The 44,909-nt window shown below is 39.9% G+C and carries 52 protein-coding genes and 1 other annotated feature; of the genes, 47 read left to right on the forward strand and 5 right to left on the reverse strand.

All coding sequences use genetic code 11. From position 1 onward, the window contains the following. Window positions 1-123: 123 nt before the first annotated feature. The 9 genes from O3793_RS06775 (at window position 124) to gltX (ending at window position 8,837) form a co-directional block, all read left to right on the forward strand. Window positions 124-804, forward strand: coding sequence for a hypothetical protein (locus O3793_RS06775; protein ID WP_371446363.1), 681 nt, complete (start codon window positions 124-126; stop codon window positions 802-804). A gap of 172 nt (window positions 805-976) precedes the next feature. Further along, window positions 977-1,738 (forward strand): ParA family protein, encoded by a 762-nt coding sequence (locus O3793_RS06780; protein ID WP_048709805.1) that lies wholly within the window; start codon window positions 977-979, stop codon window positions 1,736-1,738. After that, window positions 1,731-2,630, forward strand: a complete 900-nt coding sequence (locus tag O3793_RS06785) for a ParB/RepB/Spo0J family partition protein (RefSeq protein WP_371446364.1) — start codon at window positions 1,731-1,733, stop codon at window positions 2,628-2,630. The genes O3793_RS06780 and O3793_RS06785 overlap by 8 nt, the downstream gene beginning before the upstream one ends. Before the next feature lie 12 nt (window positions 2,631-2,642). Then, window positions 2,643-2,852: a DUF951 domain-containing protein gene (locus O3793_RS06790; RefSeq protein WP_005607897.1), complete on the forward strand. Its 210-nt coding sequence runs from the start codon at window positions 2,643-2,645 to the stop codon at window positions 2,850-2,852. Between the two features lie 16 nt (window positions 2,853-2,868). Then, entirely contained in the window at window positions 2,869-3,969 is a 1,101-nt protein-coding gene (ychF, locus tag O3793_RS06795) for a redox-regulated ATPase YchF (protein ID WP_371446365.1), read from the forward strand. 20 nt (window positions 3,970-3,989) lie between these two features. Beyond that, window positions 3,990-4,670 (forward strand): DUF1129 domain-containing protein, encoded by a 681-nt coding sequence (locus tag O3793_RS06800; RefSeq protein ID WP_371446366.1) that lies wholly within the window; start codon window positions 3,990-3,992, stop codon window positions 4,668-4,670. An 88-nt stretch (window positions 4,671-4,758) separates the two neighbouring features. Continuing rightward, window positions 4,759-6,576: a DUF2207 domain-containing protein gene (locus O3793_RS06805; RefSeq protein WP_371446367.1), complete on the forward strand. Its 1,818-nt coding sequence runs from the start codon at window positions 4,759-4,761 to the stop codon at window positions 6,574-6,576. A gap of 14 nt (window positions 6,577-6,590) precedes the next feature. Beyond that, window positions 6,591-7,292 (forward strand): O-methyltransferase, encoded by a 702-nt coding sequence (locus tag O3793_RS06810; protein WP_371446368.1) that lies wholly within the window; start codon window positions 6,591-6,593, stop codon window positions 7,290-7,292. Between the two features lie 69 nt (window positions 7,293-7,361). Beyond that, window positions 7,362-8,837, forward strand: a complete 1,476-nt coding sequence (gltX, locus tag O3793_RS06815) for a glutamate--tRNA ligase (protein WP_371446369.1) — start codon at window positions 7,362-7,364, stop codon at window positions 8,835-8,837. Between the two features lie 445 nt (window positions 8,838-9,282). On the opposite strand, the gene citG is transcribed toward gltX, so the two are convergent. The 3 genes from citG to O3793_RS06830 form a co-directional block, all read right to left on the reverse strand. Beyond that, window positions 9,283-10,113 (reverse strand): triphosphoribosyl-dephospho-CoA synthase CitG, encoded by an 831-nt coding sequence (gene citG / locus O3793_RS06820; RefSeq protein ID WP_371446370.1) that lies wholly within the window; start codon window positions 10,111-10,113, stop codon window positions 9,283-9,285. Then, complete coding sequence (locus tag O3793_RS06825; protein ID WP_371446371.1) at window positions 10,106-10,801, reverse strand: GntR family transcriptional regulator; 696 nt, start codon at window positions 10,799-10,801, stop codon at window positions 10,106-10,108. Before O3793_RS06825 ends, citG begins: the two co-directional genes overlap by 8 nt. 120 nt (window positions 10,802-10,921) lie before the next feature. Further along, window positions 10,922-12,307, reverse strand: coding sequence for a CitMHS family transporter (locus tag O3793_RS06830; RefSeq protein WP_371446372.1), 1,386 nt, complete (start codon window positions 12,305-12,307; stop codon window positions 10,922-10,924). A gap of 336 nt (window positions 12,308-12,643) precedes the next feature. On the opposite strand from O3793_RS06830, the gene O3793_RS06835 reads away from it, so the two are divergent. The 21 genes from O3793_RS06835 to rplA all read left to right on the forward strand — a co-directional run bounded on the left by O3793_RS06835 (window position 12,644) and on the right by rplA (window position 30,184). Continuing rightward, window positions 12,644-12,967 carry a hypothetical protein gene (locus tag O3793_RS06835; protein WP_371446373.1) on the forward strand — a complete coding sequence of 108 codons (324 nt, stop codon included), beginning with the start codon at window positions 12,644-12,646 and terminating at the stop codon, window positions 12,965-12,967. A 25-nt stretch (window positions 12,968-12,992) separates the two neighbouring features. Beyond that, entirely contained in the window at window positions 12,993-13,385 is a 393-nt protein-coding gene (locus tag O3793_RS06840; RefSeq protein WP_371446374.1) for an acetyl-CoA carboxylase biotin carboxyl carrier protein subunit, read from the forward strand. 78 nt (window positions 13,386-13,463) lie between these two features. Next, window positions 13,464-14,534 carry a sodium ion-translocating decarboxylase subunit beta gene (locus O3793_RS06845; protein ID WP_371446402.1) on the forward strand — a complete coding sequence of 357 codons (1,071 nt, stop codon included), beginning with the start codon at window positions 13,464-13,466 and terminating at the stop codon, window positions 14,532-14,534. Window positions 14,535-14,561: 27 nt separating this feature from the next. Further along, entirely contained in the window at window positions 14,562-14,693 is a 132-nt protein-coding gene (locus tag O3793_RS06850) for an OadG-related small transporter subunit (protein WP_371446375.1), read from the forward strand. 12 nt (window positions 14,694-14,705) lie between these two features. Beyond that, entirely contained in the window at window positions 14,706-15,716 is a 1,011-nt protein-coding gene (gene citC / locus O3793_RS06855; RefSeq protein WP_371446376.1) for a [citrate (pro-3S)-lyase] ligase, read from the forward strand. A gap of 27 nt (window positions 15,717-15,743) precedes the next feature. Continuing rightward, window positions 15,744-16,052 carry a citrate lyase acyl carrier protein gene (citD, locus tag O3793_RS06860; RefSeq protein ID WP_048709855.1) on the forward strand — a complete coding sequence of 103 codons (309 nt, stop codon included), beginning with the start codon at window positions 15,744-15,746 and terminating at the stop codon, window positions 16,050-16,052. Continuing rightward, the gene (gene citE, locus O3793_RS06865) at window positions 16,040-16,927 is read left to right on the forward strand and encodes a citrate (pro-3S)-lyase subunit beta (RefSeq protein WP_049555120.1); all 888 of its coding nucleotides are present in this window, start codon (window positions 16,040-16,042) and stop codon (window positions 16,925-16,927) included. The genes citD and citE overlap by 13 nt, the downstream gene beginning before the upstream one ends. A gap of 1 nt (window position 16,928) precedes the next feature. Next, the gene (gene citF, locus O3793_RS06870; protein ID WP_371446377.1) at window positions 16,929-18,461 is read left to right on the forward strand and encodes a citrate lyase subunit alpha; all 1,533 of its coding nucleotides are present in this window, start codon (window positions 16,929-16,931) and stop codon (window positions 18,459-18,461) included. A 31-nt stretch (window positions 18,462-18,492) separates the two neighbouring features. Further along, window positions 18,493-19,005, forward strand: coding sequence for a citrate lyase holo-[acyl-carrier protein] synthase (citX, locus tag O3793_RS06875; protein WP_371446403.1), 513 nt, complete (start codon window positions 18,493-18,495; stop codon window positions 19,003-19,005). Window positions 19,006-19,019: 14 nt separating this feature from the next. Further along, a complete protein-coding gene (locus O3793_RS06880) occupies window positions 19,020-20,414 on the forward strand; it encodes an oxaloacetate decarboxylase subunit alpha (protein WP_048709867.1) in 1,395 nt (464 codons plus the stop codon). A 109-nt stretch (window positions 20,415-20,523) separates the two neighbouring features. Beyond that, complete coding sequence (epsC, locus tag O3793_RS06885) at window positions 20,524-21,084, forward strand: serine O-acetyltransferase EpsC (RefSeq protein WP_371446378.1); 561 nt, start codon at window positions 20,524-20,526, stop codon at window positions 21,082-21,084. Beyond that, window positions 21,081-22,490, forward strand: a complete 1,410-nt coding sequence (cysS, locus tag O3793_RS06890; RefSeq protein WP_371446379.1) for a cysteine--tRNA ligase — start codon at window positions 21,081-21,083, stop codon at window positions 22,488-22,490. The genes epsC and cysS overlap by 4 nt, the downstream gene beginning before the upstream one ends. Beyond that, window positions 22,487-22,888 (forward strand): Mini-ribonuclease 3, encoded by a 402-nt coding sequence (locus O3793_RS06895; RefSeq protein WP_371446380.1) that lies wholly within the window; start codon window positions 22,487-22,489, stop codon window positions 22,886-22,888. The genes cysS and O3793_RS06895 overlap by 4 nt, the downstream gene beginning before the upstream one ends. A gap of 1 nt (window position 22,889) precedes the next feature. Then, window positions 22,890-23,753, forward strand: a complete 864-nt coding sequence (rlmB, locus tag O3793_RS06900; protein WP_371446381.1) for a 23S rRNA (guanosine(2251)-2'-O)-methyltransferase RlmB — start codon at window positions 22,890-22,892, stop codon at window positions 23,751-23,753. 17 nt (window positions 23,754-23,770) lie between these two features. After that, window positions 23,771-24,310, forward strand: coding sequence for an NYN domain-containing protein (locus tag O3793_RS06905; protein ID WP_371446382.1), 540 nt, complete (start codon window positions 23,771-23,773; stop codon window positions 24,308-24,310). A 136-nt stretch (window positions 24,311-24,446) separates the two neighbouring features. Beyond that, window positions 24,447-25,154: a response regulator transcription factor gene (locus O3793_RS06910; RefSeq protein WP_048709883.1), complete on the forward strand. Its 708-nt coding sequence runs from the start codon at window positions 24,447-24,449 to the stop codon at window positions 25,152-25,154. 3 nt (window positions 25,155-25,157) lie between these two features. After that, complete coding sequence (locus O3793_RS06915; protein ID WP_371446383.1) at window positions 25,158-26,564, forward strand: ATP-binding protein; 1,407 nt, start codon at window positions 25,158-25,160, stop codon at window positions 26,562-26,564. Window positions 26,565-26,593: 29 nt separating this feature from the next. Continuing rightward, entirely contained in the window at window positions 26,594-27,205 is a 612-nt protein-coding gene (locus O3793_RS06920) for a VanZ family protein (RefSeq protein WP_371446384.1), read from the forward strand. 3 nt (window positions 27,206-27,208) lie between these two features. Then, window positions 27,209-28,399, forward strand: coding sequence for a class I SAM-dependent rRNA methyltransferase (locus O3793_RS06925; protein WP_371446385.1), 1,191 nt, complete (start codon window positions 27,209-27,211; stop codon window positions 28,397-28,399). Window positions 28,400-28,967: 568 nt separating this feature from the next. Continuing rightward, window positions 28,968-29,393 carry a 50S ribosomal protein L11 gene (rplK, locus tag O3793_RS06930; protein WP_005607816.1) on the forward strand — a complete coding sequence of 142 codons (426 nt, stop codon included), beginning with the start codon at window positions 28,968-28,970 and terminating at the stop codon, window positions 29,391-29,393. Window positions 29,394-29,494: 101 nt separating this feature from the next. Continuing rightward, window positions 29,495-30,184 (forward strand): 50S ribosomal protein L1, encoded by a 690-nt coding sequence (gene rplA, locus O3793_RS06935; RefSeq protein WP_048782526.1) that lies wholly within the window; start codon window positions 29,495-29,497, stop codon window positions 30,182-30,184. Between the two features lie 92 nt (window positions 30,185-30,276). Here the strand turns inward: rplA and O3793_RS06940 are convergent, their stop codons facing one another. Both O3793_RS06940 and O3793_RS06945 read right to left on the reverse strand, forming a co-directional pair. Then, window positions 30,277-30,594, reverse strand: a complete 318-nt coding sequence (locus tag O3793_RS06940; RefSeq protein ID WP_371446386.1) for a type II toxin-antitoxin system RelE/ParE family toxin — start codon at window positions 30,592-30,594, stop codon at window positions 30,277-30,279. Next, the gene (locus tag O3793_RS06945) at window positions 30,584-30,847 is read right to left on the reverse strand and encodes a type II toxin-antitoxin system Phd/YefM family antitoxin (RefSeq protein WP_371446387.1); all 264 of its coding nucleotides are present in this window, start codon (window positions 30,845-30,847) and stop codon (window positions 30,584-30,586) included. Before O3793_RS06945 ends, O3793_RS06940 begins: the two co-directional genes overlap by 11 nt. Before the next feature lie 117 nt (window positions 30,848-30,964). After that, window positions 30,965-31,084 (forward strand) — a sequence feature (ribosomal protein L10 leader region). Window positions 31,085-31,112: 28 nt separating this feature from the next. Here O3793_RS06945 and rplJ point away from each other — a divergent pair. The 17 genes from rplJ (at window position 31,113) to anmK (ending at window position 44,884) form a co-directional block, all read left to right on the forward strand. After that, a complete protein-coding gene (gene rplJ, locus O3793_RS06950) occupies window positions 31,113-31,616 on the forward strand; it encodes a 50S ribosomal protein L10 (RefSeq protein ID WP_285251493.1) in 504 nt (167 codons plus the stop codon). A 73-nt stretch (window positions 31,617-31,689) separates the two neighbouring features. Further along, the gene (gene rplL, locus O3793_RS06955) at window positions 31,690-32,058 is read left to right on the forward strand and encodes a 50S ribosomal protein L7/L12 (protein ID WP_048710944.1); all 369 of its coding nucleotides are present in this window, start codon (window positions 31,690-31,692) and stop codon (window positions 32,056-32,058) included. Window positions 32,059-32,149: 91 nt separating this feature from the next. Continuing rightward, window positions 32,150-32,926, forward strand: a complete 777-nt coding sequence (locus O3793_RS06960) for an alpha/beta fold hydrolase (protein WP_371446388.1) — start codon at window positions 32,150-32,152, stop codon at window positions 32,924-32,926. Between the two features lie 25 nt (window positions 32,927-32,951). Beyond that, window positions 32,952-33,845 (forward strand): alpha/beta hydrolase, encoded by an 894-nt coding sequence (locus O3793_RS06965; protein ID WP_371446389.1) that lies wholly within the window; start codon window positions 32,952-32,954, stop codon window positions 33,843-33,845. A gap of 152 nt (window positions 33,846-33,997) precedes the next feature. Continuing rightward, the gene (gene murQ / locus O3793_RS06970) at window positions 33,998-34,912 is read left to right on the forward strand and encodes an N-acetylmuramic acid 6-phosphate etherase (RefSeq protein ID WP_371446390.1); all 915 of its coding nucleotides are present in this window, start codon (window positions 33,998-34,000) and stop codon (window positions 34,910-34,912) included. After that, complete coding sequence (locus O3793_RS06975) at window positions 34,912-35,238, forward strand: PTS lactose/cellobiose transporter subunit IIA (protein WP_005607782.1); 327 nt, start codon at window positions 34,912-34,914, stop codon at window positions 35,236-35,238. Before murQ ends, O3793_RS06975 begins: the two co-directional genes overlap by 1 nt. 10 nt (window positions 35,239-35,248) lie before the next feature. Further along, window positions 35,249-35,611, forward strand: a complete 363-nt coding sequence (locus O3793_RS06980; RefSeq protein ID WP_371446391.1) for a hypothetical protein — start codon at window positions 35,249-35,251, stop codon at window positions 35,609-35,611. 19 nt (window positions 35,612-35,630) lie between these two features. Continuing rightward, entirely contained in the window at window positions 35,631-35,939 is a 309-nt protein-coding gene (locus tag O3793_RS06985; RefSeq protein ID WP_371446392.1) for a PTS sugar transporter subunit IIB, read from the forward strand. Between the two features lie 21 nt (window positions 35,940-35,960). Further along, window positions 35,961-37,298, forward strand: a complete 1,338-nt coding sequence (locus O3793_RS06990; protein ID WP_371446393.1) for a PTS sugar transporter subunit IIC — start codon at window positions 35,961-35,963, stop codon at window positions 37,296-37,298. A 66-nt stretch (window positions 37,299-37,364) separates the two neighbouring features. Beyond that, complete coding sequence (locus tag O3793_RS06995; protein ID WP_371446394.1) at window positions 37,365-38,456, forward strand: DUF871 domain-containing protein; 1,092 nt, start codon at window positions 37,365-37,367, stop codon at window positions 38,454-38,456. Between the two features lie 5 nt (window positions 38,457-38,461). Continuing rightward, window positions 38,462-39,901 carry a glycoside hydrolase family 1 protein gene (locus tag O3793_RS07000; protein WP_371446395.1) on the forward strand — a complete coding sequence of 480 codons (1,440 nt, stop codon included), beginning with the start codon at window positions 38,462-38,464 and terminating at the stop codon, window positions 39,899-39,901. A 4-nt stretch (window positions 39,902-39,905) separates the two neighbouring features. Next, window positions 39,906-40,130: a hypothetical protein gene (locus O3793_RS07005; RefSeq protein WP_371446396.1), complete on the forward strand. Its 225-nt coding sequence runs from the start codon at window positions 39,906-39,908 to the stop codon at window positions 40,128-40,130. Window positions 40,131-40,144: 14 nt separating this feature from the next. Then, window positions 40,145-41,452 carry a PTS sugar transporter subunit IIC gene (locus O3793_RS07010; RefSeq protein WP_371446397.1) on the forward strand — a complete coding sequence of 436 codons (1,308 nt, stop codon included), beginning with the start codon at window positions 40,145-40,147 and terminating at the stop codon, window positions 41,450-41,452. A gap of 61 nt (window positions 41,453-41,513) precedes the next feature. Continuing rightward, window positions 41,514-42,596, forward strand: a complete 1,083-nt coding sequence (locus tag O3793_RS07015; RefSeq protein ID WP_371446398.1) for a MupG family TIM beta-alpha barrel fold protein — start codon at window positions 41,514-41,516, stop codon at window positions 42,594-42,596. Then, window positions 42,571-42,879 carry a PTS sugar transporter subunit IIB gene (locus O3793_RS07020; protein WP_371446399.1) on the forward strand — a complete coding sequence of 103 codons (309 nt, stop codon included), beginning with the start codon at window positions 42,571-42,573 and terminating at the stop codon, window positions 42,877-42,879. The genes O3793_RS07015 and O3793_RS07020 overlap by 26 nt, the downstream gene beginning before the upstream one ends. A gap of 20 nt (window positions 42,880-42,899) precedes the next feature. Beyond that, window positions 42,900-43,742 (forward strand): MurR/RpiR family transcriptional regulator, encoded by an 843-nt coding sequence (locus O3793_RS07025; RefSeq protein ID WP_371446400.1) that lies wholly within the window; start codon window positions 42,900-42,902, stop codon window positions 43,740-43,742. Beyond that, on the forward strand, window positions 43,742-44,884 hold the full coding sequence (anmK, locus tag O3793_RS07030; RefSeq protein ID WP_371446401.1) for an anhydro-N-acetylmuramic acid kinase AnmK: 1,143 nt from the start codon (window positions 43,742-43,744) through the stop codon (window positions 44,882-44,884). Before O3793_RS07025 ends, anmK begins: the two co-directional genes overlap by 1 nt. Window positions 44,885-44,909 lie beyond the last annotated feature (25 nt).

Below are 44,909 nucleotides of genomic sequence, written 5' to 3' on the forward strand. Positions count from 1 at the left end.
AATTGTGTAAGCTGGGCCTAGTGCCCAGCTTATTTTGTAGCTATTTTTCTAATATTTTATTTTAAGAGAATTTTTGAAGGAAGTTTGCTATAATAAAACGGATGATAAGGAGGAGGTAAAATCATGAAATGGATTAAAAGTACAGTATTAATGGCGTTTCTATGCGTTTTATCTGCTTGTGGAAATGGACTATCGACTCAGGCGGTTCAAGACCAAGTCGCTAGTTCCGAAGAGTCTGTTTCTAATTATCATATTACGGTGAAAAAATCAGATTATAAAGAGGGCTCAAAAACACCCGCAGCACAAACGGTGGCGAGTGCCAGCGCGTGGAAAGACGGCACAGGATACGGCTCGAAAATCGATAAAAATGCTGGGAAGGTAACGAACCAACTCGAAGTGATTGCGGATGCCAATGTCGGATTTATTCGCTACTATCAAGACAAGTGGGAACAAACCATCACGGCAGCATCAAGTCTTCAAAATACAGTAGTTTTCCCGTATGCAAAGGTGATTCAATTAACGAAGGAAATTCATCAAGAGGTTCCTTGGAAGAAGACATTCTCTGGGTACGAGAAGACTTATACAGGAAACGACGAATCGATTCGTAAGGCGTTGACGTCTGTTCTTGGAATCGCGACGACGGATACGTCTAAAGTCGAGTTAAAAATCAAGACAGATGGCGCTGGAAATCTGATTACAAATGTTGAAATTAAGGTAACGGATGAAGGCGAACAAATGCGTAAAGAATACTCTATCGCTTACTTACAATTTAATGAACAACAAAAGAAAGCTTTGCCACAATAAGGGCGAAGCTTTTTTCGTAAAATAAACCGCTATGACTACAAAAAAAGGCGCTTTTTTGTTACAATAGAAAAGAACAAAATATTGCGAGAAATGAAGAACATTTTGTAGACATGCGAGAGGGAGAATGCTTGCATTCTCCCTTTTTTATAACAAGAAAACATGGAGGAAGAATATGGGACGTGTGATATCCGTTGCCAACCAAAAAGGTGGAGTTGGGAAGACGACTTCAACAGTGAGTTTGGCTGCAGCACTTGCCGTTCATGGCAAAAAAGTATTAATTATTGATAGTGACCCTCAAGGAAATGCGACGAGTGGTCTTGGCGTGCAAAAAGGAGAACTAGAACAAGATGTATATGACGTTTTAGTGAACCAAGTACCAATGGCTGATGTCATTGTACCGACAACGCGCGAAAACTTGATGATTGCTCCTTCTACGATTCAGTTAGCAGGTGCCGAAATCGAGTTAACGAGCCAACCACGTCGTGAACAACGCTTGAAGGAAGCCGTGAAGAAGATTAAAGATGACTACGATTATATCTTTATCGACTGTCCACCTTCACTAGGGCATTTAACAATGAATGCTTTTACGGCCAGCGACACAGTTCTTATCCCTGTGCAATGTGAATACTATGCGCTTGAAGGGTTGTCACAGCTCATGAACACGATCACGATGGTTCGAAAGCACTTCAATCCGCAGTTGAAGATTGAGGGCGTTCTTTTAACGATGTACGATGCGCGTACGAACTTAGGGAACGAAGTCAAAGACGATGTGATTAAGTATTTCCGTGAAAAAGTATATAAAACGATTATTCCTCGAAACGTACGTCTATCTGAGGCGCCAAGTTACGGACAAGCGATTGTCGACTACGATCCACGCTCTCGTGGTGCTGAAGTGTACATGGAGTTAGCAAAGGAAGTGTTGGCACATGAGTAAAAATCAAAAAGGGAAAGGTCTTGGACGCGGAATCGATGCGCTCTTTATGAATGACTTAGATACAATCGATGCTCTTGAGCAAGTTCAAGATTCAGAACAAATTCAACAAATTGCCGTTTCAGAAATTCGTCCAAACCCATATCAACCTCGTAAAGAGTTCGATGAAGAGGGATTGGCAGAATTAGCAGAATCGATACGTCAAAATGGAGTCTTCCAACCAATCATCGTTCGTAAGTCGAAAATTAAAGGTTACGAACTTGTGGCTGGGGAACGTCGTCTGCGTGCGTCTAAATTAGCTGAGAAAGAAACGATTCCGGCCATCGTACGTGACTACTCTGAAGAAACAATGATTCAAATCGCGGTTGTCGAAAACTTACAACGTGAAAACTTGAAACCATTAGATGAAGCTATGGCTTACCGTACATTGATGGATTCATTGAAATTAAAACAAGAAGAAGTCGCAAACCGCGTCGGCAAGAGCCGTTCATATGTAGCAAACTTCTTACGTTTATTAACGTTACCGCAACCTGTACAAGAACTCGTTCAAAGCGGAGAGTTAACCTCAGGGCATGCACGTACTTTACTTGGATTAAAAGACCAAACAAAAATCTTACCAGTCGCTAAAAAAGCGGTGAAGGAAGGCTTAACCGTTCGTGCCTTGGAGCAACTCGTTCAATCGATTAATGAACCAGTGAAAAAGGTTGTTAAAAAAGCAGCGAAACCGAAGAAATCCATGTATATCGTTGAATCAGAAGAACGCTTAATGGATAAATTCGGAACAAGCGTGCAAATCGTCGAAAAAGGCGAGCGTGGAAAAATCGAGATTGAATACCTTTCTCAAAAGGATTTAACACGTATTTTAGAAGTATTAGAAATCGAATTAGACGATTAAAAAGGAGTCTGTATGAAAGCAGGAACAACGTATCAATTACACGATCATGTGGAAATGAAAAAGCCGCATGCGTGCCAAACGAATTCCTGGGAAATCATCCGTATGGGGATGGACATTCGTATCAAGTGTGATCACTGTGGTCAAATGGTCCTAATGCCAAGACGGGAATTCGAGAAGAAGATGAAAAAGGTGACGATTTCTGTTGCCGAAGAAAACAAATAAAGAAAGAGTGTGACAAATGGCCTTAACAGCTGGAATCGTCGGCTTACCAAACGTTGGGAAGTCAACATTATTTAATGCAATTACAAAAGCAGGGGTCGAAGCAGCGAACTATCCGTTTGCGACGATTGACCCAAACGTCGGAGTGGTAGAAGTACCAGACCTTCGTTTACAAAAACTAACAGAATTAGTGAAACCAAAGAAAACTGTCCCAACGACATTTGAATTTACAGATATCGCGGGAATCGTGAAAGGGGCAAGCCGCGGGGAAGGTCTTGGAAATAAATTCTTAAGCCATATCCGTCAAGTAGATGCGATTTGCCAAGTGGTTCGTTGTTTTGAAGACGAAAATATTACACACGTGTCTGGGAAAGTAGACCCAATCGCCGACATCGAAACAATCAACCTAGAGTTAGTGCTGGCCGACCTTGAGTCAGTGGACAAACGTATCGCGCGTGTGGTAAAAATTGCGAAAACAAAAGATAAAGACGCTGTTGCAGAACTTGCCGTCTTAGAAAAAATCAAACCTGTGTTAGAAGAAGGACAATTAGCACGTACGATTGAATTCACAGATGAAGAACTTCCAATCGTGAAAGGCTTATTCCTTTTAACAACAAAACCAATGCTTTACATCGCAAATATCTCAGAAGATGACGTGATGGAAGGCGGCCATAACCAATATGTGCAATTAGTAGAAGACTACGCTGCAAAAGAAGATGCAGAAGTCGTTGTGATTTGTGCGAAAATCGAAGAAGAGGTAGCCGAATTAGAGGAAGAAGAGAAACAAGCCTTCCTAGAAGAAATGGGTATCGAAATCTCAGGGTTAGATATCTTAATCCAAAAAGCATACCACTTATTAGGATTAGCGACTTACTTTACAGCGGGTGAACAAGAAGTGCGCGCGTGGACATTCCGCCGCGGCATGAAAGCTCCGCAATGTGCGGGAATCATCCACTCAGACTTCGAGCGTGGATTTATCCGTGCCGAAACGGTAGCCTACGCGGATCTACTGGAATACGGTAGTATGACGGCTGCAAAAGAAAACGGAAAAGTTCGTCAAGAAGGGAAAGAATATGTCGTGCAAGATGGCGACGTAATGCTCTTTAGATTTAATGTATAAGGTTATCGGAGGATTGTAGCATGTCAGAACAAAACGTACAAGAAGAAGTAGTGTCAGTAGACGCTCTAAAAGCAGAATTAACAAATAAAAATGAACAATACATCTATCAACTAGAACGCGCATTGAAAGAAGCTGGATTTGACGAAGCGCAAATCGAAAAAGAATTATCAGTAATGCTTCCAGAAATCGTTGAAAAACAAAAAGCGGGTGTGACTGCTCGTCAATTGTTTGGTACGGTAACAGAACGCGTTCAATCAATCGTAGCTGGGCCAACAAAAGACCCAGACGCAAAATCACCAGACTGGCAAATTGCCGTTGACGGAGGACTTTTAGTCGGCGGATTATTTGCTCTTGTTACAGGAGTGATGTTGATGTTAAACCCAAGTGCAGATACTCAACCAATGGGATTATTTACACTATTAATCAACTTTATCGCAGGGGCATTTGTGATGCTTGCCATTTCTAAAAATGCACCGAAATTCGATAATCCAAAAGGTCAACGCGGATATATCCGTTACTTAGTTGTAAGTACGGTAGCGATGGTTGCTTGGTTAATTTTAGTGGTGTTAAGCCAACAATACATTCCATCAGTGATTAATCTTGTGATGAGTTACGAGTGGTACTTACTCATCGGGGCTGCGGCTCTTGCTGGTAAATTCTACTTGAAGAAGAAATTAAATATTGTCGGATCAGTAATGTAAGAAACGAAAACAATCTGTGTGACGGTGACGGCGAAGTACTTCGTGGAAGTCGGCAGTCATCGCACACTTCTTTTATAGAGGTGAGCATATGAAACAAATGAAACGTTGGATTATCGCGTTTTTATTAGGATTAGTTGCCTTTTTGGGACTCGGTACTACGGTTGATGCGAGAAGTTTAGTCGTTGATAAGTATGATATCGAAGCAAATATTTTAGAAAATGGGGACGTTCAGTTTTTCGAAACCATCACCTTCCAATCGGACGGTGCGTATAACGGGGTCTTCTACAACTTGGATTACGCTGGTTTTGGGAAACCAACAGATGTCAATGCATATTTAGAAACAAGCGAAGGGCGTCTGTTAATGAACCAGGAGAATTCTGGGAAAAAGGGAACGTATCAATTAACGGATAGCGGTTCGAAGATTCAGTTCAAAGTATTTTTCCCATTCTCGAACTCAAAATTAAAAGTGACATTCCAATATACGATTCCAAAACTCATTACGAACTACTTAGATACGGCGGAATTAAACCGTAAAGTAGTTGGACAAGAGTGGGAAATTGACCAACGCAATATTACGGTGAAGGTGAATATCCCTGGAACAGCTTCAAGGGAAACGCTTCGTGCATGGGGACATGGTGCAGGTCAAAATGGGGACGTAAAGATTGCGAGCGACTATCGTTCAGTAACACTCACGGCTCCTCAAAATGAAAGTGGAGATTTTGTGGAAGTGCATATGTTATTCCCACAAACATTGACACATGCGAATACAAATGTGAAAAACGAAAAAGCGTTTGACCGCATCGTAGCCGAAGAGGAAAAGCTCATCAATGACGAGAAAAACCTTAGAAATACAGGGTTCTTCGGAATGATTGCTGGTTGGGTTCTCTTAGTCTTGAACATGGTTTATGCCTTTGCAACAGGATTCTTCGCGAACCGTAATCGTCTTGCTAAGGTACAACATATTCCAGATCATCTCTATGAACTTCCTGAAGATATTACGCCAGCCGTTATGAATCAGGCGGTTTACGGAAAAACAGATATGACCGACTTTAGTGCGACGGTGATGGACCTTGTTCGTAAGAAAGTCTTGAAATTATCCGATACAGAGCCGTATACCATTACGCTTGTGGACGATACGAAAGAAATGCTTCGTCATGAAAAACTAGCGCTTCATTTACTTTTTGAAGTTGTTGGCGGTGGAGGCACATCGATTGAACTCGAACAAGTGAAGAAGTATGCGAAAAACCATTCAACGACTTACTACAATGAGTGTCAAAAATGGATGGGCGCTGTCGATACTGCGGCTGAGAAATACCGCGTAACGCGTTTTGGTAAAGACGAACCTCAAGGACGTAGTGGCTTCCCAGGATGCTTGCTTGTCATCATCGGTGCTTTAACGATTGGTGCGGCCTTCTTAACGAAGAATATAAATTATTTATTGTGGACTGTTGGAGGCGTACTCCTTGTCGTTGGACCATTAACCCTTATCGGGACAGGAATTTTTGCCAACCGTCGTTCTCTTGAAGGGGAATTACGTTATCGTAAATGGCAAGCTTTTAAACAAATGCTAAAAGATCTCTCACCAATGAAGCGGATCGAAGATTTACCAAGTATTCAACTGTGGGATCACTTCCTTGTTTATGCCATCTCTTTAGGCGTGGCTGAACACGTGATTAAAGTGTTGAAAAAATTAATACCAGACCAATTACCAAACAGTGTGTTCTATTCAACTCAAAACGGAACGATTTACTATCCTGTTTCTGATTTTAATAGTACTTTTTCAAGCTCGTACAACACTGCGAATTCTTCTGTGAATGGAAGCAGCAACTCTGGTGGATTCGGCGGAGGATTCTCTGGCGGATCGAGCGGTGGTAGTGGTGGAGGATCCGGCGGTGGCGGATTCTAATCAAAGGAGAATTTATGTTAAATGAAATGATGCACAGACCAGTTGTCAAACCGGAACTGGTCGAGTACATGCGTTCAAGTCAACGCCGTTTTCCGGGGGACTTGGGTGAATTAGAAAATACAGCCAATGAATTAGGAATTCCAATTATTCCTCACGAAACAGCTGTGTTTCTAGATTTTATTGTTGGATTAACCCAACCAAAAAATATTTTAGAGATTGGAACGGCAATCGGATTCTCAGCGAGTTTGATGGCAACAGCTTCACCACAAGCAAAAGTAACAACCATTGACCGCTACGAATTAATGTATAGCCGTGCCAAAGCTAACTTTGAAAGACTAGGGTTGGCTGACCGTATCACACAACTGGAAGGCGATGCGGCAGATATTTTACCTACATTGGAACAAGGAAAATACGATTTCCTATTTATGGATAGCGCCAAAGCTAAATACATCGAGTTCTTCCCATATTGCATGGACGTGCTTGAAGTCGGTGGTGTGCTAATGGTGGACGATATTTTCCAAGGAGGAACGATTTTAGAAGACGTGATGGAGCGCCCAAGACGCGTGCGTAAAATTCATCGTCGCCTCAATATGTTCCTTGATTTGGTTCAAAGCGACCCAACATTAAAATCAACTTTACTTCCACTGGGCGACGGAGTGATTCTCATTCAAAAGCTCGAAGAAAAAGATTTTAAATATATTTTAGAAGACTTGTAAATTAATCATGGAAATCCTCATGGAAAAGTTTTACAATAAGAAGGATGACAAAAGAAAGGAAGTTTTACAATGACAGATAAAGTGCGTGTACGTTATGCACCAAGTCCAACAGGGCACTTACACATCGGGAATGCCCGTACAGCTCTATTTAACTATTTATTCGCGAGACATTATGGTGGAGAGTTCATCATCCGTATCGAGGATACTGACCGCAAGAGAAATCTTGAACACGGTGAAGAAAGCCAATTAGAAAACTTAACATGGCTTGGAATGGATTGGGATGAAGGTCCAGACAAACCTGGCAAATACGGTCCATACCGTCAATCAGAACGTGAACACATTTATAATCCACTAATCGAGCAATTAATTGCCGAAGACAAAGCGTATAAATGCTACATGACAGAGGAAGAATTGGAATCAGAACGTGAAGCGCAACGTGCTCGTGGCGAAATGCCTCACTACAGCGGTCAACACGCTCACTTAACACAAGAGCAACGTGATGCTTTCGAAGCAGAAGGACGCACTCCTGTTGTTCGTTTCCGTGTTCCAAAACAAGGAACTTACGTATTCGACGATATCGTTAAAGGCGAAATTTCATTCGAATCTACAAGTGTCGGTGGCGACTTCGTTATCTTAAAACGTGACGGAATGCCAACTTACAACTTCGCAGTAGCAGTGGATGACCACTTCATGGAAATCACTCACGTTTTACGTGGAGATGACCATATTGCGAATACTCCAAAACAATTAATGATTTACGAAGCATTCGGTTGGGTACCACCACGTTTTGGGCATATGACATTAATCATTAATACGGAGACAGGTAAGAAATTATCGAAACGTGATGAATCAATTCTACAATTCATCGAACAATATAAAGACTTAGGGTACTTACCAGAAGCGATGTTCAACTTTATCGCGCTTCTAGGATGGTCTCCTCAAGGGGAACACGAAATCTTCAGCCGTGAAGAATTCATCGAAATCTTCGACGAAAAACGTCTTGGTAAATCACCAGCTGCCTTCGATCCTAAGAAATTAGAATGGATTAACAACACATACGTGAAGAAAACTCCATTAGAAGAAGTGGCTGAAATGGCGATTGCTCAATTAAAAGAAGCAGGCCTTGTAAAAGACGAAGTTTCTCCTGAAGAACATGAATGGTTAGTAAAATTAGTGGCTTTATACCACGACCAAATGAGCTACATGAATGAAATCGTTGAGTTATCAGCGCTATTCTTCAGAAAAGATTTCGAAGTGGAAAATGAACAAGCCAAAGAAGTGCTTCAAGGCGAAACAGTTCCAACTGTATTGAACGCTTTTGTTGCGAAATTAGAATCAATGGAAACATTCGATGAACCAAGCATTCTTGCAGCGATCAAGGAAGTTCAAAAGGAAACTGGCGTGAAGGGTAAAAACTTGTTTATGCCAATTCGTGTGGCTACGAGTGGACAAACACACGGGCCGGAGATCGGCAAGACGATCGAATTGCTTGGAAGAGAACGCAGCATTGCACACGTGCAAGCAGCACTTGCTCTTATTAAATAAAAGCTAACAGAAAGGGTTAACGCAAACTGCGTTAACTCTTTTTTGTTTATATTAATTTAAAACTATGGGCCTTCGGCCCGATATTCTTCAAAATACTCGGATATCTTCATAATAGCGGTAATGGGGTACCGGTTCGAGCCTAGGGGCTCTCACCTTTAAAGCCTCAAAAAGGGAGTAAGGAATAAATTCCTAACTCCCTTTAATTCGCATTTAATACGATTCCCCATTACTGCTATTATAGAATCCGAGATTTTTCCGAATATCAGGCCTCAGGGGGAGTGGATAAATAAAAAGGTTAATCCTTTCTTGAATAAGAGAGTGCGACAGGTGTGCATGCCACGTTCTCTGGCGCGGGGAAGGGAGAACAGGGAGCGTGTGCTAGTAATGGGTGTAAACAGGGAAAGTGCTGGGACGGAAAAAGGGCAAAGAAAAAACGGATGAAGGGTCATCCGTTTTGTTGTATTTGATGACAGAAGAAGGTGAGCGAGAGTAAGTCTGCGCTGCCTCCAGGGCTCAAGTTACGCTCGATAAGGACGTTGTCGTAGTCCTCGAGTCGGTTTGCTAGCTCAGTTTCTGTGAGGGTTTGTGCTTCTTCGAATAATTGTTGTGCTTCTTTTTGGACTTGTTTATACGCATCGATTCCGCCGCGGTGAATAAGGTTTCCGTCTTCTACGAAAGTCATCAAGTAGAGGAGAAGGAGTAAGTCGCGGTGACGTGGTGTGTGCGTGTGTAGTGTATTGTAATAGTTGAGTGCTTTTGCAAGGCTTGGGTAGCCTGTTGCTGCTTCGCCTCGAATGCCTTTGATGCCATGTTCGACGTAGAGTTTTTCACCATAAGAGAGGTGTTCTTTTTGGTCGAGGTTGGCAAAGTCCACTTCGATGAGGTGGCGCGTCATTAGGTGGCAGTAGTGCAAGGCTTCTGGAATGTTGCCATTCGTATGAGCGGTAGCCCCTAAGACGAGCGCAAAGGAGAAGTTGGCTCCTTTATGGGTGTTGATATTGTTTGTGGCGGCCATCATCGCATCTTCGGCTTGTTTTCCAAGGGTGCGAAGTTCGTTGAATAAGTCGAGTGGACTGCCGTTATGACGGCTTCCTGCTTCGGCATAGGCTAGTAAATAAGGGCGGAGAGCAACGATGCTTTGATAGAAGGTGTCCTTTGTCATGTCCTTATGAGCGCCTGTGGAAATGGGATCCACGAGGCCTGGTTTTGGCGCGAGATTTACTTCTTGTAGAAGGGCGTCTGTGGCCGCTTTTGCTAAAAACTCAGGATTAATCAATGTGTAATTTCTCCATTTGTTTCAAAATAAATTGTAAGGAGCGATCTAAGTGCTCGTGTGTAATCAGCGTGATTTGTTCTACGTCGTTATTGAGCATGCCGCGATAGATGAGTTTGTGTTCTTCGAGTGCTTTTGTACGGCGTTCTGAAGAACGAATCGATAAGTCGCGGAAGTAAATGACGTATGTACGTAATTCAAATACGATTTCTTTTAGACGTGTCATTTGGCATTTTTCGTAGATGAAATCATTGAAAGTCGTGAAGTTCGCAAGTACTTCGTCGACTCTGTCTTCGTTGTTGAGACGTTCGCATTCTTCGAGAATGGCGTTCAACTCTTCGAAGTCTTCTTTCGTCATGAGTTTCATCGCATTAATTGTTGCCAATGTGTCGAGTGATTTTCTAATTTCGTAAATTTCATGGGCATCTTTAATGGAAATTCCTTTTACGATGACACCAATCTTAGGGATGTGCTCTACTAGGTGCTCTTTCGTTAACTCGTTAAGAGCGTAGCGAATGGGTGTACGGCTGATGTTTAACTCAGTCGAGAATTCTTTCTCGTTAATACGCGTACCTGCAGGGATTTCTCCTAAGATAATCGTTTTACGAAAAGCTTCGTAGAGCGAAATTTTAAGAGGTTTGTTTTGGGTAATATCTAAATTTTTCTTTACCGCTTGGATAATCGCTGACATAGTAGCCTCCTGGAAATTATTGTAAACATTAGAGATAGTATAAACGATAAAATGGTAAAATGCACAAAAAAAGACTTGTTAGGCTAGGCCTGAACAAGTCTTTTTCACAAATTCAATTGTTTAATTTTGTGGTAAGTATAATGGCATATGACCCATTAATACGATTGTTACAACGAAGATGACGAAGATAACAGCTGCGTATTTAGCTGATTCTTTTTGCCATTCACCCATGTCTAATCCTGTTAGACGTAATAGTAAGTAGATGAACGCTACTAATGGGCTTAATAAGTGGAATGCTTGACCCATTAATGAAGCTAATGCCATTTGCATATCTGTGAAGCCGTATTGACGTCCAACTTCAGCGAATGGAATTAATACTCCGTAGTAGAATCCGTCGTTTGTTAAGAAGAATGTACCAGGGATCGAGATTAATGCAATGATTAATGACCAGAATCCTGCTAATTGTTGAGGGATAACTTGAACGATACTTTGTGTTAAAGCAGTTGCCATTCCAGTTCCTTGGAATAATCCCATGAATACGCCAGCACCGAATACTAGTAATACTACTTGTACAGCATCCCCAGCGTTGTCTCCAATACGTTTAGATTGAGCTTTTAAGTCTGGGTAGTTAATCATTAAGGCTAAACCTGTACCAACTAAGAATAATACAACTGGTTTAACTTCGATTGAATTGATGAATGAACCAGCAACTAACCAACCGATTAATACGATTGTTAAGATAGCGTTGATTACAAAGTTTTGTGGACGACGTTTTTCTAATACTTCAGGATCAGAAATTGTAGTCAATTCGTTTAATTCTTCTTCAGTTAATTCTTGGATACCTAAACGAGCGCGTTCTTTTTTACCCATTGAGCGAGCAACAAAGAAGATTACGTAAAGAACTGAAAGAATCATACCTGGTGCTAAGTAAGCTAGGATATCTGCTTCTACACCAAGAACTGACATCGCACGAGCAGTAGGTCCGCCCCATGGTAATAAGTTCATGATAGTGTTTTGTAAGATAATAAGAACCCCTAAGTTCATTAATTTCATGTCTAATTTTTTGTAAATTGGCACGAAAGCTGAGCAGCAGATTAATGTAGTTGTTGTTCCGTCACCGTTTAATGATACGGCAGCAGCAACGATAGCAGTAGCCATCAATACTTTCATTGGGTCGCCTTTAGCGAAGCGAATCATTTTGTTAGTGATTGGATCGAATAATCCAGCGTCTAACATTGTAGAGAAGTAAAGGATTGCGAATAGAAGCATAATTCCTGTTTCAGCAGTCCCTTTCATCGCTGTTAATTTATCTTTTGAGTTATTTCCGAATAACCCTTGGCGAATTAATGTACCGATGTTAACGTCTTGGACTTGACCTGTAGCAACTAAAATAATTGCAAAAACTAATGGAATTAATACTAAAGCTGTAAATGGTGACATTTTTTTCTTCATGATAACGTACATGAAAATTGCCATCATTACGTAAGCTGAAATTGTGATAACCATCATATCTTCCTTTCTTTGTTTAAAAAAATAATTTTTTATAGTTGGAGAATCCTTCAGTCGCTAAAACCTGAAAGGAAGCTCCACGAACCCATTTTTGTAAAAATGAATTCGTTTACTTATAGCGATATCTTAAACAATATTTAATAAAAAAGATAGTAATTTCATATCGAAAAACAATAAAAGAACAGTTTGATGTGACAAAATGAGCATAAGTTTTATATCCTATTTATAATAAAACACCAAAAGAACAGGGGAAAAACCTGTTTCTAGTTTAGGTATGACGCCGTTTTCTGTATAATAATTGCATGTAGATTATGTTGGGAAGGGAGTGAAGGAATGGGAATTCTCCAACGATTATTTGGCAAGAAGAACTCTGAAGCAACGGAACACGCATCGACAAAGTCTGCACAACCAGAATCTGAATGGGAAAAATTAGAAGCTTTTGTACCGGTAGAAGCAGAAGAAGCTAAGCACGTCTCAATCATTGCAGCGGCGATTGCGGCCTCAGATTATCCAGAAAGCCAATTTGTGGTTAAACGCGTCCTTAAACGCAACCCAGAAACCAAGATTATCTCGGTTATTGCCTCAGCGATTGCTGCAGGTGAATCAAATGACAGTCAATGGGCTGTTAAAGAAATCTACCAAAAACGCAATTCATAATATATTTTAGGAGGAATGTTACGATATGTTACGTAAATTCAAAATCAAAGTAGACGGTCAAGAGTACCAAGTAGAAATGGAAGAAATTGGAGCAGTTGCAGCGCCTGCTCCTGTAGCACCAGTTGCAGCTCCAGCGGCACCTGCTGCACCAGCAGTAGAAGCAGCTCCAGCACCAGCAGCTCCTGTAGCAGCAACACCAGCTGGCGCAGACGCAATGCCGTCTCCAATGCCTGGTAACATCTTACGTATTTTAGTAAACGTAGGAGACACAGTTACTGAAAACCAACCATTAATGATTTTAGAAGCAATGAAAATGGAAAACGAAATCGTTGCAGCTAAAGCAGGGGTTGTAGCAGGAATTCACGTTAAAGAAGGTCAAGTGGTAAACCCAGGCGACGCTTTAATTACAATTAACTAATTTTAATAACTTTCAAGGAGTGAAACAGTGGAAACATTAGTTCAAAATCTAGCGTCATTTACTTTGGGCCAAGGTATCATGATGGCTATCGGTGCCCTATTAATGTACTTAGGGATTAAAAAAGAGTACGAACCAACATTATTAGTACCAATGGGATTAGGTACAATTTTAGTAAACTTCCCAGGGACAGGGGTTCTTGACCAAGTCGTTGGTGGACAACAACAACACGGTGTCCTACAAATCTTATTCGAAATCGGTATCGAAACTGAATTATTCCCATTATTAATCTTCATCGGTATCGGTGCGATGATCGACTTCGGTCCATTATTACAAAACCCATTCATGTTATTATTCGGTGCGGCAGCTCAATTTGGTATTTTCTTCGTAGTAGTTGTAGCCGTATTATTCGGATTTGACATTCGTGAAGCAGCTTCAATCGGTATCATCGGTGCGGCTGACGGTCCTACATCAATCTTCGTTGCGAACCAATTAGCCCCTCAATTACTTGGAGCGATTACGGTTGCGGCCTACTCATACATGGCTCTTGTTCCGATTATCCAACCAATCGCTATCAAGATGGTTACAACAAAAGCAGAACGTCGTATTCGTATGACATACCACGCTTCAGGCGTATCTAAATTAACTAAAATCTTGTTCCCAATCATTATCACAATTGTAGCAGGTTTCATTGCTCCAATTTCATTACCACTTGTTGGTTTCTTAATGTTTGGTAACTTATTACGTGAATGTGGCGTTTTAGATAACTTATCTCAAGCTGCTCAAAACGAATTAGTAAACATTGTTTCTATTCTATTAGGGATTACAATCTCTGTTAAAATGCAAGCTGATTTATTCTTAAATGTTCAAACATTAATGATCATCTTGTTCGGTTTAGTAGCCTTCATCATGGACTCAATCGGTGGTGTGGTATTTGCTAAAATCTTGAACTTATTCCGTAGAGAAAAGATCAACCCAATGATCGGAGCTGCAGGTATTTCTGCATTCCCAATGTCAAGTCGTGTTATCCAAAAAATGGCGACAGACGAAGATCCTCAAAACTTCATCTTAATGTACGCTGTTGGAGCTAACGTTTCTGGACAAATCGCTTCTGTTATTGCTGGTGGATTATTATTATCATTCTTCATGTAATAATATAGAAGGAAAAGGAGGAAAACGATGACTTTCAACGCAGAACATTTAACACAAGCTTTCGAATTAATGGCTTTAGGGATGGGTGGAGTTTTCCTAGTATTAGGAATTCTATATGCCGTTTCTGCTATTTTATTAAAAGCATTCCCGCCAAAATAAGGAGGCCATTCCATGGAAAATTTCATTCTCAAACGTTTATGGCTCGATCGCGATAAAAAAGCTCGTCAAGATTGGGAATGGTTAATGGATCAAGCTAACCTTGGCAAAACAGAGCAGGTTGATTATACGATTGCGATTTACCATACTTCTGGTGAACCTGCAGCAACCGGTTCTTTAGACCGCAACATTTTAAAATGTTTAGTGGTTTGTAAAAAGTATCAATCAGAAAATCTGTTGACGCATCTCGTGATGGCGCTCTTGGATGAATTAAGAGAACGTTCTTATACAAATAGTTTTGTCTACACGAAACCAAAGAACATTGTCTTCTTTAAATCTCTAGGTTACCGGGTAGTTGCCGAGACAGAAAACCTTGCCTTTTTAGAACAAGGCATTCCGTCCTTTAGTGATTACCTAAAATTACTAAAAGACCATTTCGTAGAAGGAAGTAGCAATAGTGCCATCGTCATGAATGCAAATCCTTTTACACTGGGACATCAATATTTGGTAGAAACGGCCGCAAGTCAGTCGAGTCACCTCTACGTGTTCGTTGTTTCCGAGGACCGTTCGTTCTTTAATACGAATGACCGAATGGAAATGGTGAAACGAGGTGTGAGTCATCTGCCGAACGTAACGGTGCTTCCAACGAGAGACTACATGGTCTCAAGTGCGACTTTCCCATCTTACTTCTTGAAAGAGAAGGCTGATTTGGAAGTGGCAAAAGTTCAAGCAACATTGGATGCAACACTCTTCTTAGAAAACATTGTTCCAACGTTACAATTGACCAAACGTTTTGTGGGTCAAGAACCACTTTCCCCAGTAACCTCCGTTTATAATGACGCGCTAAGAGCTGCTTTTGGGAGCGACTTAGAGCTAGTGATTATAGACAGACTTTCAGCCGGGGACGAAGTGGTGAGTGCGACGCGGGTGCGCGCTGCCATTCAAGACAAAAACGTAGACGAGTTGAAACTACTCGTTCCAGCAACTACGTATCATTATTTAGAAGAAAAACATTTCATTGGTTAAAATCCAAAAGAAAAGGTGGAAACAATAATGGAAATTAAAAAAAGTGCAGTAGTCGGTACTTTGGAATCAAGTGACATCATGATCACTTTAAATCCAAGTACCGCTGGTCGAATCGACATTCAATTAGAAAGTAGTGTCGAAAAACAATTCGGAAATCAAATCCGTCGTGTGATCGAAGAAACTTTAAAAGAACTAGGGGTTACTTCAGCAGAAGTCATCGCAGTTGATAAAGGGGCTTTAGATTGCACAATTCAAGCTCGTACAGTGACAGTTGTTCACCGTGCAGCAGAAGTTGAAAACTACGACTGGAAGGAGATCGACTCATGGAACGCTTAAGAAGAACAATGATGTTCGTACCTGGTTCAAACGCAGCAATGTTGCGTGATGCTCCACTTTACGGCGCAGACTCAATTATGTTTGACTTAGAAGATGCTGTTTCTTTAAAAGAGAAAGACTCAGCTCGTGTATTAGTACATTTCGCTTTAAAAACTTTTGACTACAGCAATGTAGAAACAGTTGTACGTATCAACGGTTTAGATACAACAGGTGCTTTAGATATTGAAGCAGTTGTACTAGCTGGCGTAAACGTTGTTCGTTTACCAAAAACTGAAACAGCTCAAGATATCGTAGACGTGGATGAAATCATCACTCGCGTTGAACGTGAAAACAACATCCCAGTAGGTCGCACTAAAATGATGGCTGCGATTGAATCTGCTGAAGGTGTGTTAAACGCTCGCGAAATCGCTAAAGCAAGTGACCGTTTAATCGGTATCGCTTTAGGTGCTGAAGACTACGTAACAAACATGAAAACTCGTCGTTATCCTGATGGACAAGAGTTATTCTTCGCTCGTAGCATGATCTTACACGCTGCTCGTGCTGCAGGAATCGCTGCAATCGATACTGTTTACTCTAACGTAGACAACATGGATGGATTCCGTGAAGAAGTAGAACGCATCAAACAATTAGGTTTCGATGGAAAATCTGTTATTAACCCTCGTCAAATTCCTGTGGCTAATGCAGTATATGCACCAACAGAAAAAGAAATTCAAAACGCTAAAGAAGTTATCTGGGGAATTCGTGAAGCTGAAGCGAAAGGTTCAGGTGTTATCTCAGTTAACGGTAAAATGGTCGACAAACCAATCGTGGAACGTGCTGAGCGCGTAATCGCATTGGCAAAAGCGGCTGGATTGATTAGCGAGGAGGAAATTTAAGATGGTATTAAATAAAGCTGGACGTGACATTCCACAAGAATATGCAGATCAATTTGGGGTATACGAAGGTGAGTTAGCTCGCATTAAACCTTATGAAGCAGCTAGCCGTAAAATTAAACCTGTTGAACCTCGTCAAGAAAAATTATTAGGTAGCATTCGTGAAGCTATTGAAAAAACTGGTTTGAAAGATGGCATGACAATCTCATTCCACCACCACTTCCGTGAAGGGGACTATGTAATCAACATGGTTATGGAAGAAATTGCAAAAATGGGAATTAAAAACCTATCAATCGCGCCTTCTTCAATCGCAAACGTACACGAACCATTAATTGAACATATCAAAAATGGTGTCATTACAAACATCACTTCATCTGGTTTACGTGATAAATTAGGGGCAGCAATCTCTAGCGGTATCATGGAAAACCCAGTTGTGATTCGTTCACACGGTGGACGTGCTCGTGCGATTACTGCAGGAGACATCCACATCGACGTTGCCTTCCTTGGAGCTCCAAGTTCTGACGAGTACGGTAACATCAATGGTACAAAAGGAAAAGCAACTTGCGGTTCTTTAGGATACGCAATGATCGACGCTAAATACGCTGACCAAGTAGTTGCCATTACTGACAGCCTTGTACCTTATCCAAACACTCCAATCAGCATTCCACAAACAGACGTGGACTATGTGGTTGTAGTAGATGAAATCGGGGATCCTAAAGGGATTGCTAAAGGGGCAACTCGTTTCACTAAAAACCCTAAAGAATTATTAATCGCAGAATACGCTGCTAAAGTAATCACTGGTTCTCCATATTACAAAGAAGGATTTTCATTCCAAACTGGTACAGGTGGAGCTTCTCTTGCTGCAACTCGTTTCATCCGTGAGGCAATGATTAAAGACGGCATCAAAGCAAGCTTTGTACTTGGTGGTATTACAAACTCAATGTGCGAATTGTTAGAAGAAGGTTTAGTTGAGAAAGTTATCGACGTTCAAGACTTCGACCACCCATCTGCAATTTCACTTGCAAACAATGCAAACCACTATGAAATCGACGCAAGCATGTACGCAAACCCATTATCTAAAGGTTCAGTAATTAACCGTTTAGACGTTGCAATTCTTTCTGCTTTAGAAGTAGATACAGACTTCAACGTAAACGTAATGACTGGTTCTGACGGTGTTATCCGTGGGGCTTCAGGTGGTCACTGTGATACAGCCTTTGCTTCAAAAATGTCTATGGTTATCAGCCCATTAGTACGTGGACGCATCCCTACATTCGTAGAATCAGTAAATACTGTGATTACTCCTGGTACAAGTGTGGACGTGGTTGTTACTGAAGTTGGTATTGCTATCAATCCTAACCGTCAAGACTTAATTGAACACTTCAAAGGGTTAGATGTACCTCAATACACAATCAAAGAATTACAAGAAAAAGCCTACAGCATCGTTGGAAACCCAGAACCAATCCAATATGGTGATAAAGTGGTTGCGGTAATCGAATACCGTGATGGAAGCATCATCGACGTTGTTCGCAATGTTTAATTCTTTGTTTGATGGAGCGCCGGTGGATATCATGCAAATGCTTGATGCCAGAGAAAGACGTGCTCGTACCCAACAACAATTACTAGAACAATTCAACCCGTGTGTATTGGTGTCCATCACGCTGAATATTCCAGGGCCTGTTAAAAATTCAGAGGCGATTACAACCGTCTTCGCCTCTGTCATTTCTGAATTAGATGAGGCTTTACAGTCTTTTGAGAAACTTCATCAAGAAGACTTCTCGCCTCAGACAGGGATGGAATTTTACCGCGTCCTTCGCGCAGACGCACTTCGTGTCAAGCGCGCTTGTACGGAATTTGAAGAAGGACACCCACTCGGGAGATTACTCGATATCGATGTTGTTGAAATGGCTGGAGAGACTCCAACGCCCATTTCCAGAACAGCCCTTGGAATGTCCCCAAGACGTTGTTTTATCTGCAATGAGGACGCAAAAGTGTGCGCCCGTTCTAGAAAGCATACGATCCTAGAGATGCAAGAGCATATCGCTCGTATCGTCGCAGAGTACACATCGAGTAAAAGACCTTAAGAAAGGAAGATATTATGAGCAAAATTATCCGTTTAACTGAAACGGTTTTGCGTGACGGACAACAAAGTCAAATCGCGACTCGTATGTCAACTGAAGATATGTTACCAATCTTGGAAACATTAGACCAAGCTGGCTTCCATGCGTTAGAAGTATGGGGAGGAGCAACTTTTGACTCTTGTATTCGTTTCTTGAATGAAGACCCATGGGAACGTCTACGTCAAATTCGCGCAGCAGTTAAAGATACAAAATTGCAAATGTTATTACGTGGACAAAACCTATTAGGATACCGTAACTATGCTGATGATGTGGTACGTTTATTCGTAGAAAAATCTGTACAAAACGGAATCGACATTATTCGTGTATTCGATGCTTTAAACGATGTTCGTAACATGAAGACATCCATCGAAGCAACAAAATTAGCAGGCGGACACTGCCAAACAGCAATCTCTTACACAACAAGTCCAGTTCACACTGTAGACTACTATGTTGATTTAGTAGGACGCATGGCAGAATTCGGTGCAGACTCAATCTGTATTAAAGACATGGCTGGGGTATTAACACCTCAAACAGGTTACGAATTAGTAAGCCGTATTAAAGAAAAAACTGATCTTCCTTTAGAAGTTCACACTCACGCTACAAGTGGTATTTCTGAAATGACTTACTTAAAAGTAGCTGAAGCAGGCGCAGACATCATCGACACTTGCTTATCATCATTCTCTGGTGGTACAAGTCAACCTGCAACTGAATCAATGGCTTTAGCACTTAAAGATTTAGGCTTCGAAACAGGCGTTGACATGAAGAAAGTGGAAGAAGCAACAGCTTACTTCAACGGCATTCGTGATAAATTCCGTGCAGAAGGAATCTTAAACCCTAAAGTAAAAGATACAGAACCAAAAACATTAATTTACCAAGTACCTGGTGGAATGTTATCAAACCTATTAAGTCAATTAACTGAACAAGGCTTAGCTGACAAATACGAAGAAGTATTAGCAGAAGTGCCAAAAGTACGTGCTGACTTAGGGTACCCACCACTTGTAACACCATTATCACAAATGGTTGGTACACAAGCGGTAATGAACGTGATTTCAGGTGAACGTTTCAAACTTGTTCCAAAAGAAATCAAAGATTACGTTTTAGGATTATATGGACAAGCTCCGGCAGAAATTAATCCTGAAGTGAAAGCAAAAATTATTGGAGATGCAGAAGTTGTGACCGTTCGTCCAGCTGACTTAATCGAAGATCAATTACCAGAAATTCGCGAAGAGATTAAAGAATACGCTAAATCTGACGAAGATGTGTTAATGTACGCACTCTTCCCACAACAAGCCAAAGATTTCTTAGGTCGCCGCGAAGATCCATTTTACGATGTACCATTACAAACAGTAGATGTGACTTTAGACTTACAATAATTTCTAAGAAAGCTGAAAGGCTAGGCTTCGCGCCCGGCTTTTCAGCTTTTTGTGTGCTTTAAACTGTGCTATAATGAATAGAATAGACAAATGCAAAGGAAGTGAAGGAATGGGGCGTTTTAGAGAAGATATGGAAACTTATAAAAGAAATGATCCAGCGGCAAGAAGCAGCTTGGAAATTGTCTTGACGTACCCAGGATATCACGCAACGGTCTTACACCGGGTGGCGCATTGGTTCCATACGAAGGCGAAAATGAGACTCCTTGCACGGATGGTGAGCGGCTTTAGCAGGTTCCTAACGGGCATCGAGATTCATCCAGGCGCAACGATTGGAAGGCGATTCTTTATCGACCATGGAATGGGAATCGTCATTGGAGAGACCACCATTATTGGAGACGACGTGAGGATGTTCCATGCGGTCACATTAGGCGGAACTGGAAAAGATACAGGCAAGCGGCATCCAACCATCGAAAACGGAGTGCTCTTATCGGCGCATTCGCAAGTCATTGGCCCCGTAACGGTTGGAGAATATGCAAAAATTGGAGCAGCGGCAGTTGTGTTAGACGACATTCCTGCACACACCACAGCAGTTGGACTGCCGGCACGAGTGGTCCGCGTCCATACACCAGAAGAAATTGAAAGAGATACGACTATCGGAGGAAATTTATGATTCAAATCTACAATACCTTAACAAGACAAAAAGAAGTATTTAAACCGATTGAAGAAGGAAAAGTGAGCATGTATGTGTGCGGCCCAACGGTTTATAACTATATTCATATCGGAAATGCACGTAGTACGGTTTCCTTTGATACGATTCGTCGTTACTTTGAATACCGCGGTTATGACGTGAATTTCGTTTCGAACTTTACAGATGTGGACGACAAAATCATTCGCGTGGCCAACGAAACAGGCATGACAGCTGAAGAAGTCTCAAAGAAATATATCGAAGCATTCTTTGAAGATACAAACGCGCTAAACGTGAAGAAGGCGACTTTAAACCCAACAGTAATGAATACAATGGATGACATTATTGCCTTTGTAGCGGACTTAGTCGATAAAGACATGGCCTATGAATCAGAAGGCGATGTGTATTTCATCACTGAAAAATTCAAAGACTATGGGGAACTCAGCGATCAACGCATCGAAGACTTACAAATCGGGGCAAGTAATCGTACAGCTTCAGAAGATGATGCGAAGAAACGCAACCCGCTAGACTTTGCATTATGGAAGAGCGCAAAACCAAATGAAATTAGCTGGAACTCTCCATGGGGCAAGGGTCGCCCAGGATGGCATATTGAATGCTCTGTAATGGCAACAAAACACTTAGGAGATACGATTGATATTCACGGTGGCGGACAAGACTTAGCGTTTCCTCACCACGAAAATGAAATCGCGCAAAGTGAATCAAAAACTGGTAAGAAATTTGCGAACTACTGGATGCATAATGCGTTTGTAACGATGGGCGAAGAGAAAATGAGTAAATCACTTGGAAACTTCGTGCTCGTTCACGACTTAATCCAACAACTTGACCCACAAGTACTTCGTTTCTTCTTAGCGAGTGCGCACTATCGTCGTCCGTTGAAATTTAGTGAAGCGGCTCTTCAAGAAGCAGCTGTGAACCTTGAAAAAGTACAAACGACCTTCAAGAATGCACGCTACCGTCTAGAAACAGCCGTGGATACTTTGCCAGAAGATGCAGAACGCTTAGCAAAATTCGAAGCAATTGAAGCGGAATTCCAAAAAGAAATGGATGATGACTTCAATGCGGCCAACGGTATGACGGTGTTATATCAATGGTTGAAAGAATGGAATGTGTATTTAGAACAAGAAGTCGTTTCAAAAGCAGTACTCGAAGCGCTCCTTGAAAAAGCAACCGTTCTATTTGGAATTTTCGGTATCGTTGAAAAACAAGAAGCACTGCTCGATGATGCTATTCAAGCGTTAATCGATGAGCGTCTTGAAGCGCGTAAAGCGAAAAACTTTGCTCGCAGTGACGAGATTCGTGATTTATTAAAAGAACAAGGGATTGTATTAGAAGACACTCCACAAGGAACAAGATGGAGAAGAGAAGCATGATAGAAAAAAACTGGAAGCTGCTAAACGGTTTAGCCTTAGCCTATATGGGTGACGGGATTTATGAAGTGTATGTCAGAAATCACGTGATGCAAAAAGGGTTAACAAAGCCAAATCAATTACACGCTACCGCAACGAAGTTTGTTTCGGCAAAGGCACAAGCACGCTTGATGCAACAAATGCTAGAACAAGAAAACTTCTTAACGGAAGAAGAATTAGAAATATATAAACGAGGACGCAATAGTAAGAGTCATACGGTTGCCAAAAATGCAGACGTAGGAACGTACCGCATTGCGACTGGTTTTGAAGCATTAATGGGTTATTTATACTTATCTGGCCAACAAGATAGACTAGAAGAACTCATCAACTGGTGCTTACAACAAGTGGAAGGTGAACAGTAACATGGCACGAAATGAATATGCACCAAAGAAAAAATCAAGAAACGGAAATCGTTCAGACCGTGGGCGTCCTGAGCGCGGTGAAAAGAGACAACGACCTGCTCGTGAACACGTAGAGCGTGAGGAAGTACAAGAAGTGGTGGATTTTGTATTTGGACGCCATGCAGTGGTGGAAGCCTTGCAAACGCCGGACCGCGTGAACCGCGTCTTTATCCAAGAAGGAACTTCTGGACGAGATGCTGCAAAAGTCATTGAACTCGCACGTGAAAAAGGCATTCAAGTTCAAACCGTTCCAAAGACGAAGATTGAAGACCTTGTCGGCAATGCCGTTCACCAAGGGCTTGTGGCTTCGATTGCGGCGTATGAATATGCCGACTTAGAAGATGTCTTTAAGAAAGCCGAAGAAAAAGGCGAAGATCCATTTATCGTTATCTTAGATGGAGTGGAAGATCCGCATAACTTAGGAAGTATTTTACGTACGGCAGACGCAACAGGCGTTCACGGTATTATTATTCCAAAACGCCGTTCCGCTTCACTGACAGCGACCGTTGCCAAAGCCTCAACAGGAGCTATCGAGCATGTGCCGGTTGTCCGCGTGACAAATTTAACGCAGACGATTGAACAATTGAAGGCACGTGGCGTTTGGGTATTTGGAACCGACATGAATGGAATTGACTACCGCAAATGGAATACAAGCGGCCCTCTTGCAATCGTGATGGGGAACGAAGGAAAAGGCGTGTCTCGCATCGTGAAAGAAAGCGTGGACGAAATGGTGACCATTCCAATGGTTGGTCATGTCCAAAGTTTAAACGCGAGTGTGGCGAGTGCCTTAATGATGTACGAAGTCTTCCGTAACCGTTCGTTATAGGAAACGGGGGATGCACATTGAAAAAGCAACTGTATATCGTGGATGGCTATAATATGATTGGTGCTTGGCCAGAGCTAGTAGCATTGAAAAAGCAAGACGACTTAGAGAGTGCGAGAGATTTACTCATTCAACGCTGCTCAAATTTTCAGAAGTTTGAGAATATCGAAGTCTGGATTGTGTTTGATGCGCAGTTTGTACCGGGTGTTACCCAGTCGTTTGACGAAGCCGAAGTGAAAGTGATTTTTACGGCTGAAGGGGAGACGGCGGATAGTTATATTGAGCGTACCGTATCAGAAATGAATATGCGTCTTGTTCAAGTATCTGTAGCAACTAGTGACTTAGCCGAGCAGTGGCTTATTTTCCAAAAAGGAGCCCTGCGTAAATCAGCTAGAGATTTTTATAAGGAATTAGAAAGTAGTAGGGATAAACAAACGGAGATGGCACGAACTTTCCATCATAAAGGAAGTACGCGCCGAAATCCCTGGAGTGACGCACAAATGGCACTATTAAATCATTTGCGCTTCAGCTTGGGAGGCAGTGCAAAAAAGAAAAAATAGTGAATTAGCGCATTTCAAATACGCAACTTCACACTTTCTTCATAAATTGTGGTGTGTGATTTCATATTAATGATGTACAATCTGTGAAGAAAACTTATAATAATTATAATTTAGCTATAAAAAAGGAGTGTATGTCATGCATATCTTAATGATTGAAGATACAGAAGCAGTTTGCGAAATGATGGAGATGTTTTTTGAAAACGAAGGTTGGAAGGCAAGCTTCTACCACGATGGTAAAGAAGGTCTTGATGCGTTCTTAGAAAACCAAAATAAATGGGGCGTTGTCATCTTAGATGTGAACTTACCAAGTATGGACGGAATGCAAATTTGCCGTCAAATCCGCCAAGTGAACCAAAATGTTCCAATCGTAATGCTTACAGCACGCGATTCAGAAAGTGACCAAGTCATCGGTCTTGAAATTGGTGCGGATGACTACGTTGCAAAACCATTCAGTGCGGTAACAATCATGGCTCGTATTAAAGCATTATTACGTCGTACACAACGCGCTACTGTTGCAGACAACACATTTGCTTCAGAATTCGATGTTGAAACAGATCACGTGAAAATCAATACGAAAACACACGAAGCATTTATCGATGGCAAACAAATCGAAAACTTAACACCAAAAGAATTTGACTTATTAATGGTGATGGCGAAACACCAACGCCAAGTATTCACTCGTGAACACTTATTAACGAAAATTTGGGAAGATCCATTCTATGGTGATGAACGTACGGTTGACGCTCACATCAAGAAACTTCGCCAAAAAATCGAGGCTGTTGGTCCTCATGTAATTCATACGGTTTGGGGCGTAGGATATAAATTTGACGATAGCGAGTTGTAATCCATGAAATACTTTTATCAGCAACTCTTCGGGTTCGTTTCCGTGGTGCTGTTAACGATTGCTGCCTGTGGAATTCTTTTCTACAACGTAATGAGTAATAATGTGTATACACAGCGGTCTCAGCAATTACAGTCGTATGCCAAAGGATTAATTGCGACTGATATGAGTGATGCGGATATTTATAAGTTGGGGACCATTTTACGCGAGGAAAATGTCAGTATAGCGATGTTTGATGAAAACAACGAGATGACCTATCCTTCTAGAAGTTTAGATACAAACTCTGCACTGACAGAGGATGAATTAAACCACTTAAAAAATGGTGCTGCGATCAACTTGAAAGAAGTTCAAATGAACTTTACTGGAGAAGCCGTAGATAACTTAATCACGGTATACTATCCCATTATTAAAAATGGACAGTATAAAGGATACGTGGCTTTAGCCAGTCCGATGAGTCGTATTCAAACCGAAGTACGCGAACTTCGTAACTCGATGTTTATCGCGTTTGGTACAGCGATTATCATTGGAATTATGATGAGTTTTGTTTTTGCAAACTATCAAACACGTCGTATCAACAAGTTGCGTAAGGCGACTCATAAGATTTCAGAAGGGGACTTCGATGTTAAACTTCCTGTCGAAAGTCGAGACGAGTTTGACGACTTAATGAAAGACTTTAACAACATGGCGCATTCGCTCCGTGAGTCTGAAAGAGAGGTTGAGCGACAAGAAAATGTCCGCCGCCAATTTATGATGGACGTGGCGCACGAAATGCGTACACCATTAACAACCATGAATGGATTGCTCGATGGCTTGAAATACAATATGGTGCCAGAGTCTCGTCGTGGACGTTCACTGGAACTCATTTCTAGTGAAACACAACGATTGATCAGGCTCGTTAACGAAAACCTCGACTACGAGAAGATTCGTTCGAACCAGATTGTATTAGTGCAACACCGTTTTGCAGCGATTGGAGCCATCCAGACCGTTGTAGAACAAATTCGCGAACTAGCGAAAGTAAAAAATAATACTTTGCGCTATGAATGCGATACAGACTTTAGCGTTTATGCCGACTATGACCGTTTTGTCCAAATCTTGGTAAACATCACGAAGAATGCCAACCAATTTACGGATAATGGAGAAATCCTAGTGAAGGCATGGAACGAAGGTAAAAAAGCGATTGTTGAGATTTCTGATACGGGTATCGGAATCGACGAGAGCGAAATTAAAGAAATCTGGGAACGTTTCTACAAAGCAGACGTTTCAAGAAAGAGCACGAAGTACGGAGAAAGTGGCCTTGGCCTTGCGATTGTGAAGTCGCTTGTGGATAGTCACCGCGGTAAAATCTCTGTGAAGAGTGAAGTCGGCAAGGGTACAACGTTTAGAGTCGTATTCCCTGGCGAAAGCGAATTGTAACTTAAGGAGAACGAACAAGGAGGAAGAACATGTATTTACTTGGCCCATTCTATCAATGGCTAGTCCGATTATTTGATGGGCGAGTGAATCATCTTCCACTTGTTCGTTTGTTTATTTTCAGTGTAGACCACGCAATCGTCCTGTTTCTCGGATGGTTGATCGTTTGGTCTATTTATTTATTCTCACGGAAAAAAGGCGAAATCGTCTGGAAGTGGGAGCTCTACCGAAATTTATTTATCTTCTATATTATATTGCTCGCGCAGCTCACGATTTTCAGAAGCACGAACGAGACGTTTACGCTACAAGTCGTCTCTCATCCGCTCTCGGATATTATGTGGGTGCCATTTGTCGATAGTATTAAATTATTTATGCAAGGTTCGGTCTTTGCAGCGTATTATAATGTAGTAGGAAATATCGTGTGGTTTATGCCACTTGGATTTTTCTGCGGTTTACTCTATGGAAAAGAAAAAGGACACTCTCGTTCACTCTGGTACGGGTTCTGGACCTCTTTTGCCATCGAGTTCTTTCAATTTATCTTTTACACAGGAGTCAGCCATATCGACGACATTCTCTGTAATGTTCTTGGAAGTTGGCTTGGATTCTTACTGTATCGTGCCATTATGAAATGGAGGGGAAAATAATCTATGGGAACAATCATCGTGAAACAAAAAGCAGCGGGATTGATTAAAAAAGGAAGTCCACTGATCAGTCAGATGGACCTTGCGCAAGAACTTCGCGCAGATGAAGGCGAAGTGGTGAAAGTTGTTGACCAACAACGTCGCTTTTTAGGGATGGCCTATGTTGGGTTCCAAAACAAGGGAGTCGCGTGGGTGTATAGCCGCGAGGAAGATGAAGCGTTGGATGATGCGTTCTTTAGCGGCATCTTCAAGACGGCCTTCGAGAATCGACGTGCACTCTTACATTCTGACGATACGACGACTTTCCGTCTCTTCAATGGAGAGGGCGACGGCTTTGGAGGTGTGACAATCGACTGGTATGACGGTTTTATCGTTGTCTCTTGGTATAGCGAGGGCGTCTATCATTACCGTGACCTGATTTTAACGCAGGCACTTGCTTCGTTTGAAGGCGTCAAAGGGGTCTACGAAAAGATTCGTTTCAAGAATGAAGCGGACTTGCCAGAAAGCCAATTCGTTGGCGGGGCAGAAGCACCAGAACCATTAATCGTATTAGAGAATGGGGTCAAATACGCGACCTATATGAATGAAGGGTTGATGACGGGCATCTTCCTAGACCAACGCGAAGTGCGCGAAACGATTCGCCAGCGTTACAGTGCAGGACGTACGGTATTAAATACCTTCAGTTATACCGGTGCCTTTTCTGTGGCTGCAGCGATGGGTGGCGCAACAAAAACAACTAGCGTGGACGTTGCCAACCGTAGTCTTGAGAAGACAAAAGAGCAGTTTGCAGTCAACGGGATTGACCCAGAAACGCAACAAATCTATGTGATGGACGTATTCGATTATTTCAAATACGCCGTAAAGAAACAGTTGAAGTTTGATACGGTCGTCGTGGATCCACCAAGCTTTGCACGTACGAAGAAGAGAACTTTCTCTGTGGCAAAAGACTACGGCAAACTGGTAGCGCAAATCACGCCATTAGTCGCACCAAAAGGAACACTCGTGTTATCTACGAACGCGGCAAATGTGAGCGAATCTCAATTTCAACAAATGATTGAGAAAGGAATTCGCGAAGCAAAAGACAATCGCAAGTTCCGCATTGTCTTGAAAAAAGGCCTGCCAAGCGATTTCGCAGTTCCAGTAGCCACACCGCTAAGCGATTATCTCAAAGTTTTCTTTATTGAATTTAACAACTAACACAACTGCCCAAAATTCACTTATAAGTGAATTTCGGGCAGTTTTCGTACGCACCTCTTCCTTCTTGCACAAACCCCGTCCTAATGCCATTTCCACAGCACAGGAGGCAGTTAGAGGCACCGACATGTCCTTTTCATGTTTTGGCACAAATCCCATTGCAACGCGATTTCTAGCAGTTCACTTTTTTGCAAAAAAATCTCATTTTCTACAAACCACGAAAATCTTGCGGGTTTTATAACCACAGCATTGGGGAAGTGCAACCAATGTGAATTACTGACTCTAGGGGGAACCCCGTAGAGTCAGTTTGAAGCTTGGTAGGAATTGAGACGACAGGCTCAATCCGGTGCCCCTATGCAGTGGTTATAGAACAATCCGCAAGGATTGGAAGTGGTTTGTAAGACCAACGTAAGTTTTTTCTCAAAAAATAGTAGACTATAAAGATTGCATTGCAAATTAAGTTTTGATATAATACCAAAGTGCATGAAAATGCACATGTCGGAACACCGTGGGAGGAGAAATCTTCATCTCCATTAAACCACGCACGAAACAATCAAGGAGGTAATGTCTCGTGGCTAAAAAAGTTGTAAAACTAGTTAAATTACAAATTCCTGCAGGTAAAGCAACTCCAGCTCCACCAGTAGGTCCAGCTTTAGGTCAAGCACAAGTGAACATCATGGGATTCTGTAAAGAATTCAATGCTCGTACAGCTGACCAAGCAGGTTTAATCATTCCGGTTGTGATTTCAGTTTATGAAGACCGTTCATTCGACTTCATCTGTAAAACACCACCAGCAGCAGTATTATTAAAGAAAGCTGCTAAAGTAGAAAAAGGTTCAGGCGAACCAAACAAGAAAAAAGTTGCTACTGTAACTCGTGATCAAGTTAGAGAAATTGCTGAATTAAAAGCACCTGACTTAAATGCAGCAGACGTAGAAGCTGCTATGCGCATGGTCGAAGGTACAGCCCGTTCAATGGGATTTGTAGTAGAAGGCTAAAAACAAATGCAGCTTCCAAAAGTCCCTAGCACGAGTGTTTCACTCATGGACTTTGTGGGAGGTAAAACCGTTAAAACCACACAATAGGAGGAAATTATACAATGGCAAAGAAAAGCAAAAAATATTTAGAAGCCGCTAAAAAAATCGATTCTTCTAAAGCTTACTCAGTTGAAGAAGCTATCGCATTAGCAAAAGAAACAGATTTCGCTAAATTTGATGCATCTGTAGAAGTTGCATACCGTTTAGGTTTAGATCCAAAGAAAGCTGACCAACAATTACGTGGAGCAGTTGTGCTTCCAAACGGAACAGGTAAAACTCAACGCGTATTAGTATTCGCAAAAGGTGAAAAAGCTAAAGAAGCTGAAGCAGCTGGTGCGGACTACGTTGGTGACAGCGAATTAGCTCAAAAAATCCAAGGCGGATGGTTTGAGTTCGACGTTATCGTTGCAACACCTGACATGATGGGTGAAGTTGGTCGTTTAGGTCGTGTATTAGGACCTAAAGGCTTAATGCCAAACCCTAAAACAGGTACTGTTACAATGGACGTAACTAAAGCTGTTGAAGAAATCAAAGCTGGTAAAGTTACTTACCGTGTTGACAAAGCTGGTAACATCCACGTTCCAATCGGTAAAGTTTCATTCTCAGATGAAAAATTAGTAGAAAACTTCAAAACAATTCACGAAACATTATTACGTATCAAACCTGCTACAGTTAAAGGTCAATACGTACGTAACGTTGCTGTGACAACTACTTTCGGCCCTGGGGTTAAAGTAGACGTAGCTTCTCTATAATTTAAAAATAGATAGAACCAGGCTTTGTGCTTGGTTCTTTTTTATAAATGAAAAACGCATACTGCCATAGAGGCAATATGCGTTTTTGTCTTTTATTGTAGTAAAGAATCAAAGTTTCTTCTTTTATATAATAGTCTGCGAACTTCCATCGTTTGTCCAATAACCACATAGTAAATAGAGAAGTTCTTAACACGAATTCTGTAGTAAGGATGTTTACGAACACGATTAGACGGAACAGGTTGAAATAAAAGTGGGTTGAGTAATCTCTTAAAAATAGCTTTTTCAATCTCATCGACTAATCGATTCGCTGCAGAAGGATTATTCAATTCGTCAGCAATATAGTGCACAACATCCGCTAAATCTTTATAGAATAATGGTAGGTAGGATAGTTGATACTCACTATTTTCCATTGATTTTTCCTCTGATTTGATCAAACACTTCGGAATGTGTATAACGGGTCTCGTCAGTTTCGGCAATTCTGTCAGCCACGTCAAGTTCTCTCTCAACAGACTCCATGAGGGTAGTATACTGTTCTACGCTGAGGACGACCATTGAGCCATGACCGTTTTTAGTTAGAAATACGGGAACATTATCGTTTAAGACAATATCTTCAATTTCAGGGAACTTATTACGTAAATCGGATACGGGTCTAATATGAATCATAGGACATTCTCCTTTCTTATCAATATTTTATCATAAAAATAGCAAAAGAGATAAAATGTAAACTTTTGAGATAGAATTGAGTTCTTTCTTGACAGAAGAAAGTCAATCATGTAAACTAATAAAAGTTGAATGCGACCGAAGACAGTAGGGGGCACTAGCCTTAATATCCTACCGAGGGAGAACAAGTTGATCTTATTTCTCTATGTCTTTGTGGGTATAGAGTTTTTTTATGCCCTACCTAAATTTCAGGAGGTGAAAAACGAAGATGAGTGAAGCAATCATTGCTAAAAAAGCGCAACTAGTTACAGAAGTTGCTGAACAGTTCAAAAACGCATCATCAGTTGTTGTTGTTGACTATTTAGGAATTACTGTAGAAGAAGCAACAAATCTACGTGCAGAATTACGTAAAGCAGGTGTACAATTTGCAGTTGTTAAAAACAGCATTTTATCACGTGCAGCTAAAGAAGCTGGTTTAGAAGGAATGGATGACATTTTCAAAGGACCATCAGCTGTAGCTTTCAGTAACGAAGATGTAGTAGCTCCTGCTAAAATCTTAGCTGACTTTGCTAAAAAAGTTGAAGCTTTAGAAATTAAAGCAGGTGTTGTTGAGGGTAAAGTTTCTTCAAAAGAAGAAATCGAAGCTCTTGCAAAATTACCAAGCCGCGAAGGGTTACTTTCAATGCTATTATCAGTATTACAAGCACCAGTTCGCAACACTGCATTGGCAATCAAAGCCGTTGCAGATCAAAAAGATGGCGCAGCAGCTTAATAAAGCTAGCTAGCTAACTTAAAAACCACAAACAAAATTTTATTAAATAACCAAAAAATGGAGGAAATTAAAAATGGCATTAAACATTGAACAAATCATTGCTGACATTAAAGAAGCAACTGTATTAGAATTAAACGACTTAGTAAAAGCTATCGAAGAAGAATTTGGAGTAACAGCAGCAGCTCCTGTAGCTGTAGTAGCTGGTGGCGCTGGCGAAGCTGCAGAAGAAAAATCTGACTTCACTGTAGAATTAACTTCTGCTGGAGACCAAAAAATTAAAGTAATCAAAGTTGTTCGTGAAGCAACTGGATTAGGATTAAAAGAAGCTAAAGCATTAGTTGATGGCGCTCCTGGCGTATTAAAAGAAGGCGTAGCTAAAGAAGAAGCTGAAGCATTAAAAGCTCAATTAGAAGAAGTTGGCGCTTCAGTAACATTAAAATAATTTTTAATGACATGTTTAAAGGTCGGACTATCCAGTCCGGCCTTTTTTGTGTAGAATAAAAGAGATTTGGTAGTGGAAAGGGAGCTTTTTGATGAAATTTCATGAATTTGGAGATAATCATAATCCTCATATCCTATTGATTCATGGTGGAGGGAATTCGTGGTGGAATTATTTGAGACAAGCGCGTCTTCTGTCAGATAAATACCATGTGATTTTACCAGAGCTAGATGGTCATGGTGAGGAGTGTCAAAAAGAATATGTGTCCACAGAACAATCTGCACAGGAAATTCTGGCGTATATAAAAGAACAATGCGATGGGCATGTATTTGCTTTAGGAGGAGTCTCTCTTGGGGGACAAATTGTCATGGAGTTACTTTCGTTAGATTCTCATATAGCTGACAAAGCCATTATTGATGGAAGCCTCTGCATTCCTCAACCTAAACTAGCAAAAATGAGTATCTTGTTTGTAAAAGGTTTTGGGAAGTTGATGTTCGGTAAGACTGCCTGTAAAATGCAACTAAAACTCATGAGAAAGATGTATCCTAAGATGGCTTATCCAGAAGAATTAGAAGGGTACTATTTGGAGGATATGCCACGATTGCCCATCAAAACATTAGTAACGATTTATAAAACCTATATGGCCAGTTATCATCTGAAACCAGCGATTTCAAATAGTTCAGCAGAGGTCCTCTATATTTATGGAGAAAAAGAAATGAAGTGCATGAAGGAGTCGGCAAAACTATTTCAGAAAATGCATCCTAATTGTACTTTATATGAAGCAAAAGGATATAATCACGGATATTTATCCACTTATCTTCCTGTGGAGTGGATGGAACTAGTAACGCCCTTTTTAGAAAGAGAAGAGTAGCGTTAAAAGGAAAGGAGGGCTAGTGATGTCAATTACGAGTCATATTGTCCGTACGTTATTTACTATCGGGGATTTAAAGCGAGACTTGGGTTGGGTTCCACCGACTGATGTGGAGGCTATTGAAAATGTATCTTACGGATCCTGCGACAAGTGGCATCTGCTGGATCTCTATCGTCCAAAAGATGCGGAAGGCAAATTGCCAGTGTTGCTTAATATTCACGGCGGTGCGTGGGTTTATGGGGATAAGAAAGTATACGCTCCGTATGGTATGTATTTAGCTACCCAAGGGTTTGCGGTAGTGAATGCTAGTTACCGACTTGCGCCAAAGCACACTTTTCCAGCTCCTTTAGAAGATGTCGGGGCTATGGTAGAGTGGGTTGTAGACCATGCAGAAGATTATAGTTTGGATCTTTCGAACCTGTTCTTTGTGGGGGATTCTGCAGGAGCGCATTTAGCGACGGCGTATACGGCTGTTCAATTGAACGAAGCTTATGCGAACAGTTTCCCTGGGATTAAAGTAGATGCACGATTCGTTCCAAAAGGCTTGCTTTTAAACTGTGGCGTATTTGATATGGAAGTGGAGTGGAAGAAACAAGGTCGAGCATTGACGCCGTTTCTTACGGATTTACTTGGTGAGAAACCGACCATTGAAGCCGTGAAGCAAATGAGCCCAGCGCAGTATATTACTTCAGGGTTTCCGCCAGTCCATCTAACAACGAGTAATGGGGACTTCTTACGGAAGCATTCGTACCGTCTGAAAGAAGTGTTGGAGAAGAAGGGTGTGGAAGTCGTCTTTAAGGAATATGGAGAGAAAAAGAAACCTCAAGGACATGTATTCCATTTGAATCTTAAAAATAAAGTAGGGCAAGAGTGCAACGCAGACCAGTTGGAGTTTGTAAAACAAATGATGAAAAAATAAAACTCGAAGCAGAATTTGCTTCGAGTTTTTGTGTTAATTGAGATTGATTAAAACAAAACAATGAAATTATTTTTTAAAAATATGAAATAATTATTAAAACCCTATTTCAATGACAGCGCTTTTATGATAAACTAATGTCAGAAGGAAGTGGGATGATGATAGATTTAATTAAGTTAGATACTGAAAAAAATAATCACCGAACCATAGATATCGATGCTGTATCAACGGAAGAGATCCTACGAAAAATTAATAATGAGGATAAGACGGTTGCTTCAATCGTTGAAGAGAGTATAGGGGATATCTCTATCCTAGTTGACCAGATTGTAAATCGAATGAAAGTCGGTGGACGACTGTTTTATATTGGTGCAGGAACGTCGGGAAGACTAGGAGTGTTAGATGCGGCGGAATGTCCACCAACATATGGAGTCGATAAAGGACTAGTTGTTGGAATTATGGCTGGTGGAGATAACGCTATGTTTACAGCACAGGAAGGTGCAGAAGACTCACTTGAACTTGCTGCAAAAGACTTAGCCTATTATAACCTTTCCGAAAAAGATAGTGTGATAGGTTTAGCTGCTAGTGGTAGAACTCCTTATGTATTAGGGGGTCTGCGCTATGCACGACAAGTTGGTGCGTTGACCGGAACTATTTCATGTGTGAAGAATGCCGAGATTTCAGAAGAAGCGGATTATCCAATTGAAGCAGTTACGGGTGCAGAGGCGATTATGGGATCGACTCGAATGAAAGCCGGAACAGCGCAAAAGTTAATACTAAATATGATTTCGACTAGTGTTATGGTTAAACTTGGCAAAGTTTATCAGAATTATATGGTTGATGTGAAACCAACGAACAAAAAATTGGTTGTTCGAGCCAAAAATATGATTCGAACTCTAACAGGAGTTAATGAAGAAAGAGCAGAGCAACTCTATGAAGAAAGTGGCCATAATGTAAAGAAAGCACTCGTTATGGAAATTATGAATGTGGATAGAGATACTGCGGAAGCTGCTCTTTCAAATGGAGATGGACATATTAAACGCGCCATCCAATATTTAGGAGGTGATGTTTAATGCAAGATATGGAATTGATTATTTTTGAAATTATTAGTAACGGAGGAAATGCGAAGGCTTTAGTATATGAAGCAATGGAAGAATCCGAAAAAGGTAATTTTGAAGAGGCTAGAAAATTACTTGAGGAGGCCGACACTTTTTTAAATAAAGCCCATCAAGTACAAACAGACTTAATTCAAAAAGAGGCTGCAGGTGAAAGAAACGAAGTTACTGTACTTTTTGTACATGCTCAAGATCACCTGATGACTTCAATAGAAGTAAGAACTCTAGCAGAAAATGTAATTCGAATGAACGAAAGACTTTGGAAGTTAGAGCATAAAGAGTAAGGAGAAAACGATGGCTAAATTCAGAAAATGGACTGTTAAAAATGTGGATCAAAAGAAGCAATATAAAACAGCGATGGGGACCACAGATTATGATATTCCGATGTTTGGTTATAAAAGTGTATTGCTTATTATTGCCGCAATGGTAGTGTCAATGTTTGTGATTCCAGCAATTTGCGATTTGATTCATATAGACTTTAGATGGCCTTTTGTCATTATAGGAGGCCTTATTGCGGGCTTTTCAGTTGCAATTTCTCAATACTTTGTAAACTCTAAAAAAGGAATTACAAGAGCCTTTTGGTGGGTTGGTGGAATTTGGAGTTTCGTCATCGGGATAATTTATTATTTTATCGTAATGACCGGAGTTATTTTATAGTTGAGTGGAGGTGAAAGGTATGAAAATTTTATTAGTTTGTTCAGGAGGTATGTCTAGCGCAATTGTGGCCAAGGCATTACAAGAAGCAGGTAATAAAGAGGGATTGGATATTCAAGTGGACGAATGTGGTACACAAGCTTTTGCTGAAAAAGTAAAAGAAGATTATAAAATTTCGCTTGTAGCTCCTCAAATTCGTCATCGCTACGATGTGTTAAAAGCCAGTGCGGATGAAGCAGGGGTTCCATGCTTACTCATTAAGCCGCAAGGATATACTCCGTTAGGAGGACCAAAACTACTTCAACAAATAAAAGAAGAATTAGAAATTTAATAAGGAAAGTGGGGATATTATATGTTTGATAAAATCACTGAATTTATGGATACAAAGCTGTCGACGCCGATGGCAAAATTAGCAGAACAACGTCATTTAAGAGCGATTCGTGATGGTATTATTGCAACTTTACCAATTATTGTTGTTGCATCAATGTTTTTAGTAATTGCTTTTCTTCCAAACTCAATGCCAAAAGATTGGGGAATTACTCAATTTATTCAAGCAAACCAAGCTAAAATCTTATTACCTTACCGTGTGTCAATGTACATCATGACACTCTATGCAGTGTTTGGAATCGGCTTCTCGCTAGCATCTTCTTATGATTTAGATGGTTTATCAGGTGGTATCTTAGCAGAATTAGCATACTTATTAACCATCATTCCTGCAGCAATTCCTGCTGCTTCTGCAGAAGTTAAAGCTTTGGCGGAAACAAGTGAACCTTTGAAAAATTATTTAGCATCATTACCTTCAGGGTTCGTGCTTCCTATGAGTAATCTGGGGTCCGCAGGTATGTTTATTGGAATCTTATCTGCATTTGTAGCCGTTGAAGTTTATCGTTTCACTCAAAAGAGTGGGTTCAAGATTTCAATGCCACCTCAAGTACCAGCGTCAGTTGCACGCTCTTTTGAAGCATTGACACCAACAGTAATCGTGTTATTACTTGTTTCAACAATTACAATGTTCATCGGTATTGATGTTCATAAGATTGTAGGTAGTATCGTTGCTCCATTAGTACAAGCAACAGATTCAATCTTCTCTGTTATTGTAGTAATCTTCTTATCACAATTCTTCTGGTCATTTGGTATCCACGGTTGGTCAATTGTCGGATCTCTTGCACGACCATTATGGTTAGTATTGTTAGAAGAAAATACTACAGCCTTTGCGAACGGTTCTGCAATCCCTAATATTGCAGCTGAACCGTTCTATCAATGGTTTGTAATGATTGGTGGTTCTGGGGCTACTATCGGATTAGCTATCTTACTAATCTGGCGTTCAAAATCTGCATATGGTAAATCTCTCGGTAAGACAGCATTTATTCCAGCAGTATGTAACATCAATGAACCTTTAATTTTCGGTACACCAATTGTATTAAATCCACAATTAATCATTCCGTTTATCTTAGCACCATTAGCAAATGGGGTAGTAACTTGGATTGCAATGTCTGCAGGCCTAGTAAACAAAGTGGTTGCAAGTGCGCCTTGGACACTTCCTGGACCAATTGGAGCATTCCTAGCTACAGGTAGTGACTGGAGAGCCATTGTATTAAACGTAGTATTAATTTTATTATCAATTTTAATTTACTATCCATTCTTTGCAATGTACGACAAATCATTACTAGCTCAAGAGCAAGAGCAATAAGAATGAAGTTCTAAGCCCTGTTCTAGTAACAGGGCTTTTCTGTATAAAAGAGTAAGGAGAAAATGAATGAGACGATTAGGTATATCAATTTATCCTGAAAAAAGCACTCTAGCTGAAATTAAAAGTTATCTAAAAAAAACAAGTGAGTTCGGCTTTTCTAGAATTTTTTCGTGTTTATTATCTGTGAATAAACCAGCAGAAGAAATTAAAAAAGAATTTACTGAAATTAATGAATATGCACACTCGCTTGGCTTTGAAGTTATTGTAGACGTTTCGCCTCGAGTGTTTGGGGAACTGAATATTTCGTATAAAGATTTATCTTTCTTTAAAGAAATTGGAGCGGATGGAATCCGTCTAGATGCAGGTTTTTCAGGGTTAGAAGAGTCAATTATGACGTATAATCCTCAAGGGTTAATTATTGAAATCAACATGAGTAATAACGTGCATACATTAGATACGATTATGGATTACAGACCAAATAAATATAAATTGTATGGCTGCCATAATTTTTACCCACACCGCTATTCAGGTTTGAACTTAGATTTCTATAAAGAATGTACGAGACGATTTAATCAGTATGGATTAAAAACTGCAGCCTTTGTCACCTGCGCTGATAAAAATGCATTTGGGCCTTGGCCAACAACAGAGGGTTTACCAACTCTAGAACTTCATCGTGAATTGCCGTTAAATGTACAAATTAAACATCATATTGCGATGGAATTAGTGGATGATATTTTGATTTCTAACTGCTATCCAACGGACAAAGAATTACAATCACTACAAGGACTTGATTTAGATTTAGTAACTTTTGATGTTGAATTAGTGGATGGGATTCCGGAAATTGAAAAGAAAATTGTGTTAGAGGAATTCCATTTTAATAGAGGAGATCAAAATGACTACTTTATTCGTTCAACACAGAGTCGTGTGAAGTATAAAGGACATCGTTTTGAAGTGTTTAACGCTCCAGATAAGATCCGTCGAGGGGATATTATCATCGAAAGTAGTGAATACGGTCATTATGCTGGAGAATTGCAAATTGCCTTGAAGGACATGGAAAATTCAGGCAAGACAAATGTTGTCGGAAAAGTAGTGGATATTGAACACTTTATTTTAGATGAATTAAAACCATGGCAAAAATTTAAATTTAGATTAGGATAAACGCAATGGATAAAAAGCAAAGAATATTATGGGGTGGAGCTACCGCTTCTAGCCAATATGAAGGTGGTTTCACGAACTCGAAAGGGTTAGATACGCAAGATTGCCGTGCGTATTTACCACGAACTTCGAACGCAACAGAAGAAACACGATTATTAACGAAAGAAAAAATTGAAGAAGCTAAACGATTGGATAGCGGCAAGTATTATCCGTTTAGAAACGGGACAAAAGGTTTTGAACATTTGGAAGAAGATATTGAATACCTAGATGAGTTAGGGTTAGATTTATATCGTTTTTCTATTAGTTGGGCAAGACTTTTTCCAAATGGAGTAGAAGAAGTACCTTCTCCAGAAGGGGTCGCTTATTATGATCGAGTTTTTAATCTCTTAACAGAAAAGAAAATTAAAATCTTTTTGACTCTCAATCATTATGCAATGCCGATTTATTTGGTAGAGCAGTATGGTGGGTGGAAAGGAAGAGAATGTATTGAACATTTCATGCGTTTTGCTACCTTTGTATTTGAAAGATGGGGAAACTTAGTCGAATATTGGTTACCGTTTAACGAAATTAACGCAGGATACTTTAGCCCGTATAATGGTGTAGGTTTATTGAAAGGTGAAAATGGATTTGATTTATCGGATGTATTCCAAGCCCTGCACCATCAGTTTGTAGCAAGTGCTAAAACAATAAAATTAGCTAGAGAAATGAAACTTCCAGGACGTTTTGGTTCAATGATTGCTTGTTTCTGCTACTATCCGTTAACTAGTAGACCAGAGGATAATCTAAAACTAGTTTTTGAAGAGCAAATGAACCAATGGTACTGCATGGATATTTTATCTAAAGGAGAGTATCCATATTATGCAGAAACCTTCTTTAAAAACAAAAATATTGTTCTAAACATTACGGATGATGACAAGAAACTATTAAAAGAGAATACTTGCGACTTTGTTTCGATTTCCTTCTATACATCATCTGTAATTACGGTGGAAGAAGCAGATAAAACAGCTGGAAATTTGGTAGTTTCTACTAAGAATCCTTATTTGAAAGCCAGTGAATGGGGATGGCAAATTGATCCGGTTGGTCTAAGAACTTCATTACATAAAGTGTACGAACGATATGGAAAGCCGGTAATCGTGTCAGAAAATGGGTTAGGTGCACGTGATTTACTGACTGAAAATGGGGAAGTTCATGATGAGTATAGAATTGATTATATGAAGAGTTATTATGAACAAGCACAATTGGCCCTAGAAGATGGAGTTCCACTTGAAGCGTATATTGCTTGGGGAATTATTGACATTGTCTCTGCGGGAAGCTGTGAAATGGATAAACGCTATGGTGTTATCTATGTAGATGCAGATAATCTAGGTAATGGAAGTTATAAGCGATATAAGAAAGATAGTTTCTATTGGTATAAAGACTTTATTCAAAATTATAAGAAAGAAGATTGATTTTATGGTAATTGTTGTATGTCCTTTAATGCATGACAAAATTATTTCTATTGTAGAAGGAATACCGAGTACTAATTATCACTTTAAGAAGAAGGAGGGAATTAATTTGTATTTTGAAGTAGCACCTTCATCCGATGAAGAGGCTGCACAGGTAATTAAAAGTACTCTAAAAGCAAATTCTATTAGTAAAGCATTAATGTTCAAAGTGTTAACAAAAGAATATATATAGGGAGATGATTTCAAATGGATAAGTTAACAAACTTTGTAGAAGAAAAAATTGCACCGCCGCTAATTAGATTTTCACAAATTCGATATGTACAAGTAATGCAACGTATGGGATTAGGAATCATGAGTTTATTGATTATTGGATCGCTATTCCTAATTTTTGCTTCGTTTCCATACCAACCTTATTTAGAGTTTTTAGGAGATTTTAGAAAGACACTTGCTGCCGGAGCTGGAATCGGTACTGCATTTATTGGGATTTTTACCGTCATGACAGTTTCTTACGGTTTAGCAGAGTGGTATAACGAAAATAAAGGAATGAAGATGGATGTTATTCAACCTGTAGTTTTATCTACAGCGTGCTATCTATTGTTAAATCCTGCTAAAACTGTAAATGTAGTAGTGGAAGCTGGAGCTAACCCAGCTAAATTCACAGGTGTACCAACTCAATATTTAGGAGCACTTGGGGTATTTACAGCTATTGTTGTAGGGATTATTTCTGTAGAGATTTATCGAATTATCATTCAAAAGAATATTGTTATTAAATTACCTGAAAATGTTCCGCCAATGGTATCACAAGCATTTATTGCTTTGATTCCAAGTTTTGTAGTAGTTGTTTTTTGGTGGTTTGTAGGTCATGTATTTGGAGTAGAGATTCCAAAAATGATTCAAAAAATATTCGAACCATTAGTGTCTATTGGAGATACTCCTATTGCAGTTATTCTAGCCTCTCTATTAAACCGTGTACTATGGGCAGTAGGTATTCATGGAGGTAATATCGTAAGTAGTGTTGGTGGAACAATTTGGCAACAAATGGTAGCTGCAAACCAAGAAGCTTTTGCAGCTAATCAATCATTCCAAAATTTACCATATACTTTCACTTCACTATATATGGATAATTATATTTGGACAGGATTATTCCCATTAGCATTGATCATGACCTTCTCAAAATCACCTCGCTTAAAAGCGTTGGGTATTCTTGCATTACCAGCAACTTTATTCAATATCGGAGAACCTCTAATCTTTGGTATTCCGATTATGATGAACCCTGTTTTAATGATTCCATTTGTATTGAGTTATGTAATGTTAGCCGTTATTTCTGTTACTTTAACAAGCTTTGGTATTTTACCAACTCCTGTATTATCTGTTCCGTGGATTATGCCTGCACCAATTAAAACGTTCTTGGCAACAAACGCTTCGATTTGGCCGGCGGTATATGTCATTCTTGGATGGATTGTTATGGCAATCATTTTCTATCCTTTTGTAAAAACAATTGAGAAGAAGGATTTATCAGAAAAAGCAGAAAATGGTGAATTATTATATTCATAAAGATGATGCGAAGGCTGATGTAGATTTCTGCATTAGCCTTCTTTTGTAGGAGATGGTGATTGTGTTAGGAGCATCTATTTATTTTTCAACTCCATATGAAGAAAATGAAAAATACTTAAGAGAGATTAGTCAATTTGGTATCAATTATGTTTTTACCTCTATGCAAATTCCAGAAGAAAAAAATGAAAGTCAGTTAGAGTTGTTAAAGAAGTTTATTTCACTAACTAATCAGTTAGGAATGAAGCTTATGGTAGATATTTCGCCCGAGACGTTTAGGAAGTTCAATATATCTAAGGGCGACTCTATAGAATTTCTAAAGAGGTTAGAGGTTAAATGTGTTAGAGTTGATTATGGTTTTGATTATAAAGAAATTAAAGAATTTTCGGATGAGTTTGAAGTTGTGTTGAATGCAAGCACGATAGATGAGCTCTTTTATAATCAAGGATTAGAAAATGGTCTAGATTTTACGAAACTCATAGCTTGTCATAACTTTTATCCTAGAAAAGATACTGGTTTGGATAAGGATTGGGTTATTCACAAAAACAAAATATTAAAATCTTTTGGATTAAAAGTAATGATGTTCATTCCAGGAGATGCGAAAAAAAGAGGGCCAGTCTTTGAAGGGTTACCGACTGTAGAAAGTCATCGAGAACAATCTCCGCTTGTTAATTATATAGAGTGTTCTGAGAATCTATTTACAGATGAAATTCTTGTTGGAGATGTGCAGATTTCAAAAAAAGAGCTAAAGAAAATTGATGATTTTATCAAGGATCAGATTATTACGTTAGAGGTTGAAAATCTTTCGGAATCTGATTTTGTAAATAGAGTGTTATCAAATAGAAAAGATGTAGCTATGAACGTAGTACGCTGTGTAGAATCACGAACAATCTTGAGAAGACAAAATGTTGCACCGGATAACATAGCTGAAAGAGAAATAGGAACAATAACAATGGATAACGAAAAATACGGTCGTTATCAAGGAGAGGTGCAAATTGTAAAGCGCCCTCTAGAGGCTGACGAACGAGTGAATGTTATCGGTAAAGTTACAGAAGATTCTAAAGAACTATTAAAGTATATTCAAGCAGGGACGAAATTTAGGTTTGTAGGAGTTGAAGATAATGAAAACAATTATGTTGGTTTGTAATGCAGGAATGTCTACCAGTTTATTAGTTAATAAAATGAAAGCAGCAGCTGCTGAAATTGATAATGAAACTTTTGATATATTTGCTACGCCTTTAAGTGGTGTAAAAAATGAAGTAGAAGTAAAACCAGTAGATATAATTTTAGTGGGTCCTCAGGTTAGATTTAAACTTAAAGAATTAAAGGAAAAATATGAACCTGAAATTGTTGTGGAAACTATAAATGTGCAAGATTATGGTATGATGAATGGTTCCAATGTCTTGAAGGCGGCTTTGGAAAAATTATAAAAACAAAGAGAGTATACAGAATGAGTGTTTTATATAGAATTAAAAGTTCAATGGATGCATTTACGGAGACAGAACGTATTATAGCTGAGTTTATTTTTGCAAATAGACAAATCGTTTTAGATTCAAATGCTAAAGAGTTAGGGGAACTAACAAAAACATCTGCTTCAGCGTGGGTTCGTTTTTCAAAGAAAATGGGGTATAAAGGATTACCAGCATTTAAAGTGGAATTGGCGAAGGAAAAAGTTAATTTAGATGAAGGCGATATCGAAACCTTTTTAAATCCAAGTGATTCGCTGATGATGCTTCTTCAAAAAACGGAAAGCATGTTAACTCAGAATATTAAAGAAACATTTGCGCTACTCGATTATCATGCGTTAGAAAAAGCGATGGAATCGATTAATGAAGCAAAAACAGTTTATTTATTAGGAGTTGGTGGAAGTAGTATTGTTTGTTTAGATTTCTATCATAAAATGACACGCATCCATCAAGAAATTGTATATGATCGTGATTTGCATACACTAATGGCGCGTATAGCGCAGCTAGAGAAAGATGATGTTGTAATTGTAATTAGTTACAGTGGCGAGACAGAATCCGTAAATTCGATTGCAAAAGTTGCGAAAAAACATGGAGCAAAAATCATTGGAGTTACAAAGTATAATTTAAAATCGACGTTATCAACATTGTCAGATATTCGATTGTTTGTTCCGGTAGAAGAAAAAGAAATTCGTTTAGGCTCTATCACTTCTCGGAATAGTTTATTAACGATTACTGATTTACTATATTATGGAATTGCAAAAAAAGATTTTCATCATACTAAGGGTTTGCTTGTTAGAACGAGACAGTTTATAAAGGAGGTTCAATAGTGCTTGCAGTAGGTTTGATGTCTGGAACATCTTTAGATGGTATTGATACAGTCCTTTGTGAAATCACTGGGTATGATGAATCTACGCGGGTAAAGCAATTGAATTTTACTACAGTAGATATTCCAGAAAGTTTAAGGACCAAAATCAGAAAGTGCTGCAGTCGAGAATTGGTTCCGGTGGATCTAATCTGTTCTTTGAATTTTGAGTTAGGGTATCTTTTTGCGGATGCAGTAAAACGTATATGTAAAGAATCTGATATTCAATTAGAAGATTTGTCGTTCATTGCGAGTCATGGACAGACTATTTTTCATATTCCAAAAGCCTACGATGATTATGTTCCAAGTACGTTACAAATCGGGGAAGCGGCAATCATTGCGAATGAATGTAAGACCGATGTTATTTCAAACTTTCGAGTGATGGATATGGCAGTAGGTGGGGAAGGTGCGCCTTTAGTACCGTATAGTGAAACTTTATTATATGGTGAGGATCATCAATCAGTAGCATTGCAAAATATTGGAGGTATTGGAAATGTGACAATTCTTCCTAAAAAAGGTGATGATAAGAAAATCATTGCATTTGATACAGGACCAGGAAATATGATGATTGATGAAGCTGTTCGAACTTTCTACGGAGAAAAATATGATAAGGATGGTTTTTATGCTCGGCAAGGAAAGATGATTCCTCAGTTAGCAGAAGAATTAAAAGAGCATCCGTATTTTAAGATGAATCTACCAAAAACTACTGGTAGAGAAATGTTTGGAGAGCACTATACGCAAGAACTTCTTAAAAAGTATCACTCTTATGATGCAAACGACATTATTCATACCTTAACGTGGTTCACCGCATATTCGATTGCGTATCACTATAAGAAACATCTGATTGACCCTTATAATTTGAAGAAATGCATTGTTGGAGGTGGAGGTGCCTATAATTCTTACTTACTTGAACTTATTCAAAAAGAGATGACTGAAGTTCAAGTGCTTACACAAGAAGAACAAGGATTTTCTTCAGAAGCTAAAGAAGCATTGGCCTTTGTAATTTTAGGGAACCAAACGTACCATAGAAGGCCATCTAATGTTCCTTCTGCTACAGGTGCGAAGAAGAGTGTTATTTTAGGTCAAATTACTTATCCGACTTTATAAAAAAGAAAAAATGCCTATTGTGGAT

It is taken from the genome of Granulicatella sp. 20925_1_28 (genome assembly GCF_041433575.1).
Classification (GTDB): Bacteria; Bacillota; Bacilli; order Lactobacillales; family Aerococcaceae; genus Granulicatella.

Excerpts from the sequence above, each read along its gene's own strand:
- O3793_RS06775 (WP_371446363.1), top strand. The coding sequence starts at position 124 with ATGAAATGGATTAAAAGTACAGTATTAATGGCGTTTCTATGCGTTTTA.
- O3793_RS06780 (WP_048709805.1), top strand. The coding sequence starts at position 977 with ATGGGACGTGTGATATCCGTTGCCAACCAAAAAGGTGGAGTTGGGAAG.
- O3793_RS06785 (WP_371446364.1), top strand. The coding sequence starts at position 1,731 with ATGAGTAAAAATCAAAAAGGGAAAGGTCTTGGACGCGGAATCGATGCG.
- O3793_RS06790 (WP_005607897.1), top strand. The coding sequence starts at position 2,643 with ATGAAAGCAGGAACAACGTATCAATTACACGATCATGTGGAAATGAAA.
- ychF (WP_371446365.1), top strand. The coding sequence starts at position 2,869 with ATGGCCTTAACAGCTGGAATCGTCGGCTTACCAAACGTTGGGAAGTCA.
- O3793_RS06800 (WP_371446366.1), top strand. The coding sequence starts at position 3,990 with ATGTCAGAACAAAACGTACAAGAAGAAGTAGTGTCAGTAGACGCTCTA.
- O3793_RS06805 (WP_371446367.1), top strand. The coding sequence starts at position 4,759 with ATGAAACAAATGAAACGTTGGATTATCGCGTTTTTATTAGGATTAGTT.
- O3793_RS06810 (WP_371446368.1), top strand. The coding sequence starts at position 6,591 with ATGTTAAATGAAATGATGCACAGACCAGTTGTCAAACCGGAACTGGTC.
- gltX (WP_371446369.1), top strand. The coding sequence starts at position 7,362 with ATGACAGATAAAGTGCGTGTACGTTATGCACCAAGTCCAACAGGGCAC.
- O3793_RS06825 (WP_371446371.1), bottom strand. The coding sequence starts at position 10,801 with ATGTCAGCGATTATCCAAGCGGTAAAGAAAAATTTAGATATTACCCAA.
- O3793_RS06830 (WP_371446372.1), bottom strand. The coding sequence starts at position 12,307 with ATGGTTATCACAATTTCAGCTTACGTAATGATGGCAATTTTCATGTAC.
- O3793_RS06835 (WP_371446373.1), top strand. The coding sequence starts at position 12,644 with ATGGGAATTCTCCAACGATTATTTGGCAAGAAGAACTCTGAAGCAACG.
- O3793_RS06840 (WP_371446374.1), top strand. The coding sequence starts at position 12,993 with ATGTTACGTAAATTCAAAATCAAAGTAGACGGTCAAGAGTACCAAGTA.
- O3793_RS06845 (WP_371446402.1), top strand. The coding sequence starts at position 13,464 with ATGATGGCTATCGGTGCCCTATTAATGTACTTAGGGATTAAAAAAGAG.
- O3793_RS06850 (WP_371446375.1), top strand. The coding sequence starts at position 14,562 with ATGACTTTCAACGCAGAACATTTAACACAAGCTTTCGAATTAATGGCT.
- citC (WP_371446376.1), top strand. The coding sequence starts at position 14,706 with ATGGAAAATTTCATTCTCAAACGTTTATGGCTCGATCGCGATAAAAAA.
- citD (WP_048709855.1), top strand. The coding sequence starts at position 15,744 with ATGGAAATTAAAAAAAGTGCAGTAGTCGGTACTTTGGAATCAAGTGAC.
- citE (WP_049555120.1), top strand. The coding sequence starts at position 16,040 with ATGGAACGCTTAAGAAGAACAATGATGTTCGTACCTGGTTCAAACGCA.
- citF (WP_371446377.1), top strand. The coding sequence starts at position 16,929 with ATGGTATTAAATAAAGCTGGACGTGACATTCCACAAGAATATGCAGAT.
- citX (WP_371446403.1), top strand. The coding sequence starts at position 18,493 with ATGCAAATGCTTGATGCCAGAGAAAGACGTGCTCGTACCCAACAACAA.
- O3793_RS06880 (WP_048709867.1), top strand. The coding sequence starts at position 19,020 with ATGAGCAAAATTATCCGTTTAACTGAAACGGTTTTGCGTGACGGACAA.
- epsC (WP_371446378.1), top strand. The coding sequence starts at position 20,524 with ATGGGGCGTTTTAGAGAAGATATGGAAACTTATAAAAGAAATGATCCA.
- cysS (WP_371446379.1), top strand. The coding sequence starts at position 21,081 with ATGATTCAAATCTACAATACCTTAACAAGACAAAAAGAAGTATTTAAA.
- O3793_RS06895 (WP_371446380.1), top strand. The coding sequence starts at position 22,487 with ATGATAGAAAAAAACTGGAAGCTGCTAAACGGTTTAGCCTTAGCCTAT.
- rlmB (WP_371446381.1), top strand. The coding sequence starts at position 22,890 with ATGGCACGAAATGAATATGCACCAAAGAAAAAATCAAGAAACGGAAAT.
- O3793_RS06910 (WP_048709883.1), top strand. The coding sequence starts at position 24,447 with ATGCATATCTTAATGATTGAAGATACAGAAGCAGTTTGCGAAATGATG.
- O3793_RS06915 (WP_371446383.1), top strand. The coding sequence starts at position 25,158 with ATGAAATACTTTTATCAGCAACTCTTCGGGTTCGTTTCCGTGGTGCTG.
- O3793_RS06920 (WP_371446384.1), top strand. The coding sequence starts at position 26,594 with ATGTATTTACTTGGCCCATTCTATCAATGGCTAGTCCGATTATTTGAT.
- O3793_RS06925 (WP_371446385.1), top strand. The coding sequence starts at position 27,209 with ATGGGAACAATCATCGTGAAACAAAAAGCAGCGGGATTGATTAAAAAA.
- rplA (WP_048782526.1), top strand. The coding sequence starts at position 29,495 with ATGGCAAAGAAAAGCAAAAAATATTTAGAAGCCGCTAAAAAAATCGAT.
- O3793_RS06940 (WP_371446386.1), bottom strand. The coding sequence starts at position 30,594 with ATGGAAAATAGTGAGTATCAACTATCCTACCTACCATTATTCTATAAA.
- O3793_RS06945 (WP_371446387.1), bottom strand. The coding sequence starts at position 30,847 with ATGATTCATATTAGACCCGTATCCGATTTACGTAATAAGTTCCCTGAA.
- rplJ (WP_285251493.1), top strand. The coding sequence starts at position 31,113 with ATGAGTGAAGCAATCATTGCTAAAAAAGCGCAACTAGTTACAGAAGTT.
- rplL (WP_048710944.1), top strand. The coding sequence starts at position 31,690 with ATGGCATTAAACATTGAACAAATCATTGCTGACATTAAAGAAGCAACT.
- O3793_RS06960 (WP_371446388.1), top strand. The coding sequence starts at position 32,150 with ATGAAATTTCATGAATTTGGAGATAATCATAATCCTCATATCCTATTG.
- O3793_RS06965 (WP_371446389.1), top strand. The coding sequence starts at position 32,952 with ATGTCAATTACGAGTCATATTGTCCGTACGTTATTTACTATCGGGGAT.
- murQ (WP_371446390.1), top strand. The coding sequence starts at position 33,998 with ATGATGATAGATTTAATTAAGTTAGATACTGAAAAAAATAATCACCGA.
- O3793_RS06975 (WP_005607782.1), top strand. The coding sequence starts at position 34,912 with ATGCAAGATATGGAATTGATTATTTTTGAAATTATTAGTAACGGAGGA.
- O3793_RS06980 (WP_371446391.1), top strand. The coding sequence starts at position 35,249 with ATGGCTAAATTCAGAAAATGGACTGTTAAAAATGTGGATCAAAAGAAG.
- O3793_RS06985 (WP_371446392.1), top strand. The coding sequence starts at position 35,631 with ATGAAAATTTTATTAGTTTGTTCAGGAGGTATGTCTAGCGCAATTGTG.
- O3793_RS06990 (WP_371446393.1), top strand. The coding sequence starts at position 35,961 with ATGTTTGATAAAATCACTGAATTTATGGATACAAAGCTGTCGACGCCG.
- O3793_RS06995 (WP_371446394.1), top strand. The coding sequence starts at position 37,365 with ATGAGACGATTAGGTATATCAATTTATCCTGAAAAAAGCACTCTAGCT.
- O3793_RS07000 (WP_371446395.1), top strand. The coding sequence starts at position 38,462 with ATGGATAAAAAGCAAAGAATATTATGGGGTGGAGCTACCGCTTCTAGC.
- O3793_RS07005 (WP_371446396.1), top strand. The coding sequence starts at position 39,906 with ATGGTAATTGTTGTATGTCCTTTAATGCATGACAAAATTATTTCTATT.
- O3793_RS07010 (WP_371446397.1), top strand. The coding sequence starts at position 40,145 with ATGGATAAGTTAACAAACTTTGTAGAAGAAAAAATTGCACCGCCGCTA.
- O3793_RS07020 (WP_371446399.1), top strand. The coding sequence starts at position 42,571 with ATGAAAACAATTATGTTGGTTTGTAATGCAGGAATGTCTACCAGTTTA.
- O3793_RS07025 (WP_371446400.1), top strand. The coding sequence starts at position 42,900 with ATGAGTGTTTTATATAGAATTAAAAGTTCAATGGATGCATTTACGGAG.